Source organism: Putridiphycobacter roseus (genome assembly GCF_003234935.1).
Classification (GTDB): Bacteria; Bacteroidota; Bacteroidia; order Flavobacteriales_D; family Crocinitomicaceae; genus Putridiphycobacter; species Putridiphycobacter roseus.
In genome coordinates this window covers 115,344-173,014 of sequence record NZ_QKSB01000003.1, presented here as the reverse complement: position 1 = coordinate 173,014, position 57,671 = coordinate 115,344, and the positions used below count along the sequence as shown (strand labels likewise).

Below are 57,671 nucleotides of genomic sequence, written 5' to 3'. Positions count from 1 at the left end.
CCAATACGTGCACATGCAAGCAATGCAATTGCTAATTCTGGAATCATTGGTAAATAAATACAAACACGGTCGCCTTTTTGAACACCTTTAGCTTTTAAGACATTTGCCATTTGATTTACCCGCTCATGTAATTGATGGTAGGTGATGTGCTGTGCAGGTTCATCAGTACTATTTGGCTCAAATAAAATAGCGGTTTGATTTCCTTTACTGATCAAATGCCTATCAATACAATTTTCTGTAATATTTAATTGTGCTCCTTCAAACCAAGTAACTTTTGATTTAGCTTTGTCCCAAGTCATCACCGAATCCCAAGATTTTCGCCATAAAAAGTTCTCTTCAGCAATTTCTTCCCAAAAATGGGTTGGATTTCGGACTGATTTTCTATATACTTGAAAGTATTCTTCTAAATTTTTGATGTGGTAATTACTCATATTTTAAATTTTATATTTTCCTATTTTTTCTGATTTATACACTTCTTCTATTTCCGTAATAATAGATGAATCATCTATAGTTGAAGGAGTTTGGTAATCGTTTTGATCGGCTATTTGCCTTAGTAACTTTCTTAGTGTTTTACCCGACCTTGTTTTGGGTAATCTTTTAACTATTGCTACGGATTTAAAAGAAGCTACTGGACCGATTTCGTGGCGAATGGAATTAATAATTTCTTGTTTAACATTTTTATTGTAAGGATTTTTTTCAGACTTTAAAACAATTAATCCCAAAGGAGTTTGGCCTTTTAAATCACAATGGATTCCAAAAACTGCACATTCGGCAACCGCAGGGTGAGTGGCCACAATTTCTTCCATTTCCGCTGTAGATAAACGGTGACCAGCGACGTTAATTATATCATCTACTCTTCCTGTAATATATATATAGCCATCCGAATCCATATAGCCACCATCACCAGAAAAGTAGTAGCCTGGAAATCTTTCCAAATAACCCGCTTTAAAACGTTCAGGATTCCCCCATAAATTAGAAAGGCAGCCAGGAGGTAAGGGCAGTTTAACGGCAACATAGCCAGGTTCATTGGTAGCTACCACTTCTCCTTCATCATTCAGAATTTTTATGTCATATCCTCCCACCGGTAAGCCTGCAGAACCAGGTTTTACGGGAAGGTCTTCTATACCCATCATATTTGCTATCATTGGCCAGCCAGATTCCGTTTGCCACCAGTGGTCTATTACTGGAACATTCAACTGTTCTTTAGCCCAATTCAAAGTAGTTACGTCACAACGCTCTCCTGCTAAAAATTGATGCGTTAAACTGGACAAGTCATAAGCTTTTATAAACGCGCCATTTGGATCCTCTTTTTTTATCGCACGAATTGCAGTTGGTGCAGTAAACATTACTTTTACTTTATGCTCTGCGATAATTCTCCAAAAAGTAGAAGCGTCTGGTGTTTTAATTGGTTTACCTTCAAAAAGTATAGTTGTATTCCTATTAATTAAGGGTGCGTATACAATATAACTATGGCCAACCACCCATCCAACATCACTCGCTGCCCAAAAAACATCCCCGGGGTGTGTGTCGTAAATGTTTTCCATTGAATATTTAAGTGCTGTAGCATAACCTCCAGTATCTCTGATTATTCCTTTAGGTTTTCCGGTGGTTCCAGAAGTGTAAAGAATATAAGAAGGGTGGGTAGACTCGACTGGGATTGGATCCATTATATCTGCCGCCTTTACAATAGAAGTGTAGTCTAGGTCTCTCGCCAAAGTTTCATAAGTTACGCCTTGTTTTCTATCGAAAATAATAACATTATTAGGTTGGTGATGACTTAAAGCTATCGCTTGATCAACGAGTGGTTTATATTCTATAATTTTTTTAATTTCTACACCATTAGATGCAGTAATAATTAGTTTTGGTTTACAGTCATCAATTCTAATAGCCAATTCATGTGGTGCAAATCCACCAAAGACGACAGAATGAATTGCGCCAATTCTTGTACATGCCAGCATAGCATAAGTAGCTTCTGGTATCATGGGCATATAAATAATAACCGTATCTCCTTTTTTTACCCCTAAATCAGAAAGTGCACCTGCCAATTTTGCCACTTCTTGGTATAATTTATCATAAGTAATAAATTGTTTGGTTTGGGTAACTGGAGATTCGTATATAATAGCGTTTTGTGCCCCGTATCCATCTTCAATATGCTTATCAATACATAAGTAACTTAGATTTAAAACACCATCTTCAAACCATTGGTTGTAGTCGTGTTCATCTATGGAGAGTATTGTTTTAGGTGGGGTATACCAGCCTATGTTTGCCGCTTGCTTTCCCCAAAATTTTTCGGGTGACTCCATACTTTCTTTGTGGTGATCTTTGTAGTTCATCTTAATCTTTTTTTGATTTAAGTAATCCAAAATAATTCGGATTTAAGAATTTAAGTTTAATCAAAGCATATAGAAAAGAAATAAATGCCAAACCAATAAAAATGGAGTTCCCAGGCGTAATATTACCTAGATTATCGTAAAGAATTCTAAACAATAAAGTCAAGCACAAGTAAACACTGATAAAGATATCAGATACTAGTGGAGATAAAGAAAATTTCATATCAACTATTTTAAATTAAACATTGTTTGCTTGCACACAAAACCAAATTTAATTAAACAGTTCATTTATTTCAACCATTATTTTTTTTACTGAAAAAGGTTTAATAAGATACTTATCCGCACCTTTACTCAGTCCTTTTTCAATATCAACCGCTTTGTTTTTCGCAGATAAAAAAACCACTTTGGTTGCATGCATTGATGGTACTTGTTTGATAAATTCTAAAGTTTGAAACCCATCTACATTGGGCATCATAATATCTAACAATACTACATCAGGCAAAATATCTTGTATAATTTGAATAGCTTCCTCACCATCTCTAGCAATAAACACCTCATAACCACCTCTGTTAAAGGCGTATTCTAAGGACATTACTATATTTGGTTCGTCATCAACAATTAAAATTTTTCGCTTCATACAAAAATACAAGCATAAAATTAACCAATTGGCAACTGAAAACCAAAGGTAACGCCATTTTTATTTTCATTTTTCACCCAAATTTCCCCATTGTGTTTTAAAATGATCTGTTTACTAATGGCTAATCCTAAACCACTTCCCAAAGGCTTTACTGTGTTTTGATTTTTAGACTGGTAAAATTTATCAAAAATATAAGCTTTGTCTTCTGCAGGTATGGCTTTACCATTATTATGGATATAAACTAATAAATGAGTACTAACTACCTCGTAACTTATGGTAATAACTCCTTGGTCAGGCTTGCAAAACTTTATTGCATTAGACAAAAGGTTGGTCAATACTTGCAGAATCCTGTCTTCGTCGTATTGGGCAATAACAGATTGAAAAGATAAGCGTTTAATTTTAATATTATACTTTATTGCAATTTGATTAATACTCGATATGGAGGTGGTTAAAGAGGTGTTAAAGTCATGTTTTTTCTGGTTAAAATCCACTCGTCCATTGGCAATCTTTTCAAAGTCAAGGATATGGTTGATTAGCCTAGATAGTCTTTCCGAATCGTTAAGTATGTTCTTTAAAAACTTGTCTTTTATCTCGGTCGGCATATCTTCACTATCATCTATCAATAGCTCAGTGGCGGCTCGTATACCCGTGACAGGGGTTTTTAATTCATGTGAAACTGTATCTAAAAACTCATCTTTTTGGTGGTCTTTTTTAATTAACTCATCATTCATCTGCTGCAACTTTTCCGTCATTTTTGCTAGCGCTGTAGACTCTTGCGTTAATAATTTATTGTTGGTAATATTTTCTTTTGATTCTTCTAATATTTTTAATACTTCGACTAATGAAATTTCTTCTTCCTTAACAACGCTGGAAATTAGTATTTTAGCAGAAGAACCACCAATACTACCCGTTAGTAATTTTTCTGAGAAATTGATCAATCGGGCATCTGCCATTTGTGTATCTTGTGGCAAATCATACTTTTGAAAAAACAAGCTCAAGGCTCTTTCTGTCCTTTCATTGCCTAAAAACTTGATCAGTACATTTCTAATGTCAGCAACATATGCTTCTCCTTTCCAGACTAATGCATTATCCTGTAAGTCATTAAAGTTTTGACTATCGACAAACATTTCGGCATAATTTCGTTCTCGGTAATTCCCTTTTTGTGAGATAGAAACGATTAAATAGGTGAAAAGGTTAAAGAACATGCTCCAGAAAAAAGCATGGGCGTGTGGATTTAAAAAGTCAATACCAAATAAGGCATGAGGTTTTAGCATTTCTATCCCCAATGGTCCTTGGTCAATAAACTGATCATCTACGAAGTAGAGGTGCATTATTAAAGGTAAGATTAAGGTGTAAAATGTCACACAAAAACCAATTATTATTCCCCAAATGGCACCATTAGAAGACCCTCTGTTCCAGAATAACCCAATAAAAAAGGAAGGCCCTAACTGTGCAATAACCACAAAGGAGATTAGTCCAATTGAGATTAAGGAAGATTCTACCGAGAAGGTGATATAGAATAAATAAGCAGCCATGATAATCATAAAGATGGATACACGGCGAATGGCTTTGATATAAAAATCATTTTTTTCAGTTCTGCCTTTTACAAATTGCTCTAAAAACCCATAAGGAATAATAAGGTTATTACTAACCATGGTAGAAAGTGCAAGTGTAGAGACTACAACCATGGAGATTACGGCGGAGAAACCACCTAAAAAGACCAATAAAGCAAGAAAAGTATCACCATTTTGAAGCGGCATTAATAAGGCGTAATAATCAGGATTTCCGCTATCGCCTAGCTTAATGGTTCCTCCCCAAGCGATATAAATGACAAAAAGATTGAACAACAATAGGTAAAGCGGGAAAAGCCAAATGGCCTTTTTTAAATGTTTTTCTCGACTATTTTCTACGACAGATACCTGAAATTGTCGTGGCAACAAAAAGATAGCCATAAAAGAAAGGAAAATCATAAAGAACCAATTCATACCATCCTCTAAACCATTGAAATTGGTCAGACTAGAAAAATTTTCTTTTTGCGCTATTTGGCTCAAGATATCCTCTGTACCATTAAACAGGTAAAAAGTCACGTAAATACCAATAATTAAGAAGAATATTAGTTTTAGTATAGATTCAAAAGCAACCGAAGCTATAATTCCTTTATGGTTTTCAGAAGCATCTGTTTTTTGGGTACCGAAAAAAGTAGCAAAAATACCCAATAGAATAGCAATATAAAAGGTATGGTCACTCAATACATTGGTTACATCTACATTAGATTGTGTAGTCATGATGCCAAAGGAATCAGAAATTGCTTTTAACTGTAGTGCAATGTATGGCACCGTTCCCACTACACATATCAAGGTAATTAAAGCCCCTAAAAATCTATTATTGGCATAGCGTAACGAAATAAAATCGGCAATGGAAGATACTTTATGTTGTTTAGAAATACGGATGATTTTACGCATTAATACTATCCATAAAGGAAAAGCTATAACTGGACCTAAGTAAATTGGTAAAAAATCGAAGCCAGACTTTGCGGCAACACCGACGCTTCCATAATAAGTCCATGCGGAGCAGTATACTGCTAGAGAAAGCGTATAGATATAAGGGTTATTGACCCATTTACTCTTGGATTTTTTTTCGGCTAAATAAGCAATACCAAATAGTATTACCAAATAGAGAATAATAATGGAAACTAAGAGGAGGTTACTCATAATATTTTTTTAGAATAATATAGGAGGCAATAATAGAGAGTAACCAAAACAAAAAAATACCAAAATAGAGTAGCGGTATGCCAAAAACATGTACCGTTTGATTAAAAATAAGAATAAATGGGATGTTGAGTACAAAAAAAAGAATCACGGTGATCATCACCAATTTTTGCTCATGTCTTTTTTTCATATACAGGTTAAAAATAACAAAAAACGGCAATACTTATCGTATTGCCGTTTGCTTTTTTTAAAAAAACAATATTAATGACTAGAAGCTTCACCAGCTCCAGAAGGTATTCTGATATTTTCTACCATATCTTGCACTTCTTGTGGTGGTGCAGGAGTTATTCTTGAGATAACAACAGACACGGTAATGTTAACCAACATGGCTATGGTTCCAAATCCTTCAGGAGAGGTACCGAACCACCAATCTTCTTTTGGTAAGGGATCAAAGACACCCACTAACCCTGTTTTGTATACAATCATATAAAACAACATCAATGAAATTCCGACCACCATTCCGGCAATGGCACCTTCTTTGTTCATCCTTTTATCGAATATGCCTAAGACAATTGCAGGGAAGAAAGATGCTGCAGCTAGTCCAAATGCTAATGCTACTACCGCGGCGACGAAGCCGGGTGGATAGATACCAAATAAACCAGCGATTACGATAGCAACGAATATAGAAATTCTTGCCGCTAATAATTCTCCTTTATCCGAAATATCTGGCTTGATTTGTTTTTTAATTAAATCATGGGATATAGAAGTAGAAATAACTAAAAGTAGACCAGCTGCAGTAGACAATGCTGCTGCAACTCCACCTGCTGCCACTAAAGCAATCACCCAATTAGGCAAGTTTGCAATTTCTGGATTAGCCAATACCATAATATCTCTATCCACATATAATTCGTTGGCTTCTTTTAGGTTTGGGTTTGAAATTAATTTCTCCCCAAAGAAACCTCTTTCGCCATTAAAAATAGGCTTCTTTCCTTCCAAAGCACTACCGCTAACATATTGAATTACACCATCTCCATTTTTATCCGCCCAAGCAATCAAACCAGTATTTTCCCAGTTCTTAAACCATTGTGGCATTGCGCTGTACTCTTTATTACTTACCGTTTCAATTAAGTTTGTTCTTGCAAATACGGATACAGCAGGAGCAGTGGTGTATAAAATAGCAATAAACAATAAAGCTAAACCAGCAGACTTACGTGCATCTTTTACTTTAGGAACAGTGAAAAACCGAACAATTACGTGAGGAAGACCAGTAGTACCAACCATTAAAGCCATGGTGATAGCAAACACATCCCAAGTAGATTTTGATCCAGAAGTATACTCCTTAAAGCCCAATTGGGTGTGGAGAGTGTCTAATTTGTCCAGTAAATAAGTACCGTCATGCACTTTACCACCCATGCCCAATTGTGGGATTGGATTTCCGGTCATTTGCCAAGAAATAAAAATTGCAGGTACCATAAAAGCAAAAATAATAACACAGTATTGTGCTACTTGAGTATAGGTGATTCCTTTCATTCCGCCAATAAAAGCGAAAACCAAAACCACGATCATTCCAATAACTACACCCCAAACAATTTCCACTTGTAAGAATTGAGAGAATACAATACCTACACCACGCATTTGACCAGCAACATAGGTAAAGGAGACAATTAAGGCACAAATAACAGCTACAGTTCTTGCTGTATTGGAATAATATCTATCCCCAATAAAATCGGGAACCGTAAACTTTCCAAACTTTCTTAAATAAGGTGCTAGCAATAATGCCAATAGCACATAGCCACCAGTCCAGCCCATAAGATAGACAGAGCCGTCGTACCCAACAAAAGAAATAATTCCTGCCATGGAAATAAATGACGCAGCACTCATCCAATCTGCCGCTGTAGCCATCCCATTAGCTAAGGGAGATACGCCACCACCAGCTACGTAAAATTCTTTGGTTGAACCGGCTCTTGCCCAAATGGCAATTCCAAAATAAATAGTAAATGTAATCCCAACAAGGATCCATGTCCATACTTCTACACTCATAATATATATATTTTTAAATGAATATTTTTAAATTTAATGTGACTTTCTATTCGTCGTATCCGTACTTTTTGTCTAGGTTATTCATGAGTCTAACATAGACGAAGATGAGTACTACAAAGACATAGATTGAGCCTTGTTGCGCAAACCAGAATCCTAATTTGAATCCACCTATTTTAAAATTGTTGAGATAATCTTTGAATATAATTCCAGCGCCAAAGGAGACGAGAAACCAAATAGACAGTAAAATGATCAAATACTTTTTATTCTCCTTCCAATAAGCCGTAGCTTTTTCTTGTTTTTCCATAATATTATTAATTAATTGATAATTTTTTTATAGGTAAATCATTGCCTGTAATGTAAGCGTGTTAGTTTGTGTTGTCCCAAAAGTAGCGTTCATAAATTCTAAAGTAAGTTTAGAATTATGTCCACTCATATAAGCATTTACACCAACACCAATATTGTTTCTTGTATCGCTTACCGCATCATATGAATTCATAGCAAAAGAAACATAAGGTTGAAATCTCCCTCCTTTAATGTTTCCAGGGATAACGTAACCTACATGCCCATAAAGCATGCTTCCAGTTCCGTAAGCGCTATATAAATAATCATCCCCATAATCGTTTAATTGATAGGTGCCATAAAGTGACAAGGCCGCGCCATTATCGCCAACAGGTGTTTCGTAAAACACATCTCCAGAAAATAACATAACATTTTGTCCTTTTAAAGTACCTAAAGTATCGATCATAGAAACGGATCCATTTGGGTGTACAAAAAATCCTGCACCAATATTAAATACCTTTTTAGCACCTAGATAAGTCCCAACTTTAAAAGGTAAAAAATTAGACTCTTTGTCTAAAATTTGATATTCGAAGTAACCAGAATAGGCAAAAGAGGTTGATTTAGAACCCAATAATCTTTTACCGCCATATACTGTTAATCCTAATTGATCGGCATCTCTTGCATCTAATCCATTTGTAACGGCATCATTTATGGCAACACGATATTGTAATTTTCCAATGGCCCCTTTACCAAATATGCCCAAATGTCTTGCAAATTGGTCCGTTAGGCCTAAGGTTGACCAAGACTGACGATTGTTATCCATGGTCAACATATTCAATGTACTTTGATTATTCAATCTCGAAATACCATTAAAATAATGTAGTCCGCCGCCAATGGCATGGTTCTTGCCTAAACTATACTGTCCCCAGACATCATGAAAGAATAGCTGTGAAGCCGCAGAACTTCCAGTAGGACTCATGTTACTTGCTGAAAGACTATTTAGTCCAAAGTGGGTGAGTATTAAAAAACGATCGGTAATTTGGGAATACATTAATACACGGGCCCGTCTTAATTTTAAAGAGACATTGCTACTACTTGGTGCTACATTGTCAGAATAGATACCTTGGATTTGCGCCCATGAAATTAATCGAAAATACTTGGACCCGCTCTCATTGAGCTTGACCTTTAATCCGCCCGAGTATATATCGGGGGAAGTTTGTGCGAAAGTATATTGCCCTGCTAACATAGATAAACAAAGCAATATACTCCACCTGATTCTTTTTTTCTTCATAAAATTTAATAGTTAAACAATTAATAAATTTGTTTTTGTGTGCACTACTAAATTGAAGAAATTTTCTTATTAACAATAAAATAATATAGTTATATGTTAAAGGTATAGTTTTATAAGCCTTTGAATCGTTCCCATTTTATTAGCATAAACTTATCTCCTAGCTCTGTAACAATTACACCAGAGCCTTTTATATTTTTACTGTCTGTAAAGTATTTACCTAACTCTTCTGCATTTAATATTTTGTAGGTAGGGTGGTATTTACTGTTGATGGGACGTTTGATTTTGTATTTTTTTACCCAATTTAAGATACTCACATGAGAAACCCCTAAAATTCGTTCTATTTCACGATAAGTTAAGCCCTCTAAGTAGAGTTGTAAGGCTTTATTTACATAATAATCATCAATTTGCTTTCCCAGTTTACCGACCGTGAAGTAATAATTGCAAATTTTACACTTATAACGTTGCCGGCCTTTAATTACACCGCTTTTGATGAATTTGGTAGCATTACAATTTGGACAATTTTGAATGGGCATAGTCTAGGTAGGAATAGTAAATATACTAATTTAGCATAAATATATTAATTTAACAAAAAAAGTTAAATTTTTACCAATTTTGTAGGGTTATTGGTTAGCATATTATCGAAGGAAATGAATAAAAACAGGAAATGTAGACTTAAAATAGGGGAGACAATGCTTTGTGGTAAATATTATTTGTTTTCATTCTAAATAACTTGGTAGTTATTTAGAATTGTTCTAACTTAGCGGTATAGAAAACACCATCATGATGATAAATGATAAAATAAACAACGCAGGTAATACTAGTCCCCTTATAATAACAGGTGATGCTTGCGATAAAAAAAAGAAGTGTTGTAAAAAATGGAAAAAGGGAGATGCTTGTAAAAAGTGTCCAATGCACTAAACCTTCCAATGGTTATACAGCTGTGTTGTTTTAAGATTAAGCAATCTTAATATACCATACATTTTAAGATAAGGGAGTAATTAACAAGCCGTAATCGACTTGTTGTTTAAATAGAAGAGGGGTTAGTTATCTAGATTTAGATACATTTCAATTAATCCTTCTGGTGCTTTTAAATAGACAATTTCTTCGTCCCAATCAATTCGCTCAAAAAATCGATCTTGTTTTGGAATCAATATTTCTACTCCATTAAAATCAATTTCAAACATTGGATTTGTCTTATGGTCTAATATTTTGACAACATTACCTATTGGACCATGTTCATGATCTACGACTTTAAAACCTTCTACTTCGAAATGATAAAATTCATCCTCATCCAATTCGGGTAAAATGTCTAATGGCAAGTAAAGTTTTTTCTTTAAAAGTCTTTTGGCTTTTTGTTCACTGTTTACATCTTCAAATCGAACGACAGCAAAGCCTTTATTTCTAATTTGGATAGATTCAATAAAAAAAGGAACCAATATATTGTCGATTTCGACAAATACTGATTCCAAATTTTTGAATTCTTTAGGGTCGTCCACATCTAAAAAAATAGATACTTCTCCCTTAAAGCTATGTAAGCGAGCAATGCTACCTAAGTTGAAGCAATCCTCCTTCTCAAACATATTTATTCTTCTTCTTCACTTGCTGCTGGTTCTTCTTCAACAGGTGGTGTGTTTTTAGCAGCGATTTCTTTTTCTCTAGCTTCGTTAACTTCTTTTTCAGCAGCGTGTATTTTCGCTAATTCAGCAGAAGAACTGCTTGATAAACCGTCTTTTTTAGCTTGGATTTTTTCTGCTTTTTGTGCAGTCCATGCTTCAAATTTCGTTGCTACATCTGCTTCAGTCAAAGCACCTTTTGCTACACCATTAATTAAATGGTTTTTGTATAAAGCACCAGTGTAAGATAAAATAGCTCTCATTGTATCGGTTGGTTGTGCACCAGTTTGTAACCAAGAAACAGCTTTTTCAATATCTAAATCGATAGTTGCTGGGTTAGTCACTGGATTATACGTTCCAATTCTTTCAATGTAACGACCATCTCTTTTTGCTCTTGAATCTGCAATAACAATGTGGTAAAAAGGTTTTCTTTTTTTACCGTGTCTTTGTAATCTAATTTTTGTTGCCATAATGGATTATAGTTGGAGTACGAAACCCCGGTTAATAATTATTTAAGTGTGCAAAGATAATACTTTTTTTTGAAACCAAGTGCTGCTATTTCTTACTTAATCTCGCAGTCACATTCATTTTCACCTTGAATTTGTTTAATACGGGTTCTGTTTTCCCCAATCTCGTAGGTCACTTGATAGTTTTTCCCTTGATATTCAGTGTTTACTATATAGACTTTATTGATAAGGTTGGGGATGTTAGGTGTTTCTATTTTTTTTGATTTTTTATGTATGGTTTCTAAACTATCTAAAGGAATCTGGTAGCATGTTGCTTGGCAATCAATAATTGGGTAATAAGAAAAGGAATGCGACTCAATAATACTAAAAATAATCTTTTTTGGTAAAACTAATGGTTTTTTTAATTGGTTAGAAAGGGTAGACTTGCATTGGATGTTAGGAGAACTAACACCAATAATTTCTGAATAACCTTGGTTATTGCTAGATTCGAACAATTGAAACCAAACTTTTAAATCATTTTCTCCTTCAATTAAATAGATTTTATGATCGAGGTGTGTTTCACTTTCGCCAAAATTCACATCCCCGCTATTATTTAAAATGTCATATATTGGTTGTGCATCATCCGAAAGGCAGTTTAGTAACTGGGCTACACTGTCGCCAACTACGATATTGTTTTCAGCAATGACACTTTTTACACGGTTACCAGGTAACCATGCGCAACCCCTTTGACCGAAAAAGAATGCTACTGCTACAACGCCAATGAGAAATCCTATTAAATAATATTTAATTCTGTTTTTAAACTTATCCATGGTAAACCAATACTTTTTTGCAAATGTATTGGTTTTAACTAGAGATTACTTGATTTCTTTCATTTTTTTGAATCGCTAAAAAAAATAATAAATATGAAATTATTTTGAGAGTTATTGTATATTTGGATGTAATAAAATCCATGTTAAGGAAAGTAAGCAGTAAATTATGAGAAAAATAATAGCCCTATTTAAAAGATTATTTAGAATTGGATCCGCAGAGGCCAATTCTTTAGTCGATAAATTTGAGAACCCAATAAAAATGACGGAGGAAGGTATTCGTGATTTAAAAACAAACCTATCCAATGCATTAACTGCAATGGCGGAAGTAAAAGCTTTGGCAATTCGTTCTAAAAATGATGCAAATACAGCCAGTGAGAAAGCAGCAGAATATGAAAAGAAAGCGGTGTTGTTATTGAAACGTGCAGAAAAAGGAGAAATAGAAGTTGCGGAAGCAGACCGTTTAGCGAGTGAATGTTTGGTGCAAAAAGAAGCATTAACGGAAGCTGCTGAAGCAAATAAAAAAGACCAATTGAAGTTTGAAGGACATGTTAATAAGTTAGATGGAAATATCGACGACTTAAAATCGAACATTAAAAAATATGAAAACGAGCTTAAAACTTTAAAAGCGAGAGCAAAAGTTTCTACTGCGACCAAAAACATCAATAAAGAATTAGCAAATGTAGATGCTTCTTCCACGGTTTCTATGTTAGAAAGAATGAAAGAAAAAGTAGCACAAGAAGAAGCTTTAGCGGAATCTTATGCAGATATTGCTGCTGAAAGTACTTCTATTGATGCCGAAATTGATAAAGCATTGTCTTCTGGAACAGCAGAAACAAAAGCTTCTGAAAGCTTAACAGCTTTAAAGGCTAAAATGGGCTTGAACTAATTCATGTCCTTTTAAAAAATTAAATACCCATTTGAAAAATCCGTACCTCGTGCGGATTTTTCTTGTTAAACTCTTTCATGAAAAAAAAATGTTTTCTTTTATTCTTCTTATATAGTCAAATTGGCTTATTCGCACAAGATAAATTCACCACCTTAAATTTTGAGGAATTAAAAAACTACGACGAAATTGATGGATTTTTTAACGATAGTTTAATAAAAGATTACGCCGTTTTTTTTACAGGTGAAAATCACGCTTATGCAGATGTAAATGCAGAAACGGAGTTTAAAATGCTTGTTTATCTGCACGAGAAACATAAAGTAAATCACTTTTTATTTGAACAAGGTCCTGCAATAGGATACATTATCAATAAAATAACCCTAGAAAATAATTTAGATTTTGGTTTTTATTTAAAAGACCGGTTTTACGAAGCCTACTTTAAACTCGTGAAGAATATTACGAAGTACAACGAGAGTCAACCTGATAGTTTAAAGATAATAACCCATGGTATTGATGTGGAACGTTTTCCTGCATATGCCATTTTTGCACTGAATCAAATTGTAGATAGTATTTCTACCGTAGGGGAAACCGGAAGAATTTATGAATCCATAAAAGCATTAGGTACCTCTGAATTTAAAGATGGTATGCCTGATGATATTTACAATAGTGGTGGTACCCGTTTTAACTTAAATGGTAATGTGATTGATGCTTGGTCGACTTTTAATACCATTATATATGATGTAAACCGGTTGACCGATTCCTTAAAGATAGAGTTGGGGGAGGAATATCCCATTTTTAAGGATATCATTGAAAGTTTAGAAGAAGGACACCAATGGTATCATGAGGAAAGGAATGGTGATTTAACCGGACCGATTACAAGAGAACGGTTTATGATTGGCCAATTTGATAAACTGACCAAAAGATACGATCAGCCAAAGTTTTACGGACAATTTGGACGTTGTCATTTACATTCTAATAAAAAAGCAAAACGTTGTTATTCTTACGACATGGCATCCATTGCTAAAAGAATTGGGGAATTGCAAGATGGCTTTTATAAAGACAAGGTTTTAACTATCCCTATGCTATACAAATCCTATAACTCGTACGATAAATCTATGATTGAAAGTTTGGGACTTGATTATCGTTTTGATTTGAAAAACAAAATGTATTTGATTGATATTGATTATTTAAAAGGGAACAACCCACTGGTTGGTTTTAGTAATACCATTCAGTATGTATTTGTAAATACGTATAATCCATCTGGATTTGAAGAGGAGTATGACTTTAATGTACATTTAGAAGAGGTACATGTTGGTGCCGCAGTAGGCGTTCGATATTTAAATAAATTGAATGGATTAAATTTTGAATTGGTCAATGCAGGTGTTGGAACATTTGCCACAAGTAATACCATTTATAGTATTGGGTTAAATTATTACGATTTGAACGCCACAGGAATGCATCTTTCGTATGACTTTATGCCCGCGATTAGTAATGGTGACCGTTTTACACTTTCTGCAAAATCTTTTACTTTTGGAAATTCCTACCCAATGGGAAATGAGTTTTTTTTATTTACTGCTGGTCTAAAATATACCTATGGCATGTATTATTTATTGGAAACAACGAGTAATTTATCTCCCAATTTAATTCAGTCGGATGCGCAGAATGTAACGGTGTATAAAAATGATGTATTTTTATTGGACCCGAATGTAGAGATTCGCTTTACCCTGCCTTTAATTAGTATCAATGCCCGAGCTGGATATTCTTTTGATGTGTCTGGGAAATATTGGAAGTTAGATGGTAAAATGCGTGATTTTACGAAGACTAGTTTTACTTCTCCTTATTTTATGATTGGGGCAAGTTTAAATTTTAAATCTAAGTATTAAATACCTTATTTATTAAACGGACTGCAACCAAAACATGGCTTCTGTTTCATTTTTAAATATTTTTACAGCCTTACTTTTAAAAGTAGTAGCATACGTTTTAAGCACTAAACGAATGGATAAATTATTAGTAACAAAAGCAATGGCGCTAGGATGTACTCTTGCCATTTCACAAGTATGGTCTTCTTTTATATCTAAGAAGGCATTCTCATTAAATACAACTAATTTTTTGAGGGGTTGTTCTTCACTTAGTATAAGGTAAGATTGGTAACTATCCCATAAATCAGTAATGGATGAAATGGTGTTATCTAAGAATTCAGTCCTTACGATATTATTAGTTATTAAGTCGGTTATATTGGTCCTTTGTTTTATAATAGTAGTCATATTTATATTGATTTACTATGCATGCATAGCAATAATTTAATGCAAAGATAGGTCATAATCCTTCAAGAAAAAATATTAATAACTATTTAACAGTTTTTTAACGGAAATTCACAGTTCAAATGTGTGAACACATTTTCCCAAAATGCAGGAAATTTGGCATTAATTACCAGTGGTCTTTCAGTAATTGGATGAATAAAGGATAAGGTTTTAGCGTGCAAGAATAAATTAGAACAAGCAAACTTTTCAATAAACATATGGTTGTGGTGTCGGTTTCCATATTTAGGATCTCCAATTATCGGATGGCTAAATTTATTCATGTGTTTACGCAATTGATGCATTCTACCAGTAGTAGGTTTTAAACTTAAAATAGTATAACGCGCCGCATCATAAGGTTGCACAGGAATAGGGACTTCAAAACTATGCAAAGGTTTGTATGCAGTGAAAGCTTCTTTGTATTCAATAGCTTCATCAGCCCGAATGGGACTATCTATACTACCGGCTTCGGTTACAAAACCGCGTACTAAGGCGACATATTGTTTGGTAATTTTATGCTCCGCAAACAAGGTCTGCATTTTAGGAATAACGGTCTTGTCCTTTGCAAAAATAATCAGTCCAGACGTCTTGCGGTCGAGACGGTGAATAGGATGAAGACTTTTACCGGCCTCCTTATTTACCCATTGACATAGGGAAACTTCATCTAAATTACGGGCATAGTTGGAATGATGCACGATTAAATTACTGGGTTTGTTAATGATTTTAAACCACGCGTCTTCAAATACAGTTCCTATCTCCATTTCGCGGATGAAGATAGGAAGTATTTAAATTATTTATACAGATTTAAGCCACTTTAATGCTTCTGCTTTGTTTTTGAATATTTTGTGGTTTCTGCTGTCCTTACTGGTAGCGTAATAGTATTCTACAATTAATCTGTTTGCTAAACTATTAGGGACTATGGCTTCCGCAATGGGTAAAACATAGTCCTTATTAGCTTTAAACGCGCCATCAAAATCGAAATACGTGTTTTCATCTAATTCTATCAGTACCTTTATTGGTACATCAAGTGAATGTTCCTTCATTTCTTTTCTAATGTCTGCTATATCTTCGTCACGGAAAACATTCGATTTTTTAAAATGAACATGTACTGTATGCTCTTCTATTAAATCCACATTAAATTTTATGGAATTCTTACTTATTATCATAAATATCAGGTTTACTATGTACGCATAACAATATTAATGCCATAAATTATTCAAAATAAAATAATATTTACTCATCTGTATTACAGTATGTTATTGGTTACTTAGTGTTATTGATAAACATTAAGTTGAAAAATAGACAAGCAAATTGTAACTTATTGGGAAGTTAAGACACTAACTTAATAGAACCCAATTGATAGATGTCGAAAAAAGCACAACATAAATTTTTAGCCTTATACGAACCGGTCCACGATCGTTTCGAAAGATTCTGTCGGGCGAGGGTTTATGGAGAGTTGGATTATAAAGATTTAATAAACGATACTTTATTGATTGGTTTTGAAAAAATAGACCACTTAAAAACCGAAAATTCCTTTTTATCCTTTCTCTGTGGGATTGCCATTAAAATACTGGCCAATCAAAACAGAAAAAACAAGCCAGATAGCTTGAACGATTTGGAGAGTTTAAAAATGGAGTGGGTGGACCAAGGTGCGAATACAGAAGCTGCCATTAATGCAACATTATTATATGAAGCCATGGCATTGTTACCCGTTAAACAAAAAGAATGCTTGATATTATTTGAAATTTCAGGCTTTAGCATTAAAGAAATTATGGATTTACAGCAGAGCAGTGAATCGGCGATTAAACAAAGACTAAAAAGAGGAAGAGAAAAGTTAAAGGCCTTACTTAGTTTTGAGTCGGTTCATCAAAGAGGGGAGGTTAAGGCATGAAAGAGCAAGAAGAAAATTTATTAGATAATTTATTCGATTCTGCGCGAAATGCAGCACCTGAATATACTTTTAAGGAGACTAAAAAAGCCTTTTTAAGTGCAGCCGTTATTGGTGCTGCGGTCTTGGGACTAAAAACCATTACGAGTTCAATATTAAAAACTAAATTTTTTATTATGACCATTACAACCGCAACAATTATTACCAGTGCAGTCGTTATTTATAACACATCAGTCGCTGAACCAAGCAATATCCCTTCAAATCACCTATCAAATGAAGGGAATACTAAAAACCTGGTCATGGCCATGCCAGCTCCCGACTTATTTAAAGCAGTAGCGCCAAAAACCATTATGGGTGTAGAACCAGATGACACGACCAAGCAAATAGAGGCTGAAGCAGTGATTGAAAAAGAAATGAAGATTTTACAATTGAGCCAAGCGCTCCATTTAGATTCCTTAATTGGGGTCATGAGTAATATTAATATTCATGAAACAGGCAAGGGGGACCATAAAAAAATGATCATTACTAGTGGAACAGATACCATTATGATGCAAAACGTCAATGAATTAACCAGTGAAATAGAATCGGCCTTACGTTTGGCACAAGTGGAATTGGATGGGCAGCTTTTAGCGCTTGAAGGAATGCTGGAAGAAGATTTAGCCGCTTTACGCATAGATGTTGAAGCAGCAAAGGAAGCTTCAAAAGAAATTATTGAACAAGAATATTTTTCCAATCAAAGTACCCATAACACAAGCACCAATCTTTTTCCTGAAGCTGAATTAAACAAAGTTGCTTTTGTGATCAATGAAAATACGGATACAGATGAACTGGCTAAGATACGTGACCAAGCCGTAGCTGCAGGAATTGACTTTGTTTATACCGCGAAAGTGAAAAGGAATGAGATTAAAAAATTGGACTTAAATATGAAGTTAGAAGACGAAGAAGGTAATTCAAAACAGTCCCAATTTCACATTACAAAATCAAAGGGCGAAGTGTTTTCAATCACTTTGGCTTGGTACGAAAACGAAAAAGGAGAGGCGGTAGCATTCTCTAAATCAAAAGACAAAAAAAAAAATTGTAAGTGTAATTAAGCTTTAAAGATTTTTCATAGGTGTAAAGAACCGTCCCGCAGTGTGTAGCATAGTGGCGGTTCTTTTTTTATTGGCAGAATCTAGAGCCTAGATACTAGAAACTAGATGCTAGACTTATCCAGAGGTTTTTTTTATGTTCAGGAAATTTATTAGGAACAATTATTTGACTTGCAATTGAAACTTTAGCGTTTTATAAACAAATTACTAATAAGTACATAGTAATGAGTAGCTAGTATTGAGACAATTTTATTTTTTGATACTAATTGCTAGAGACTAAAGACTAGTGACTAGAAGCTAAGTTTTTTGTTTTTCACTGCATACAATGAAAGCTCATATTTTTCGTTAATTCCACGATTTGACATTTTACAGAAACCTTTTACAAGTGATTGCCTTTTTGTGTATTCTGCCCTTTATTTGGGGGATATACAGCATGATCAATGGTTTTGAAGTGGTTGGACGGGCAGGAGCGGGGGTCGTTATTTTATGGGGAGTGATTGGTTTTTTTATGAGTCTAATCGCCATACTTTTACTGATAAAACACGACAAACATTATGGTCTACCTGCCAATTCCTGGCATTATCTTATTTTTCAAATCTATTTGTCCATTGCCTTGTTATTGTTTATCATTGGCGGCGTTTTACTCGGTATCGTTTTATTATTTGCTGGAATGGATGATTATCAATTGTAGGTAATAAAAAGTATTAAGTAGTTTTACTCAAACAGAAGATTAGAGCATTAATGTTTATGAAAATCAAAAATAAGAAATGGATTGACTTGCTTAAAAATACAGCACTTTTAAATAGCTTACCACTAATTATTTTCTGTTTAGATTTGTGGTTCAAGTTCCAATGGTTGAATCATTTAAATATGCTTCAGAAGTATAAATACGCTTTATTGTTTTTCATCATTAGCCTGGTTTTGTATAGTCTCAGCATACGTATTAGTTATCAGCTAGATGTTGCAGTGAGTAATAGGGGACATGTTATACTACTCTGTTATCTTTTTGCCATGCCAGTTTTAATAGGAGTCTATGTATATATAGCGATAATTACTGAGATTGTTTCAATGGTTGGATAAACAGTATAAGGTTTAAGTCAATTTTGAAATGCACTTGATTTAAGGCATTATTATTGTTATATTCGCTTAGTAACAAGCTGTATATCATATGAAAAAAAACATATTTTTCACCCTTATATTGTTGGTGATTTTGATGCCTGCATGCATAAAAAGCGGCGCTAATTTTAAGTTAGACCAATATGAGTATGCTGCTGGGGAACAGTTGGCCATCACCAATCTATCGAAGAGTGATACCTGGTTAGTTAAAAACTCCAAAAATCAGATAATGGATACCTTAAATGGTAAACATCCGCAGTATACCATTAGTTTATTGACTGGAAATGGGGAATACTCAATTACTTTGTATGATAATAGTTTTGAGCTTAAAAGGGACATTGGTGCGAAAAAGAAATTTTTAATCAAGACTTTTAGAACTACAAAAACTATCATAGAATATGATGAAAAATCAAGTGCATTAGTGTACATAGACGGTACATATTTTGGACAAACTGATGAAGAAGGAACGCTAGAATGTAGTATTCCAAATGGTGTTAGAATTATAGATTTACATTTTGGAAGTAAAATCATTTCAAAAACTTTCACGGTCAACAGCACTGGAAGCGACTATTATTATTTTTATTAAGGAGTTACGGATTCACTGAATGGGTGATGTACTAAATACTTCTATTTAACATAATATAAATTATAGGCTAAATCAGCATGAATCTAAAACTATTAGTTCATGCGCTTATCGCAACTATAATGTCTATTATGTATAAATAGATTTAAATACATCAAACCCCTGAGAATCTCGTAAACGATTTTAATCCTTGATAATTTCCTTCTGATCAAATTCTGAGAATTATATGGTATGCTAATCACGCCTATAATTTGTCGTTATGCAAAATTGCCGCACAGCCTTAAACAAATTGCTTTATAAAATTTAAGCTTGAAAATAATCTTAAATTTTACGCACAATAGCCAACGCTGGCCAGCGCACAAAAAGCTCACATCTGCACTAAAAATGAAATTTTGAGTATTTGAGTATAATCCTGCACGAAAAGTTTTCATAGCATGCTCGTCAACCGTCTGCAACAGTATAAAATTTCTTTTCAAGTAAATTTCTATACCCTTGCTTGGTTTCTATACATAACTAGGCTATTTTTTGTGTTCAAATTAAAGCTAGGCGTTAGTATTATGATAAATAGAACAATATCCAAGTATTTGTTATACAGGATGTATGCCTTCACTAGTCATCCATTCTATTGCACTATTGAGTCTGTCTTTAGTATATTTCGCTTTGTCTTTATGCCATGAATAGAATTTTTTAATTATCATTTCATTATTAACTAGACCTCTACTATCAATAATTTCTTTCCAACAAGCAAAAATAGTTGCAACAATTTCAATTTGATCAGTTCTGAAAAATTTAAATTTTTCCAATAAAAAGTCAATATCTGTTATTTCATTTTTAAAGTACTTACTATACCAATCTCTATGACCTCCTACATTTTCTAAAGGTTTGTATTTCACGTATTCATTGGAATCGTACTGATACCATTTATTTAATTTAAACTGCTTATCAATTGATCTCATTAGTTTAGGATCATATGGGCCCATTGCCTGCTTTAAAAAGTTTGTATGTAATCTCATACCGGTTGTGTGCTGACATAAATACATTATTTTCTGCAGTTTAAGATGGCCAAGAGTTGGTTCGGTATAAAGTTTAAAAACTATTTCTGCTGCCAAAACTGTTCGTTTGTGGTAGTCAATTTTGGAAATTTTAGTATTACTACTCTTAATGTTATCAAATATCTTCTTTGGATCAATTTTTTCTTCATCTCCGACAAATTGATAGCCTTTAAATACTTCGTCAAAAGCTTTTAATTCCTTCTCGTTTTCGGGGAATCCAAATCCTATAGATCCAAACAATTTATCAATATTAGAATTCTTCATCTGATAGTTCTTTTGTTAAATTCATAGCTTCAAGATAAATGTTTACTTTATCATTAGCTTCTTTTTTATAGCCTCTTACAGTTGTTTGTTTAACTCCACCTAAGTGTTCCCTTAACTCATTCTGTAATTGTTTTGATAGATTACAACCATTCCTCTCATGTTGCTTATAAGTTAAATAAACAGCTCTGTGAGCTGGGGAAAGTGACTCAATAGCTCTAAGTCTTATTTCGTCTTCTATACACAATTTAATATTTGGTAATGGAGGTAAATCCGTTATGATTCTTTCAGAACCATCATAATAATGACCACGTTTCTTTTTCTCTTCTAATCTATAATAATTTGTTAATTCATTTTTCGAAATGGCATATAAATATAATTTAAAAGCAGCATCAATAGACGTTAAACTAGATTTTTCAATTTTAAAGTCACCCTTTTGAGCATATCTCGCAAAGGTAGCTTCAGAAATTTGTTCAGCCACATTAATATCATGTCCAAATCTCTTACAAGTAATTTCACATTTGCAAAGAAGATCTTTTCTAAATCTATAACAAAGACTATAAAACGCTCCTTCCCTTACACTCTCTTCTTCAGCCTTACTTTGAAATAGCTTAATTAGAGTAGCTGTGTCTTCGTTTTCAAACTTTTTCCAATTTTCCATCAAGGGGTTTCACTTAGTATACGCAAAAGCGTTGGTTACGCTTTTGCGTAATGTTAACGAGTGCTTACGCATAAAACTAATAATTATTTTAAAAAAAACAAACAATTAAACATTTAAAAGCGAATTAGTTAAAGTTTAACTTCTTCTATCGTTTTTATGATTAATGTTTTTGTTTTTTAATGAAAGGAGGTGTATAATAATGGCAAAGGATAGTGAAGGTAGAAAGTATAATAGGATACCCGGACATACCAAAAAAGTTGGTGGAAAAACGATAAAAGTTAAACCACATGTTAGAAGTAACAGAAAAGATAGTAAAGGAAGTTAGTACTTTCTTACTAAGCGAAACCTTACCGCTTTGGAATAAGGAAATGTATTAATTAAATAGAATATTTTATGAAAAATAATTACTCTAATAAAGCAGAAATTTGCTACAAAAATACTTGTGCAAAATTCTATAACAAAAATGCTAATATAATTACGGCTGTAGTTGCATTAGCAGTTTTTGCAGTAGGTATGTCTGCGGTCTCTAAGACCTTAAAATAAATAATACCTAGCCAGTTCAAAATGGACTGGCTATTTTTTAAATCACATAAAAAAACAATAAATGAATTTTTTACATTACGAATTAAATCTTGAAAGCAATAATTGTGTTCAAGTATCACTAGACAATCAAGCTAATGTACAATTGTTAGATTCCTCTAATTTCCAAAATTATAAAAATGGGAGAAAATTTAATTATTTTGGTGGATTGGCTAAACGATCTCCATATAGAATCACCCCGCCACACTCAGGAAAATGGCATTTAGTAATAGATACAGGAGGATATTCTGCATCCGTGAAAGCTTCCGTTCAAGTAATTTAATATAAAATATATGTTTGATTTTAGCAAAGAGAAAATAGAAATCAATTGTCCATCATGTAACAGTGTTTTAGCTGTTACTTTTGGTCAAATTTCCAAAGAAGATTCAGTTTCATGTAAATCTTGTAAAAACAAGATAAAGTTAATTGATAAAAATAATGTAGGAAAGAAAATAGATAAGTCATTACGAGACTTGGAGAAGACCTTAAAAAATTTTGGTAGTTGATTAATTTCTAATTGAATAATTATGAAAGATCCTTTTTTTCTAGTTGGTTCTCTTTCAATTTTCATAAGGATTTACGTTTAGATATTGTAGAATATCTAAACGTATATGTAATTCTCGTTATTTAAAATTACCACATAGCTTTTCACACTCTACTTTTTGCACAAACTAAGTGACAATTCACTAGCGTGATATATTTTTCATAATTATACACTGTATCGCGACACTATGTCGCGATTTATGTCGCGATTTCTATTTTCATATAAGTCCGTCTGTTTATCGCGACATAATGTCGCAATCATTGTCGCGATACTTCATAATAAGTTGCAGGCCCCGATCCTTTACGCAAGATCAACCCAAGTTCAACCATTCTCTTTAAATGCCGCTCTGCCTTCTTTTTATCGAAACTAAAATGAGTTTCATATTGCGCACGAGTTACTTTACCTTTAGTTCGGACAAGTTCAAAGCCCACTAGTTCTTCCTCATTTAATTCTTTAGTTTTGGAAATAGAATCCATCACAGCTTCAACAGTTCGAGGAAAGGTTACTACAATGTTCTCATTCTTATAGTCAATAATAGGTATAGGAAGGTCATACACTTTCCACAAGCTCCTATATGTGTCCATGCCTAAAGCAGACTCTTCCATCAAATCCATTTCATTGAAAACAAAAGCCAATTTTTTATTCCGACTATAAGAGTTTGCTGTAAAATTTCTCATAGCTTCAATAGTAATTGGATAGTATGGTTTACCTGGACTTTTGACAATTATCTTGTCACTAAAGATCTCTAATGAAATCTTAGCACCATCTAAAGAATAATCACGGTGAATCATTGCATTAATTATAGCTTCACGTATTACTTCTGGCGGAAATTCTGAGACTTGTTTTGCTTTAAATTTACTTCGGTCAATACTAGAAGGCAAAACTTTATTCAACCATTCTTCAATTTGATTCGGAATTAATACCAAAGCATCATCAAACGTTTCTGTGCCAACTTTACTTGAACTAAAGTGCACTTTAGCCTTAATAGCAGCTTGCGGAAATTTATTTCTTGGCCTCTTACCAAATAATAAAATGGCATTTCCTGAAGGAAAATATGAATTACTTTTATCATTAAATTCTAAAAGTCCCATTTCTTTAAGCTCCTGTTTAAATTCTTCAGAACTTACGTTTAAATTAAGATTTGAGTCGTCTGCGAACTTTTGAAGAGCTTCTATACTAAGACTGCTCATATTCGTTTCAGCTGCTTTCTGATCAAGAATGAGAGAGTTTTTCTGTCTATTATTAATTTCTTTTTCTTTTTGAGCTTCTCGATTTTTTATGCTGGCCCAGGTCATAAATTCTTTGTTTGCCTCCTCTATTTCTTTATGAAATTCAGGTGAAAATTGATGTACATGAACCCCATTTACTTCCAAGTGATCAATTCCACCATGGTTTACAGTAGGATTTTTATCTTCAATTCCATACCAAACATCAGAAATACGTGCATTACTAATCCGTTTAGCACAGCTTACTTTAGGAGTATTCCTTGCTCCTGGAGCACATGGTTCTAATGTCGCGAAAATCCAACATCCAGATAAATCTTTATGTCTATTCTTTTTGTCCATAACCGTATATTCGGCGTGATCACCCTCTCTGAACTCTCCCCGATAAGCAGTATCAAAAGTTCCATCCGGAAAAACAAGTACAGCTCCCACGTGAGGGCTGGGGTTATCTTTGCTTCGTTCAACAATAGAACTCTTCATGATGTCGACTGCTATCTGCATGTAATATTTAGGATCTTTTCTTTTATCTTTCTTTTCAACTGATTTTTCACTTCTTTTATATTCTTTAAAGTCCATAATACCGTCATCTGAAATATGAAATGTACCAAAATCTTTTAAAGCGAATGAATTGTTCTTTAGCAAGCTATTTTGAATTTCACTAACAAAGGCATTTGTCAAATTTTGAGCTGAACTTTTGCTAATACTTTCTGCTTTAGAAATAAAGTCTACTAAGTTGCCATCATTGAAAGATAAATGAGGATTGAAAACAATCTTATTTGTTTTACTTTCAAGCATTAAAGCGCCAATTGAAGGTAGAATTACAAATAATTGTTCATCCAATATTCGTTTTATATGCTTTGAAAATTTTGATGATCTTAAGTTTGTTTTATCTATCATTTCAATTTAAATTATAAGTCAATACATTCTTTAACAACCCATTTTTAAGTTACCTGTTTCCAATACCATATACTATTCATAGACTACTGAAATAAATCCTAGCAATTTTTACTAACAATTTTTTTACTAGTTTACAAAAACAAATCAAAAATTAGATTAACACTTTCAAAGTTAATCTAATAAAAAAAAAGTGAGGTGTTTTTTTTGATAGTTTTCAAAAAGAGCTGTTTCTAATGACCGAATTATTAAAGTTATTAACTGATCTTAATTATATGCTAAAATATCAAACAATTGTATTGACTTGATTTATTTTTCGATATATTAGTGTAATCAATAATGTAATTAGAGCTGGATACCATAATGCCATAGTTCTATAACTAAATCAGTTTTTTAATGGGATTTTTCATCTTCCACTTTTAAAGATGTCTAAAAGGTTTAACACGGATAATCTCCCATGAATAATCGTCTCAATTCCTAAGGAAATATGTATTTCTCTTCGTTTTATTATCAAATATGTTATGATAAAAATGATACTGACAATTACAGAATGTTGCACAATGATATCAAAGAAGCATTTAACTATCCTCCCACTCCATACATATTTGCCTTCTCCCTCCCTACTCTCGGGTCAGCCAAAAAAGTATTCCACTACCCATGTATTGAACATCTAGGAAGAAAACTTTTCTAAAAACCATTAGGAAAGCGAACCGCTTTTTCACCAAAGCAAAGTAACATAACGCAATTACATTATAAGGTGATTGTAGCGATTTCCGCACAGCTTTGCTGTTTATCATAGTATCAGATATACGTCAGTATATCGGCAGATATTATGATAAAGGAAATTGCGGTCGGTTTCTTCAAATACATATCGACTGATATTATGCATTGCATTGCATTGAGCTGCGCTGCGCTGAGCTTGCCGAAGTATCGAAATGCCTGCATTGAGCTTGCCGAAATGTAAAAAATATTGTGAGTCAATTAAGAAAGACAAAACTAATCATGCGCTTTAGCAAAAATAATATCTATCAGTTTACTAATTCATCAACTTTCCTACAATCGTTTAGTTGAAAATATTCCTTGGTAAATTCCTTCTAAGAAAATTCTGAGAATTAGTTGGTATGCTAATCACGCCTTCCCGAAAGCTTTCGTGATCACCGTTATGTTACCAACCATCCAATTCAACCTCCTATATCCAGCTGGAGATGCTCCAATTTTAAACTTAAAAACTTTTGTGAAATAAGCTGGATCAACAACCCCTTCATAATATTATCATAGTTCAGTGTGTTTAGGGTAGTTTATGTTAGAATTAGTAAGCAGCTAAAAGGTCTAAAAATTATCATTTAAGCTTAATGAATCTATTTATTCACCACAGTCATTTGCCTGCACTCCATACCCATTTGTCCTCTCCTTCCCTACGCTTCGGTTCAGACAATAGAATATTTACGCAGTTGATCTTATTTTTTATTTCGATAATAAGGAGATGTACAGGCAGCATTAGCGAAAACTTTATTTAAAAAGTTATCTCCGTTGTCATTCCCTGTTTTTTATCGTGACAGCCCTGCTATTATTTTGAAATGGTTGTATGATACAAATCTTTATTGTTAGCGTTGATGAACTTAATTTCTAAATTATCTTTGGTTAGTTCCGCTTGTATAAATCCATGGTCTTTTTTTGCAAATTTTGTCATACTTGAATCAATTGTAACCCCTCTTGATTCCGATCCAGCACCACTCACAAAATAATGGGTATGTCCCGCTGGTTTTTGATGTTGCAAGCTGTGATCATGCCCTGAAAAATAAACATCTACCTGGTGTTTTTCAAACGCAGCTAAAAATGCAGCTTGAATGTCTGCCGTTTGTCCTCTTCGGATTCCGGTTGTGTATAAAGGATGATGACCTACCACTATTTTCCATTTTTCCTTCGACGCTTGCAGTACATTTTCAAGCCATAATAATTGCTTTTTTTTGGAATGTCTCCAGTTACCACCAGTGAATAGACCCACCCATTTGTCGAAAGGATTGGTATCAATAAAGACAAAAAGTACAGAGTCCTTTGATTGAGGGATACTTTTTTTAAAGCTAAAATAACGTTCTGTTGTTTTCCATCTTGGATTTTTTTTATGATACCTTAATTGGGCGCCAACATTACCTTGGTAATCATGGTTTCCAATGGCTGTATACCAATCAGTGATTAAATTACTATCCGCATAAACATTCTCGAAGGTATTTTCCCACTTTTTGTCGTTAATGCTTCGCACACCATGTGGATAAAAGTTATCTCCTACACTGATAATAAAATCTATAGGGTTTTTGGCAGCTTCAAAAGCCATGGCATTTGCCACCTGTTGTTGAATTAAATTTGCTTCTCCCCAGTCACCAATTACAAAAAAATCAAGACTTTTTCTATTTTGGTTTTCTGGATTGTTTTGAACCTGCAAGGTGTCAGAAATAAAAGTGTTTTTCGTGTTAAACGAGAGGAGAATTAATGCGGAAAAGGCAATTATTAAGGAGGTTATTTTCATCATCAGTTTAATTATAGGTCTGTTATATTATTTATATAAAGTAAAAGTAAAACATTTTTTTTTAATATTTTGATGGACTATTTCAACCAAAGTCTATAAAATTATTGGTATCGATTCGTAATAACAACCGGTGTTCACCACTTTCTTCTATTATTGGACTTCGGTGGCCTGCGGCTTTGGTGCCTTCCATATGGTTATCTCCAATGTTATCAATTTGATCAAAGTTCATCTAGTATTTATTTTAATTGGCACAACATTTATCTTCTTGGCAAGTACAATACCTTCTATTATACAGGTGTAATGCCACAATACTAAGTGCTGGATAATAGATAAAAGACTCAGGAAGTACCAGCATTACAATTGCTTCATTAATGATGGTAAACAATAAGACGGTCCATGCTCCCCAAAGTGCAATTTGTATCCAACGTTTATTTGAATTTTTTGTGGCGTAATAGATAGCAATAAAAGAAACTACAATAAAAAGATAATCAATCCATTTCCACCAAGTGGGTGCAGCTGAGCAGCAAGTACTTGCACAGGCTTTAGCTATAAATATAAAGGGCGTGGCCACGCAATGAACCAAACAGAGCGTCCCCGCGAAAATTCCTATCGTATCTGCTTTCATTTTTCCAATATTTATAATCTTAAACATATTTTATGGTTTAATGTCTACTCCATTTAATACCTGTGTCCGCGCAACAGGCCAGGAATCTTGATATCCTTCTCTCCAATTATCCAAATCAAGTTCCTTTGAAGCAATTAAGCAAGCATCAAGTTCGGATCGCATGATGTCTTCGTTCATGTCTTGACCAATGAAGACAATTTCATTTTTACGGTCACCAAAATTTTTATCCCAATCAGACTCGATTAGTTGTTGATTTTCAATAAAAGACACATATTTAGTTCTTTGTTCAAAGGGCATGCTGCACCACCAAACACCTGCACTATCGGCACGCAGGGATCCGCCTGCCTGTCCCCATATAAGCGCTTGATCTGGTCGTGAAGACAACCAAAATAGACCTTTACTTCTAATCACAGTTGCAGGGAATTTTTCAGAAACATATTTCCAGAATCTCTCCGCGTCAAATGGTTTTTTGGAACGGTATACAAAAGCAGATATGCCATATTCTTCCGTTTCGGGTGTATGTTTGTCTTTGTTCAATTCTTCTATCCAGCCTGCACTTTGTTCCGCTTTTTCAAAATTGAATAGCCCCGTATTAAGAATTACTTTGGGATCCACTTTACAAAATGAAGATTCAACGATTGTTGCACCAGGATTTAATTTCTTTAAGGCTGATTTTAATACACCTAGGTCCTCTTTTGAAACCAGGTCTGTTTTGTTTAAAACAATCACATTGGCAAACTCCACTTGATCTGTCAATAAATTGACAATGGTTCTAAAATCATCTTCGATATCAGTCATCTCCCTATCAACTAGTGTTTCAGGACTACTAAAATCTTTAAAAAAATTGTATGCATCCACTACTGTAACCATTTGCCTTCTTACTTCCCTACGCTTCGGTTCAGACAAATACGAATTTTATATGAGTTGGATTTAATCGGTTTTATTAGTGTAAATTTCCCCATCTTTCATTACAAACACCACGTTTTCTATTGTCGAGATAAAATCATTCATAACATCTCCTTTTACAGCGATAATATCTGCATTTGCTGCTGGTTTTATGCAACCAATTTCATTTTCTTTTCCCAATTGAAAAGCTGAAATATATGTGCTGGACTGGAGTATATCTAAAGGCTTCATTCCTGCTTCTAAATAGTACCTAAACATATCTTTAGATGACTTTCCGCGGGATACTTTTATATCAGTATAATTATCAGAACCTGCCACTATAGGAACTCCTTTATTAATTGCACTTTGGAGTCTTTTTTTCATCCTATCAAAATAGTCATCAATCCATTCCAGCTCATCCTCGTTATAATTGGCAAGTTTGGCATAAGTATACATATACGATTTGCTATTTTCAGTGGGTACCAAAAAGATTTGCTTTTCCGCCATTTTTACTAAGGTACTATCTGCCATATTAAAACCATGTTCAATACCATCAACACCTGCTTCAATTGCATTCCAAGCAGACTGATTTGTGACACAATGAGCGGTGACTTTTAAATTATAAAAGTGGGCGGTGCTCACAATAGATTTTATTTCATTTATGGTTAAATAGGTTTTATTGGGAATATTATCAGCGCAAATCTTTATGATATCTACATTTTGATTCACATGTTCGCGTACAGCATTTTTTCCGTCTTCGGGACTGGTAATGATGCGATATTCTAAATCTATTATATCTTGATGTTTGGGTAGCACGCCATAAACCTGCCCACCATTTGCTGCTAAAATTGGACCAGAGGCAAAAATACGAGGACCTTCAATTGTTCCTTCATTTATAGCATCTCTAAGGGCTACATCAAGATATAAACCAGAGTTTCCAATATCTTTAATACTCGTTATTCCTTCTTCCAAATAACTTTTCGCTCTTTTTGAGCCACGGAGTACTCTCAAAGCATCACTTTCCATAGTGAGTGAATGAATACTGTGTTCTGCAAAATCTTCATTGGCTTCTTGAGAAAAAAGTACATGTGTATGCGCATCAATCAGACCTGGAAGAACGGTATACGCTGTTAAATCGATTACTTCGCTATTTTTTGGCAAAGACTTAAATTCACCAATCGAAACAATTTTTTTCCCTTGAATTTGTATTAGCTTGTTTTTTAAAAGCACATTGTTTTTACTGTCATATAAAAATCCAGCTTTGATATAGGTGCTCTTTTGTTGCGCTATTAATTTCGTTTGCGAGGAAAAAATAATAATGAATAGAAATAAAAGGCTTTTAAACATGTCTCTCTTTTTGATTTAAATGGATGCCAACAGCTCTATAAAGTGCATCTTGTACCCTTAAAATACTATTGTGCCAACAAGTTATAAAATCTAGTGGACTTTTTAGATTTTGGATACTTAAAAATGCGATCAACTTTATAAGTTAAAAGAACCACTTGCACTATCCCCTACTTATGTCGACAATTTTAGATGTAAATGGAAGAATGTTGTTAAAAACGATAATTACTAAAATGGAAACAAATTTTGATGTTTCCATTTTTGGAAAAGGAATATATGTTGTCAGGATGAGAAAGCAACTAAAAGGTCTTAAAATTGTCATTTAAGCTTAATGCATCTATCTATTCACCACAGTCATTTGCCTGCACTCAATACTTTTAAAAACGTGTTTACTTTTTTCTATTTAATGTGTCGATTTTTTCCTTTAATGATTCGATAATTGTTGGCGGAGCCGCATAAAACATAGTAGGTTCTGATATATCTTTAATAAGAACAGGTTTTAGATAATGTTCAATACGCAAGGAATCATTACTAATACTACTCGTATTTACCGATACATGTTGTTCCCCATAGAATTCGCTGATAGTAGTCAACTCAACTATTGAATCATTTAGTTGATTTCTTTGCACTGTAAATGAAAAATTACCAAGACTGTCTGTCTTAGATTCAATATTTAGGGAGTCAATTCTAATTATTGCATTTTCGATAGGTATTTTAGCATGCTGTTTTTTGAAATAATCCCCTGATACTGTTCCATAAATAACCAAATCCTTATTGTTATTTTGACCTTTTGATAAAATGGAGCAAGAAACTGCGGTAGAGATGGCTACTATACTTGCCGTTTTTCTTAAAGTTCTGAAGTTGACTGGTGGTTCTTGGCCCCAATTTTTCAGTTGTTTCTTTGAATAAACCCCACAAATTGTGTTATTGTTTTTTTCTTGTATTTCAGCAATTCCACTCCATGATTTTTTTCTGAAATCAACTATCAATTTGGCACAGGATTGACAAGTTCTCCCTCCTTCCGTTGGTGTCATTTTAGCCCATCTCTCATTACAAGGTAACGGTTTAGGAATTTTTTTCATGGTATTGAGTTTTCATAAATATAAGCCTTATTTTCAAACCATTCAAAATTATTACAGGTCTTTAACTGACCTCACAATTTGTAACTAAAAAAAACACTTCCATTATACAATTGAACCAAAAAACCAATTGTATGAAACCTTTATACCTTTTTATTTCACTTATTTTAATCACCCATCTAAACCATTCTTTTTCAAATTCACCTGCCGATAATCCCATCAGAGAAAAAGTGTTGAAGTACGACTTTCAACTGGAGCAAACCATTCAACTTAAAGCCAAATTGGGTCAATCTGTTTTTGTTAATGCGGCTGATTTAGAAAAGCTAAAAGGGGTGAAAATTCATCATATCGATTTGGTGTACTCCGCTTATACAGGATCAAATACAGTTAGTCAAGACCAATTGCATGTACAAAGGATCCAAAATTTAAAAATGGCCTTACCACAGGTAGAAAAAGACAAGCCAACTTGGAAGTTCATTGAGCAAACAGGCGCAAAATCGCTAAAAGAAGCAAAGACCTATTTTCATGGTTTTGTGGTGCATTACGGTCCCGACTTGAGCTATCAACATTTGAAAGAATTCTTTAAACCTTTTCAAACCGCAACCAAAACGTTTACAGTAAGTGCGAAAGAAGGCGGTGTATTTGATTGTGGAGGCGGAACGACAGTTAATATTGCTGGAAATTCAGTGACTTACCTAGATGGGACTCCTGTAAATGGCGACTTCACCTTTGCATACAACGAATTTAAAGACCCTACTGATTTTGCATTTTCTGGCATCCCAATGACGTATAATGATGGCAGGGAGGATTTAAATTTTTCGTCAGTTGGGATGTATAATTTAAGGGGGGAACAAAACGGGAAGGAGCTGGATTTGAAGGCGCCTGTTAAAGTTGATTTTAATTGCACTAAACCAGCGCCAGGTGTAGCTTTTTATCAGATGGATGATGTAACCGGGGAATGGACAAAGAAAAAGGAAGTAAACTATGGTGGTTCAAAGGAAACATTAAAATACACCAGAAAGTCGGAACTAGAATTTGACGGCCATTATTTTGAGCTCAATTCTAAAATATATGAGAATTACGCTGATATTCAATTTGACGAAGCAAGTTGGGACTGGTTTTTTAAACACTTGGCAAGCTATCCAAAGCTAAACGCGCTCGTAAAACAATTTGATGAATCTGAAAAAACAGCACAAACTACTGTCGAACCCAAAGAATTAATGGATGTGGTAACGGCAATTATGATTGAAGAAAAAAAGACCGAAATGAAACTGGAAAGAGCGGAACGAGCAGCACAGGAAGCGCAAAGACAAAAAGCGGAAGCCGAAAAAATGGCAAAACTGAGGGCAGAAAACCAAAAATATCTTGATGCTGTCGCAGCCAATGGTATTTCGTCTCCATCCTTGGTCAACGGACTTAACTCACCCGATTTTGGCGTATATAACTGCGACCAACTTTATAAGTTAGAAGAACCACTTGCACTATCCCCCACTTATGTGGATGAAAACGGAGTGGAAATAACCAGCAAACACGTGGTGTGTGTGATGGATTTAAATTTTAATGGCTCATTTAGCTTTCATCCCAACAATATTAAATGCAGCGGTGTAGGTAAAAATGTTATTCTATTGTTTACTGACGATAAAAGTGTATTTATGCTCAGTGAACAGCAATTTAATCGACTAGATTTAAAGGAAAACCTAAGACCTGTATTTGCCATGAAAAATATGACCTCCATCATCAAAAAATCTGATGACTTGAAGTCATATTTAAACATTTAAAAGATTATATTCAAATAATTATAGTTATTTTACTAAACCTATGCTTTAAGTGTTCTGCACCGTTTGGCTTTCCCGTTTATTTACAGTTTTACAGTACAAAAAACACCAATTGACGAAGATCCATCTCTAAAGTTTTCTGTTTTTTCATAGTTGTAAAATTTATTACCAAACGTTCTTACCACGTTGTTGTTATTTTCAAAACTAACATGGAATCTTTTTTTGTAAATAGATAATATATCAGCCTGTAATAACTTTAAAACTGTTGGGTTAATACTGGAAGTGTTTACACTAACACCTATTCCACCAACCATGTTATTATTTAATTTAAAAGTAATGGAAATATACTCTGATCCCGCATCCAAGTCTCTTCTAAACTGATAGACATCAAAAGCGGGATCTTCTTTTACTTCCCAATAGCTACCAGCCTTTTGTTTAACGTCTTCCCAAGAATCGCCTATCTGAACTGTATTTAATATACTTGTTTCCGCCAAAATGTTTTCTTGAATGTCCGCACTTTCAAGCTGACGCGGTCCGCATGAGATGGCTAAAAGACAAACGGATAATAAAGCAAAATATTTCATAATTTTTCTGTTTTTGTGAGAGACAATGGTAAGTATTAATTGAGGTTTACGCTTCATCCTTTCGGGTGATTTTGCTCATTACCACTTAAATATACCTAAAATTGAAAGCACCATAATAAGGAGTGCTTTTTATACCGGAAATGCTGTTTTACTTAGGGTTTGTAGCTATGAAAGTTCCATGCCTTTTAAAAAAAAGATAGAAAACTTGCATAAAAAAATAAAAGAGAGGTATAATAGTTTATGCAGAAGAAGCATTTAAGCTTGTCTGCAATTTTAGGGTTACAATGGAATAATTTACAATAATATAAAAACAAGATTACTTGTCCGTTTTAGGCATACTCATAAATCACATGTAGCATTTTGTGCCATCTTAAGCGAATTGCATTGTTACCCAAAAGATAAAAATTATAGGCCGAGTGGGTAATATACTTTTTACACCATGTATTTGTATAGGTACTCCCCTTACTCTATTTTCAAGTTTTATGCATATACTTCACTTCAAATTGTAGTAAACCGGAGTACTTGTTTGTAAATAGTAGCGATATATGTAAAGTAGTGCTTTCGAAGCGCTATATTTGCTGTAAAATAAATACATGTCAAGTTACCGCACACACATAAGCTATAGCAATTCAGAAAACTCATTGTATTGTGATGAAATTCAATTATTAAAAAAAAACAAGGAGATCCTTGCCATAGTAGATTATTCGAGCAATGCGCAACTTAGAAAAAATACAAGTCGTATTAAGATGGATTTTGAAGAGCTACTCGAAAACCTTAACAATATTGTCGAGGTAACTTGTGAAGGCATGGATAAAAAAGTAACTCGGTTTTTTAAAACCTTAGATGCTGAGCCTAAAAAACTAAAAAGAGCCTGTTTAATAGTAGTTGGAGAAGAAGAAGTTAAGTTTGAATGTGATTTTAGCCTATCCAAAGACGAATTTACAATCACGAAAAAATAAAGTTGTTTATCGGAATCCCCTCTCTAAGGGCATACCTTCGAATAACTTCCATTCATGAATGCCATTAAATATATAGGTTGCATTCGATTAATTTCTTTTCTTTAACTAAGCCTTGGTAAGTCCCCTTCAATTAAAAGCCTACATTTGACTTAATAATATAGCCGAATGGAAGAAATATACGTGAATAGAGAAATTAGGGAAATGCTAATAGAATTGGCAGTAAAAAATAAAACGATTACCTATGCCAGGTTAAATACAGCCGCAGATGCTGGTTACAATTTTCAAGACCCTGACGAACGCGATAGTTTTAATGAAGACCTGGAAGCCATTTCAATGAGTGAAATAAAAGCTGGAAGACCTCCATTAAGTTGTGTGGTCGTTTATAAAAGTGGTTCAGTAGGTAAAACTATACTTGAAAGTCTTTATGCCATGTGTGAAGCCCCCTTTGACTTAAATCCTGAAACTGACAAGCCGAATACTAAGTTTTTGAAAAGCCTTCAAGCCCGTTGTCATGAATATTGGATAATAGCAGATAACTACAAGAAATTTGGTCCTAAAAAGTATTGATGGTTTATGATTATGAAAGTACCATTAATTCATCTAAACTGTTAAAGTATCACTATTGATATGTGGTGTTAAAAGATTATTGTTCAGTTGGAAGGTTAATTAAAAATATGTGCTTAGTGAGCAATTATTTTGTCAATTTCTAAGATCAAAATCCTCGCATTTGCATTGAATTGTTTCATCAGCATGACGGAATTTCTAGCAGTAAGCTTTTGGTGCATGACTACCCTATTTTTAAAATCGTCCGTTAAAAAATAATCTAAATAATCGTCCGATAGATTTTGTTCTTGTCTTAGAGAAAAGTAATTACTATTGGTTTTAATGTGGTCTGTATTGTTTTGAACATCATGGCTTAATTTTTCATCAAGGTCCTTAAAAGAAGTTGAATAAACTGCCTGAAATTGAATTATTGTTGCAATAGTACTGTCAGTAAATAGGTCTAAATCAGCACTCATTTTTTTTAATTGTTCTATAGCACCACTAGAAACGGTAAAAGGGACATTGTTAAAAGGGATTTGCATCATTTCCATATTTTCCTTTAAAAAAGCCTTAGAAACGGTATCCTTTATGACAATTTTTGCCAAACTATCCTGAAAATTATAAAACCAAATGGCTTGATGTGTATATATTGTATCACTGATCATATCAGATTTAACCATTTTAAAAATGTTCAACAATTTATTCTCAACTTTTCTATTCTCGTTCCAATTGTTGATGCTCACAGCGATAAGAATACCTACAACTACTAAAATAATTTCTCCTATGGCATATTGTATTTTCTTTTTCATGTTGGTTTTACTAGCGGCTCAAATATATACAAAAGCCTATTGAATTGCTACTTGGATGTCTTTAATTAATTGGTATTATTCTTGATGATTCAAGATGAAATCAAGTCTTATTAATGATGATTAGAGTATTGTATCGTATGGTAAATGTGCTATTTATTAGTCTTGTCCTGCAGTCTTGCGGATATACTGTTGTATTTGACTTAGGAGAGGCACCAAGCGAGCAATATGTAGAAGCGGTAAGTTTAGCCGATTTTGACCCAGAAAAGACCACTTGGATTGCACATCAGAAAGGGATACAATGCGAAATTACTTATTTTAAAAATCAAGAAGATGCCATGGCATTTTTAACTGCTAACAATATCACTGTTTTATACGATAGACTTTTAAGTGGCGCCACTCCTGCTGTTTGCGGTGCTTCCTTTGCTGTAGATTTTGCCGCGCTCATTAATAACGAAGATTTAATTAAGGCAAAGCAACTTGGTTGGTGGGTAATAGATGAAAAAAGACTTGCACGATACGATTTGGATTAATTGGTTGTTACATGTCATTTTAATGGACCATTAGTACTGAACGTTGAATTTAGGATACACCTCCCCGCTTACCTTATTAATGGTCGTATAATAGAATGATTATTCACCAACCTTACTGTGCTTTAATACTACCCTTAAATAATTAGTAAAATTTATAGGGTAGCATAAGTTATAAAAAATTACTGGCACCTCCTTACGTGATGTACTCTAGGTGTTTTCTTCGTATCCGATACTAGTTATTGTATAATGACAGATATTTATTTATAAACTATTTGTTTAACATGCTATCAGCAACTTTTTGAGCATCAATACAATATTGATCATCTCCATTTAAACGCCATTCCCCAGTTTTATCTATGTAATATTTAACTGTTTTTTCAATCACTTGTTCATATCCACCGCAAGATTTTAGCATTCTCAATATTTCACTAGTGTACATATCACTACTTATCTCGCCACTACGCGCCATGCTCCATAAACGTTTTGTGTATTTAGATTTGTCACTATACATTGCATTAGTAGATTTAAACGCCATTAAAAAAAGAGAAAGCGCTTTTGCTTCCGGTGATGGTTTTTCTAAATTATTATCCATGTGGTCGAATTTGAATTAAAAAATATAAATGTAATTCAATAATTTTGATTCTTTTATTGGAATGTACTTTATCTATACATAAAATGTATTCTTTTATCTTCGTTCATCCTTAATATTAGTATTTCCTCCATTATTGCCTTGACTTGGGATTATATCGAATGAATACCGCGCAACATTACCATATTCTTTTTTTGATTTATTTATTAGTTTATCAAGTCTCAAAAACACCATGGCATACACGAAGCTATTCACGGCTAAAGCCCGTATGTTTATACACCATAATTACTATCAAATTATATATTTATTATCGAAATAAGCCAAAAGTTTTGAGCCGAAGTGTTGCACTACTATACGCATGTCCATGTATTAATAAGGATACTTTTTCGAGCATCAAATAAGTATTAATGTTATCATCTTGCAATGACATATTTAAAAATTAACATTTTTTTAACCCCCCTTCAATACTGACTTAAAATGCAGTATAACAACTTATTGAATGGCTATTTTTATTCAAAGACATATGCTCATGACCTAGGTCATTTGTATGCTTATTGGTCAGCAATAAATTTGTTCTATCATTATAAACTACAACTATGGTAATAGGAATTGTAAAAGAACCAGAAAAAGAAGCTCGTGTTTCTCTTTTGGCTGAAGAAGTGAAAAATATAGTGGATCAAGGCATTGAAGTTTGGGTAGAAAAAGGAGCTGGAGAAAAAGCATATTGTTTAGATGATTTTTATCAAAAAGCTGGCGCAATACTTAAGTCCAGAAGGGACTTGCTACATGGTGCTGATGTGATTTTAAGTATTCACCAAATTGAATTACCTGAGGACTTAAAAAGTAAAGTTCTTATTGGCATTTATCAACCGCTATACCATTCCTCCATGATTGAAAAATGGGCAAAGAATGATCATGTTGTTTTTAGTTTGGATATGCTCCCAAGAACAACTAGAGCGCAGACAATGGATGTGTTAAGTTCACAGTCTAATGTGGCTGGGTATGGCGCTTTCCTTATAGCGGCTGCTCGATATCCGCATTTTGTCCCCATGTTGATGACCGCTGCTGGCAGTGTAAAACCTGCAAACCTATTAGTACTTGGCGCAGGAGTCGCTGGTTTGGAAGCCATTGCTACAGGACACCGTTTGGGTGCTGTTGTAGAAGCTTTTGATACCCGGCCTGTAGCAAAAGAAGAAGTAGAAAGCTTGGGTGCTAGATTTGTTATGGTTGAAGGTGCAGAAGACGCGGCAAAAGCGAAAGGTTATGCAGTAGAGCAGTCTGTTGAATTTCAAATCAAACAAAAGGAGAAAATTGCGGCTTGTATTAAAAAAGCAGACATTGTAATTACCACTGCCCAAATATTCGGTAAAAAAGCGCCTTTATTGGTCACCAAAGAAATGATTGAAACCATGAAACCAGGGTCTGTCATTGTGGATTTGGCAGCATCTACTGGCGGAAATACAGAATTAACAAAAGACGCGTCAGAAGTATTAACCAAAAATAGAGTGACCATCATAGGTAATTCAAATATTCCTGCCACTTTCTCTTCTGATTCTTCCAAATTATACGGCCACAATATTTCAAACTTTTTAAAACTAATCACTTCAGAAAAAGGAGGGTTAAATCTAGACTTTTCCGACGATTTAGTAATTGGAACTTGTATGGCTAAGGGAGGTGTAATTGTAAACGATAGGTTAAATAAAATAATCACAGAGAAGCAAGCAGCTCAAACAGAAAAAACAATTTAATTATGCAAAATTTACTTGAATTTATACAGCAAAATCAACAATTAATTTACTTGGTAATACTGATGATGTTTTTAGGTGTAGAGGTAATCTCAAACGTTCCTTCCATCCTACATACACCTTTAATGAGTGGCGCAAATGCTATTCATGGGGTTATTGTTATTGGTGCAATAATCGTGATGGGGGAATCCGCTTCGGACGACTATTTATCTATTGCAATTGGGTCCTTAGCAGTAATTGTCGGCACTTTAAATATGGTAGGTGGATTTGTGGTGACCGATAGGATGTTGGCTATGTTTAAAGTCGAAAAAAAAAATAAGGTTAAAAAATAATCGCAAATAAATTAGGACTTAAAAACAACAAAAAATGATATTCAATTCTTCTATATTAACCATAAGCTACCTAGTAGGGTCGGTCGCATTTATTCAAGGTTTAAAAATGCTTTCTTCTCCAAAAACAGCATTGATTGGTAATCGAATTTCTGCGGCAGGTATGCTTGTTGCAATTGTTGGTACCTTAATATTTTATCGAAATTCATCTGGGGAAGGAATAAGTAATCTTAGCTGGATTTTTAGCGCAATGACAGTAGGAACAGTAGTAGGAGTTTTAGCAGCAAAAAAAGTTAAAATGACTGCTATTCCCCAACTGGTAAGTGTATTCAATGGTGCTGGTGGATTATGTGCAGCTTCTATTGGGATAGTCGAATTCAATCATTTACAAGTAAATGGAGAACTTAATAGTGCTTCTATAGGTTACTTGGTAATACTTTTAGCTGGATTCGTTATCGGGAGCATATCCTTCGGAGGTAGTACGATTGTTTTTTCAAAACTTAATGGAAACATCAAAAAAACATTCTCTTTTCCGGGACAACAAATTGTAAATTTTCTATTATTAGCCACCATTATCACCTTCGCAGCTTTACTAATGATAAACAGAGAAGATGCCTCCATTTACTTTTACATACTTTTAAGCTTAGCTATATTATACGGTATTCTATTTGTATTGCCAATTGGTGGTGCAGATATGCCAGTAGTCATGTCTTTATTAAATTCTTTTACAGGAATAGCTACCGCTTTTGGTGGGTTTCTGTATAGCAACACAGCAATGATGACTGGTGGTATTTTGGTTGGCTCTTCGGGTATGATTTTAACCCTGACCATGTGTCATGCCATGAATAGATCTTTACCTAGTGTAGTATTTGGTGCTTTTAAGGCAAAAAAAGCTACTAACGCTGGAAAAATGAGTGAAGGCACCTATAGAGAAGTTAGCATTTCTGATACTGCACAAATTCTAAATTACGCACATAAAGTAATGATTGTACCAGGATACGGCTTAGCAGTGGCTCAAGCACAAAATGCTTGTCATGATTTAGAGAAATTATTATCGGATAAAGGCATTGACGTTAGTTATGCCATTCATCCAGTTGCAGGAAGAATGCCTGGACAAATGAATGTATTATTAGCGGAAGCAAATGTACCCTACGAAAAGCTTTTAGAAATGGGACAATCGAACGCAGCATTTCCAGATACGGATGTGGTGTTAATTTTAGGGGCGAATGATGTTGTAAATCCAGCAGCTGAAAAAGATCCTTCCAGTCCCATATACGGCATGCAAATCTTAGAGGTAGATAAAGCAAAACAAGTTATCGTTAATAAAAGAACCATGCATCCTGGATATGCTGGTATCTCCAATGCCCTTTTTTATGAACCCAATACTTCTATGCTTTTTGGGGATGCCAAAGGGGTATTAGAAAAATTAATCGCAGAAATAAAAGCACTATAAAATAGTAATTATAAATTTTTCATTAAAAATTAATATTATGAATTCACAAGTTAAACATTCACCAATCAAAACAGTCAATCCATTTACAAATGAAATTGTAAAAGAATTTGACGTAATGAAACCTGCTCAAATTGCCAGTATTATTGACAAGGCAGATGAAGCTTTTAAAAGTTGGAAAAACACTCCTTTTTCAGAACGAGCTAAAATCATTCATAAGGTAGCAACCATTATGCGTGAAAGAAAAGAAGCATTAGGTGCCTTGGCGACATTAGAAATGGGGAAATTATTAGCTGAAAGTATTTACGAAGTAGAGTTATCTGCAGATATTTTTGACTATTATGCTGAACATGCTGAAAAGTTTCTAGCAGATCACCCCTTAGATGTAAAACATGGAGATGCCTTTTTAAGTTATGAACCTATTGGCGTATTGTTAAGCGTTCAACCTTGGAATTTCCCATACTACCAAATCACAAGATCGGCCGCATCAAACTTGATGGCTGGTAACACCATGGTGCTTAAACATGCTTCAAACATACCACAGTGCGCACAAATCATGGAAGACATTTTCAAGGATGCAGGCTTGCCTAATGGTGTGTATACAAATCTATTTGTACCTGGAAAAGATGTAGAAGCGATTGTTTCCAATCCAAAAATAAAGGCAGTTACACTTACAGGTAGTAAACCTGCAGGAGCTAGCATTACTGCTGCAGCTGGTGCAAATGTTAAAAAGGCAACTTTAGAATTAGGTGGTAGTGACCCATTTGTTGTTTTAGAAGATGCTGACGTGTCCGAAGCTGTTGAAGTATCAGTAGCAGGAAGAATGTGGAATGCAGGTCAGGTTTGCGTATCTCCTAAAAGAGTAATTGTACCAGCTAAAATGTATGATGAGTTTTTAGCTAAAACAAAGGAAGCTTTTTCTAAATTAGTAGTTGGAAATCCTATGGATGCAACAACAAATGTAGCCCCATTATGTACAGAAAAAGCAGCTGAAGATGTGGTAAGTCAAATTCAAAAAGCAGCAGAACAAGGTGCAACAATTGCTTTGGGTGGTAAACGAGTAAAAAGAACTGGTGCCTTTGTAGAACCAACTTTAATTACGGATATTACCCCTAAAATGGATGCGTATTTTGAAGAAATATTTGGCCCTGTATTTATGCTTTATCAATATAAAGATGTTGATGAAGCGATAGAAATAGCGAATGCTACTGAATTTGGTTTAGGTGGAACTGTGTTTGGAAAAGATACAAAAAAAGCAGTTGAAGTAGCCAGACGAATTGACACTGGAATGGTTTACATTAACCATGTTACTGGTATTGCTCCTGAATTACCATTTGGAGGTACTAAAGAATCTGGTTTTGGTAGAGAACAATCAATTGCTGGAATTTTTGAATTTGTTAATGCAAAATTAATTAGAACTACTACACCTGATAAGGCTTATTAATTCTGATATAAAAGCAGGGTTATATCCATTTAAAGATTTTATAAATGCCGATTTCTTTTTGGATATAACCCTAATTTTATTTTTTTGAATGTATTTCAAACAAATTTCTAAAGTGAAAAAACATAATAGGATAGAAAATTAAGTCCTCCCCTATTTTTGTATAGCTTAAGATATATTAATCTTGTTTTTAACAAGCACAGAATAACTGTCATAAAATAATTTTACCTAGACAGATTACTAAGTGAAAATAATCTCAATTTACTGATCATTATTAGTAGTATTTTTTAACTTATAAGTCGTGAAAATCCACAAATGACTATGGTTAAGACAATTAAAGATTATTGGCGTATAATTTCCTATTCGGGAATTCAAAATCAAGAGAATTTGACGGCAGATGAAATAAAGATTAGAATCTTTTTTAACCAATCTATTTTTCTCGGCTTTTTCACCCTCTTTGCTTTCACCATTAATCTAGTTCCTTTAATTGGAAACGTTGCATATCTTAACCTATTCACTTGTTTGGCAATTGTTTTAGGCTTTATCTCTAATAGTTTAGGCTATTTTAATGTAGCGAAACGAATTGTTATTTACGGCATGTTTGCCACAGGTATCGTGATTACATTATTTTCTGGTCCCGACTTTTTATTCCATGTTTTTTTTACCACCATTTTGATTTTTTCATTGATACTATTTTACAAGAAAAAGTCTTATTTTGAACTTACACTATTCATTTTAATGACTTTTGGTGGTTATATTTTAGGCGAACTGAATATTTTGGAGATAAAAGGTCTAGACCTTCATCCCGACACCCCTGTAGCAAGAATTCTAAACTTAATCATACCTATTTCAATTGTTGTTTTATTTATAAGTTTTATTCTAAACTTAAATATACAAAACGAAAAAAAACTCAATAAAATTCTATTAGAAAAAGATGAACTGCTAAAGGAGGTATTGTTAAAAACGGTTGCGCTTGAACAGGAAGGTTCAATGTTAGAAGATGAGATTTCGAAAAGGTTGTTAGAATTGAATACACAGAAAAAATTACTCGAAATAAAAAACCAAGAGAAAGAAATACTCTTAAAAGAAGTACATCACCGAGTAAAAAATAATTTACAAATCATTGTTAGCTTAGTCAGTTTACAATCGAATAAATTTGAAGACGAAGCTGTCCTAAATGCATTTCAGGAAACCCAAAATCGCATCATCACTATGGCTTTGGTCCACCAAAGAATGTATCAAACTACTGACTTTGTGGCTGTGGAAATCAATAATTATATCGACCTAATCATTGAGAACATTAAATTGCTTTTTGAGAACAAAGCACCAGATATCCATGTGTGTAATAAAATTAATGCTATAGCGAAAGTGCATATAGAAACTGCGATACCTTTGGGGTTAATTATTAATGAGATTATTACTAACGCATTTAAACATGCTTTTATTGATGAAACTAACCAGGATGAGTTGCGCATTGAAATAACAAAATCGGACAAGGACTTATTCTTACTTAAATTCCATGACAATGGACCAGGATTCCCAGCAGGCTTTGATATTGACCAATCTGATTCATTGGGTGTCCAATTGATACTTGCCCTTATTGATCAAATTGAAGGAGAATTAAAGTATTATAACGACAATGGGGCGGTGTATGAAATACGCTTCTCCGTATAAGGATTTTTTATAGTCGGTAAAATTTATTAGGACTTGTATTGTCCTATTATTTCTTATGCTTTTGGGTTTTGTTTATGTGGCTTTCGATCAAACTCACTTTCTCTTCTCCCCTTTACATTTACAATTATTGGTTGTTATTTATAGATGGTTGTCTTTATACACCGTCAATTACCCCTTATTAAATGCATTTTTTTCGCCTTAAAACACAATCCGATTTTACCATGGTTAATCCTTAAAAGTAGACAAAATGAAAGACTAAAATTACAAACATTAATCAGTCATTATTAATTTGCGTAATTTAAACACTAATAAATCTAAAAAGAATGGAGGTTTGCGTAAAATATTATGCGTAATAATAACACAAAATACATATCTTACTGATTTGAAGCAATATAAAAATTATAAATATACATTTTCAAAACTTTCAATTTTAAACCAAAAGAAAATTATACCTTTATTGCGTGAAAACAACACAAAATATTGACGTTACTGTAGATGCCATAGTCTTTGGATACAACAAGGAAATTGGCGTTACGGTATTACTGATAAAAAGAAAGAACGATCCCTTTAAAGGACAATGGGCATTGCCTGGAGGATTTGTCGAACCCACAGAATCTTTAGAGCTTGCTGTTGCGCGAGAATTAAAAGAAGAAACTGGGGTTAAAATAAATTACCTTGAACAATTATACACTTTTGGTCAACCCGACAGAGACCCAAGGAAAAGAATAATTTCTGTAGCCTATTTTGGCATTGTAAAGTCGAGTCAATTTAAAAAACTAAAAGCTGCAGATGATGCCGAAGATGCAGAATGGTTTAAAATAAAACATCTCCCTGCATTGGCTTTCGACCACCAAAAAATTCTAAAAATGGCCATTGATCGCCTACGTTCAAAAATGATTTATCAGCCCATTGGTTTTGAATTACTCGATAAGAAATTTCCATTCTCAGATTTAGAACACCTCTACTCTACCCTACTGGGCAGACCGATAGATAGGCGGAATTTTAGAAAAAAAGTAATGGGTTTAGGTATATTGGAAGAATTGGATGAAAAGGCACCATCACTTGGTGCCGGTCGCCCTGGTAACTTGTTTCAGTTCAATAAGGCCACCTACAATCAATTGGTAAAAGAAGGCATGCACTTTGAAATTTGATGTAAATTATAGTTTCAGGGGGTAAAAGGATGCGTTTGAAAATTAGTTTTTACTTACTGTACTTTCATTTTTCATGTCAGACTTTGCTGTGTTAGTTTAAAATAATTAGATTTTTTTCTAAAAGGCAAATTAAGAATGGTAGAATGCATTCTATTTATAACAAAACAAGGTGTCTGGTATGTAGGTGATTATATAAGGCTGTCCCCAATCAAGGCTTTATGCTTGGTTATGTCGTTCTCTTTCCTGACCAATTTAACTATATAAGTTGCTATTTTTGCTACAAATAAATAATTATGTCGTTTTTGTTAAGAGTATTCTATGCTATTTTATGTTTAAGTAGTTTTTATAGCTTTAGTACTCAAATAATAGTAGTAAATACCAACGAAATCGGTCTTGGTTCGCTTCGTCAAGCAACTTATGATGCTGTTTCAGGCGACACTATTTCGTTTGACCCAAGTTTAATCTCCTCTTCAAGTGTGCGCATCATGCTAGATTCTAGTATCGTATTAAATAAAAACATCTCTATAAAAGGGCTTTATAACGCTACTGATACTTTGTACTTAAGTGGTTCGAATAGCACCAATATCATAAACGCTTCTTACACTGCAGAAATAAAGCTGGATTCATTGGTCTTAATCCATGGAAACAGTAGTTTTATTGAAGGCGGGGGATTAAATTTTTATAATGTAGACACCATAAGTATTGAAAATTGTGTTATCCAATTTTGTTCGAGTACAGGATCGGGAGGTGGTATTAAGATATGGTCTAATGGCGCTTTTTCTTATGATGTAGCCTATGTAACTATTTTAAATACCATTGTTGAAAACAATACTGCAAATGTAGCTGCAGGCGTTTCTATCAGTGCACCATATTCCCAAATAAAAATTGCCGATTGTTTGTTTAAAAATAATATTGCTAACTTAAATATGGCTGGAGGTGGCATACAAATATTTTCTGATGATTCTACAGATATCGAAATCAATCATTCTGAGTTTGATTCAAACATTGCAGATTCAGGGGCTGGCCTTTCTTTGATTGGTTCACCACACAGAATTTCATTATTTAAAAGTATTTTTAAAAATAATGTTTCAGCTGATTATGGTGGTGGAATTGGTGGATCTGGCTCTGGTTTATTCATTCAATTAGATTCTTGTCTTTTTACGGAGAATAAAGCGCATTTAGGAGCTGCAATCAGCACTTTAAGTACTTCATATATAGGTGTAAATAATTCAGAATTCATAAAAAATCATGCGTTTTCAGGTGGTGCCATTCATACCCACTCTGGCAGTGTAGGGCTTGGGCCTACTTTTATAGTCAATCATTGTCAATTTGAAGATAATTCAGCCGATTTTTTCGGTGGTTCTATTTACACATTAAAGCATGTAGAGATTATGGATTCTAATTTCAGTCTAGATTCGGCTGATTATGGAGGATCAGTATATTGTGTAAGTGCAAAGGTTTCTAAATCCACTTTTTCGGATAGTTATGCTGAAGTTAAAGGAGGTAGTATTTATACCAGATCAGGGAATCCAAGTTTAGACGTCATCCATTCTAGTTTTTATAATAATGAAGCGCTTTACGGTGGAGCCATAGCAATGGCAGCAAATTTTTCTTCGGGTTATAACTTGGGAGCAATGCAGATTGACAGTTCTGAAATATTTAATAATTCAGCGGATTATGGTGGTGCTATTCATATGTATGTCACAGATGGGTTCTCAGGGAACTCTGCTGGAAGTATGCATATTAACACCTCTAAAATATACAATAACAATGCTAATTTAGATGGCGGCGCAATTCACATGAGTAGTTCTAGAATTAATGGAACTAATCTTTCCAATACTACTGAAATTGAAGTGTATAATTCAACAATAGACAATAATGCCGCGATAAATAATGGTGGCGCTATCTATTCGGGTCATTTCGATATAGGTAAACCAATAAACCATGTTACCATTAATTACTCTACTATTTCTAACAATTCAGCTGCTAATGGTGGTGGTATTTACGCTAAATCTAAAGGCTCATCCCGTGCACGTGTTAAAGTGCAAACAAACTCCTCTAGTCTCATTAATAATGCTGCTTTGAATGATGGTGGCGCTATCTACGCATGGGCAGAATCAACCTATTCAGAATCCGATTTAGAAATTAACAATTCTACTATTTATGACAATTCAGCTGTCGGAATCGGAGGAGGTCTTTTTTCATATGGTAGTTGGAATTCAGCTGTTTTTGATTCCGAGATCACCCCTTCTTCTTCTATCCTAGCAAATAATGGCTTAAATGGAATTTATAATAACCAAAATCCAACGCTTCACTCTTTAGGGAATAACATATTTAGCACGAACAACATAGCAGGAAGTCATGCTGCAGACACTTTAGGCGTTAGCTTGTCCGCCATTAACCTATCCCCTTTGCAAAGTAATGGTGGATTTACCCAAACAAGAATGCCTTACCTGTCATCAATCGCAATAGATTTTGGAAACCTTTTAGATTCCACTGACGCACAAAATGTAGCAATTGTTGGACAACGTGATTGTGGCGCTGCTGAATTCTGTGCGAGTACTTCTTCAATCGATAGTATATTTGCTTGTGATAGTATAGTTTGGCAAGATGGAATCACTTATTCTTCTAATAACCATACTGCGACTTATTTTTTACAGAATGCAAATGGATGTGATTCTATTATTCATTTAAACCTTACCATTGGGACTACTGTCCATATTGATTCCTTTATAGTATGTGACAGCTTAACATGGATAAATGGCCTTACTTATTCACAAAATAATGATTCAGCTTTCGTGGTTTATACGAATCACTTAGGTTGCGACTCTATTGTATTCCTAAATCTTACCATTGCGGATAAGTATGCTGATACAATTTATGTAGATACTTGTGATTTCTATACCTGGACCAATGGAATAACCTATAATGTGAGTACCAACAATGTTTCAGATACCTTGACCAGTATTTATGGCTGCGATTCTATTATTTACTTAAACCTTGTGATTAGAAATAGTGATACTACATCCGCCTTAATCAATTCCTGTGCGGAGTATACCTGGATTGATGGAATTACATACACCTCGAGTAATAATACCGCTACTTATATATTGAACAATATAAACGGATGCGATAGTATCATTTATCTTCATCTAACCATAGACTCTATAGACACGGAAGTAACACATAATCAAGGGACACTTATTGCATCTGCTACAAACGCTACCTATCAATGGTTAGACTGTAACGAAAACTATAATTTAATCCCTGGCGAAATCAACCAGTCTTATCATCCAATAGTGAATGGTAATTATGCTGTAGCAATTACATACAACAGTTGTGTAGATACGTCACAATGTTTGGTTGTTGCGGGTATAGGTTTTAATGAGGTGGATAATTCTGCCATTTTTTCAATTCATCCCAACCCGACTACTGGTGAGCTGATTCTAGATGGAAAAATTTCTGAAATTGACCAAATTCTAATTATTAATCCAATGGGACAAGTAATTTTCAGGTCTAATAACGCCAAAACACTTAACGGTAAAATCTATCTAGATGGCCCTTCTGGTTTATATTTTATAAGAATTCTAAGTCAGAATGAATGGTTAACCTACAAAGTGTTGAAAAATTAACTCTTCCTATCTATTACCTGTATAATCACCTAAAAGAAAACAATCATTTTATAGCAACTTTGATTATTGAAACTGAAGGATAATCGGTGTAAAAAGGTCATTATGTGGGGGCGACTTTTCTTCATTCAATTATAGGTGATTCATTATTTTTTATTCTAAGTCGATAATATATCACGTATTTTAACGTTTTTAAATAGGACTAAAAACTTCAGGATGAAAAAATTGATGATTTGTTATTTACTATTAAATTTAGGCACCTTTGCTTTTGCGCAGGAAGAAAAGAAACCGAATACTTTAAAAGTTGGTTTTGGGCTCAGCCCCATTGTAAATTTAAACTCCCAATCACTTTACAATTATCCAGGCCGAACTAAACTCGTTGAATTGGGGTCAATACTAACCGGTGTAATTGACTTCAATAAAAACAACTCTTTTACTTATGGTGTTGGTTTTGTGTCTAAAAATACAACTTCGGAATTTACCTTTGGAACATCTAAAGAAAGATGGAATGGACTTGTGTTGCAGGCGGGTTACTTTCGGAAAATTTTGTTTATCCAAGATGCCGGCATTAATTTCGCGCTTGGTATTAATGGGATATATCAAGCGGGGATCTATAAATTAGAAGGCAATTTAATCGATCACAGAAAAAATAATTATCAATCACTGACAGCAGCGCCAGCTTTCAGGGCTGAATGGGTAATCACTAAATTCGTTTCTATCCACTCACAAATTGGCCTTGGTATATCTTTGTCAACTAATGGGTTTGAAGACGTGTTTAGCAATTCAAACATGAGGTATAAACCCTTGCAAAAAAACAATTTATTAGGGCAAACCGGAATTTCTATTTTTCTCTAATATCTGCTTGTAAAAGCTTTTATTACGCGTGCTCTACTCCTATTTTGAATGCCTGCTGCGGACCAAATGTTAAACAGATAAAATTCTTCTTTCCGCAGGATGCCCCATTGAGGGGGATAAATGATAGTAATCTATAAAATGGAGCAGCATGTACTGTTTAACACTCCTTTTTTATCCGCACTGACTTTATATATTTAATAAGATAGGAAAATTGATGCGTCCCTCCTTTTGTTCTTAAGGCTTGAAAATAGCATACTTATTTTTCATAGTACTAATCTAATCAAAAAAAAAGCTACAATTCTGATAAAAGTAAAGCTGTCAGGCCCACAAGCTTCTCTACTTTAGCTTCATCATAAGTATCTTCATGCGCCATTGAAAATTGACCTTTCACTTCCCCTTTGTCATTATCAAAATACTTTCCCGAATCATTTTTATAGTTTTCAGAGCATGCTAAATCGACTAAAATTGATCCTCCTTTTTCAGCAGGTGACCAATGGTGATCGAAAGCCTCCTTCACCATCTTTGTGTTTAGCAAGGAACCTGGATTTACCGCAATTACATTTATGGTTGGTTCATGTTGCGCGAGGTAGTAACTCCACATGGTTAGCGCTAATTTACTTTGGGCATAGGAATCGTTTTCAGAAACCGACTTTTTTCCAAACAGAACAGACTCACTAACTGTTGCTTGAGCTGCAGAACTTAAATTGATAATTCTAGGTGATTCAGCTTGTTTTAAACTTGGTAAAATGGCATTGGTTAACACATATGGTGCTAAATAATTGACCACCATTCTAACGTCTAGGCCATTTTTATTTCGCGTAGTTTTACTTTTGAAAACCCCCGCATTATTAATCAAAACATCTACTTTAGCAATCTCTTTTTTAACCTGTTCTGCCATTACTGAAACCGCTTTTAGATCTGAAAAATCAGCAACCAATCCTTTAATATTTTGGTTATTTGAAATTGTTATGATTTCAGCGATTACAGCATTTACTTTTGCTTCATTTCTTCCATGGATATAAATGGTATGTCCTTCGGACGCTAATTTAATAGCGGCTAATTTCCCTATACCATCCGTACTACCGGTAATTATTATTGTCTTTAGCATACTTTTATCCTTCTTTTAATCCGGTCAATCAAGCATTAAACTGCCATTTGTGCTGGTGTAAGCAACAATTTTGATAGCTGCAGAAATGTTATACACCGATTTTTAAGTCGCTCCAAAATAGTTGACAACATTTAATACTTTTGTTTTCTTAGTAGTAATTTTTGTAGGATTTTGTGATTTGGGGCCTGGGTTAGCGCACATTGTAAAATGTTTACTTACCCCAATAACACAAAAACTATTATTTTATCACTAAAAATTTAATTACTTTTTCTTGTGATTTTAAGCACGGTAATTAATGCCCATACTTCTACAGCAACAATCACTATGTGTGTCCAAAAATCAACCATAGGGGAAGCGGGCGCATTTATTAATGGAAATAATGGATCAATGATTGTTTCGAAACCTTCTCTGAATACATTCATGAATAATACCACTAAAAATTGCTTTGGGTCTTGGGTAATTAAAACGTAGATAGCAGCAATTGCCATTACTAAAGTTCTGGCGCCCATTTCATAAATAAGATTTAATGTGGGAACGCCTTCGACAGCCATCCCAGCATCTACCATCATCTGGTGGTTAAAGAAATACATGTACACTTGTCCCAGCATGATAAGCGTTAAAATAACCTGCATTATATTTACCCAGATTGGAATTTTAGAGTTTTTCATTGTCGTTCCCATTTTATTATATTATAGTCATTGTTTCGTGCTGTGGTAATCTCGATTTTGGCGTTTTGTCTGTTGCGTTAAAATCAGAATCTGATCTGTAACCTAAAGAGACTGCAACTAAGGCGGTATAACCTTTTGCTCTCAACCCAAATTCTTGGTCCAACGCTTTTACATCAATTCCTTCCATTGGCGTTGCGTCAATTCCTAAACTACCAACTCCCAACAAGAATTGTCCAATATTCAAATACACTTGTTTTTCCATCCAATGCTGCAGGTCTTTTAAATCATATTGGTGCATATCAGCAAATAACTTTCGTCCCCCGAATGTCCCTTTTTTTATCTCTTCGTTTGGATATCTACCGTCTTTATCCTCCACGTCTAATAAGTGCTTCATATAACTATCATCAGCACTTGTTCTCGCACAAAATAAAACTACAGCTGAAGCATCTAAGATTTTTGGCGTATTAAAATTGAAATTTTCTTCCGTTCCTTTTGTAATGCGCTCTTTTCCTTCTTTTGTTTCTGCAATAATAAAATGCCAAGGCTGTAAGTTGGTACTCGAAGGACTCATCCTTAATAAGTTTTTTATTTCCTCCATGTCCTTACCTGTAATCTTTTTGGTAGGATCATACGCCTTGGTGGTATATCGCCAGTTTAATGTTTCTTTTAAGTTCATTTTTATTGTTTTAATTTTATACTATCCTAATTATAGTGACAAATGTATATATAGTATATTTATTATGCAATAACGGTCATAAATGATAGTAGCATTCTAAAAAATACAATTTTATGATATTCAGGATTTAAGATTATTTTTATCTAACTATAAAAAATATAGTTGTATTGTTAAATATAGTAACTTATCTTCGCAAGAAACTATAGTAAATATGGGCTTTAATAATAACATAGGAAATGCATAAATTTAACGGAAAAGAATACCCTTGTTGTGCGAGCTTGACAATGGGTGTGATAGGTGGAAAATGGAAAACAGTCATTTTGTTTCATTTGATAGCGGAAACTTTAAGGTATAATGAATTGAGAAAAATGATGCCAACCGTAACTGAACGAACTTTGAGTTTGCAATTAAAAACATTAGAGGAAGACGGTATTGTAAAAAGAAAGGTATACACATCTAAACCACCATTAAAAGTAGAATATTCCTTGACTGATTTGGGAAAAACCTTAATCCCCTTAATTCAATCCATAGCGGAATGGGGACATGTTACAGCTGCAAATTTTGAAAATCAATAAAATATTACTCAGTGGAGCACTTCAGATTTAATTAAAGGTTTATTTTTGAAAAAAAACACAAGAATTTGGCCACTGAATCGCAAAATATCTACCTGACTAAAAGGGAAAAATTAAAATGCAAAAAATGCAACACTTCCATTCCACTTGGGAAAGCATTTGTAGGGGAAACAGAAAAATCGAGAGGTACCTGTTTTGCTTGTTCTGACTTTGTAGACTACACCTTGTTGCCTCCAGGAAACGCTGCCATGACCAGGCGTTCAAAAAAGCATTCCGATAAATGTGGTGTTTTACTTACCTGGAATCAACGCCGTAAACGATACGAACGAAAGGGACAATATGTAGAAGCTGCCGCCATTGAAAAAGCGAAGATAGAATGTGCTGCTGATCAAAAAGTACGTGACCAGAAAAATGAAAAAGCAGCCATTACCCGTGAAAAGCAAGATAAAATATACATCAATGACTTTGCAATAGCCATTCGTGAAGTCTATCATTCTTGTCCCAAAGGAAGAGAGTTTAAAATTGCCGAACATGCCTGTGAAAAACACAGTGGCAGGGTTGGAAGAACGGCAAATGCAAAGAAGTTTGACAAGCAAATGATTGATTTGGCTGTTGAGGCGCACATCCGTCACATGGAAACCAATTATGACACGCAATTTGGAAAAGGCAAAGGAAAAAAGGAGATTCGCTCAGACATTAAGTTTGACGTAAAACGCATCATGATGCAATGGCGTCAACTCCCTACCCTAGATTTATTTGAATAACTTGATTGAAGCCCGCGCAAGCGCTCCAACAAACACCTATCATATCAACACCAAGACCTGTCCAATTATTTCATTTTTTTGACCCTTAGCATCTCTGTAGTTAATTTTCCAAACATACATTTCGTTTGGATTAGAACGGCCTGCATAAGAACCGTCCCAAGCCACTCGTTGGTCGTAAGAAACATAAACTACTTCTCCCCAGCGGTTATAAATAATCATTTTAAAGTCTTCAATATTATCGGCAATCACTTCAAAGGTTTTATTAATGTTTCCAGCATTTGGCGTAAAAACAGATGGCACATAAATTACCGAACTCTCTACCTCGCTTAAAGGGGAACCAGGATCTAAAATTGGATCGGTATTTCCATTATCAACTATTGGAGTAACTTCTGTGATGTTGATTTGAATTTGTGCAGTAATCCCCGAACCGTCATTGGCTGTTGCAACAACAGTTATGGTTCCTAAGGTTAAGGCGCTCAATAATCCATTGGCATCAATTGTTGCTGTACCACTTCCATTGACTATGGTCCATGTTACATCAGTATTACTCGCATTCAATGGTAAAATTGCTGCACTCACCTGTAAATCATCTCCAACAGCAACGGTAGTTTCTCCGTTTGCCGTGCTCAAAGTAATGCTATTGACCATTACATTAGTATTCGCATTGGTTGCCCCTGCTAAAATGGGGGTATTATTATCCGTTTCATAAGCATAACTCTTGATCACAAATGTACCATTACCATCCCAGTTGACAAATATCCAACCGTAATGCGTATTACCGCCAACCTCAAATGATGCGCCAATATAAGTGTCAGTTGTTGGAAATAGGGTCGTTCCCCAACCTGGATCGACATAAGCATCTCCTTGATCGAACCAATTGCTATTCATATCTATGGTAGTATTTAACGGAACTCCCTGTATTACGTCCCATTCTGCTAAACTGACAGTTGTGAAGTGCTCATTCACATTGTTAAAAATTACACCTGGTTCAACTTGTCCACCAAAACCTTGGTCCTCAAAAGTAAACTCAGGTAAGCCATCTCCATCAAAATCTATATCAATCGCACCGCCAATTTGTAGTGTAACGTCATTGATATCGGTATAGACTATTGCAGCAGAAAGTTTTGTATAACTGCTGATAAAAAATAGTAGCGTAAGGATTGTAATTCGTTTCATTTTATGTCTGTTTTTCTAGCAAACGTCGGTAAATAGCATAGGTTGCCTATGTCCTTTTTTTAATTATCAGGGCTAAAAACGATAGTAAAACACTACTAAATACCGTTCACATTATGAACACTACACTTAACATCCTCAGCAAAGCGTTTTGTGTTTTTAATAAGGGAATTAGGTGGTGAAAAAGCCATATTTTAATTAAGTTTATTTAACACAAAACCCATGTAAACCGACTTCAATAATTTAAGTGTACTACTTTTTAGTTGTGGAGGTTAAAAATTTCATTAATAACATTTAAAATTGGCAGTACAAAGTCGATAATAAAACTACACTAAATGGTGCTGGTTCATTTATAGAATTCTTAAATTTGAAAGATGCTTTTAGTGGCATTTACACCTAAGTACAACCTAAGCTTATGAATAACACAGCAACGATACTTGATTTAATTAGAACGAAAAGCCCTTTAGTCCATAATATTACCAATTATGTAGTAATGAATAATACGGCTAATGGTTTGTTGGCAATTGGTGCCTCTCCTGTAATGGCGCATGCAATTGAAGAAGTAGAGGATATTGTTTCCATTTCATCATCATTAGTAATCAATATGGGGACCTTGAGTAAAAAATGGGTCGAGAGTATGATAATGGCGGTAAAAAAAGCAAAAACATCCGGCACCCCTTTTATATTTGACCCTGTTGGTGTAGGAGCTTCTAAATACAGAATGGAGACAGCACAAATATTAATAAAATCAGCTACACCTGATGTCATTCGAGGCAATGCTTCAGAAATAATGGCATTGGCACAATTAGCAAGCATCTCAAAAGGAGTGGATAGCAGCATGGATGGACAAGATGCGGTTGCTGGGGGGATTGAATTATCAAAAAAATTAAACAATACCGTTATTATTAGTGGAGCCATTGATTATATCATCACAGGTGACAAAATTTCGACCATAGAAAACGGTAGTCCATTGATGTCGAAAATTACAGGTATGGGCTGCACAGCTACTGCAATTGTTGGTGCTTGTATTGCGGTTGAAAACGACATGCATACTGCGGCAATAGCAGGTATGGGTATAATGGGTATAGCTGGTGACATGGCTGCAAGTGCATCCAAGGGACCTGGTAGCTTCCAAGTCAACTTTATAGATGCACTTTACCTACTGAACGAAACGACAATAAAAGCAAAGCTTAAGTTAAATGATTAAAATAGATTACTCATTAATGTTTGTCACTGATGATCGCATTGGTGACGATACTGCTTTCTTTTCAATTTTAGAAAGCGCTTTAAAAGGTGGCGCTACCATTATTCAACTGAGAGAAAAAACGCTCGACACGCTTCACTTTTATCTACGTGCTGTAAAAGCTAAGACGCTATGTGACACTTACAAAGTTCCATTAATTATTAATGACAGGGTTGACATTGCATTGGCTGTTGCCGCAGCAGGTTTACACATTGGAGAAAATGACCTACCCAAGGAAGTTGTCAGAAAATTAATGGGTCCAAACAAGATTATAGGAAGCTCCGTGAGCAACAAGCAACAAGCTATTACCGCTCAATTATCGGACGTAGACTATATTGGTATATCTCCTGTATTTTCCACCAGTAGTAAAATAGAAAACTTGGCCTCACCACTAGGAATAAATGGCTTAGTTGAGATCAGGAAGATATTTACAAACCCCATTGTTTGCATTGGTGGAATAAATAAGGATAATACTGGGAAAGTCATGTTAAATGGAGCCAATGGAATTGCCGTAATATCAGCTATTTCAAAGGCAGAAAGCCCAACAGCAGCAACAAAACAATTAAAAGAAATAATATGTCAGACTGGTTTAAACAAGTAAGAGAAAACACCGACAACATTGTCCATGAAATAAAAAACCATCCCTTTATTAAAGGTTTAATAGCGGGCTCATTACCAAAAGACGTCTTTCAATTTTACATCAATCAGGATGCACTTTACTTAGCTGAATATAAAAAGGTTTTGGCCACTGTTGGCATTAAATGTCATGCTGTGGAAGAAACACAATTTTTTTTAGATGCCGCAACAGGTATCTTAGCAGTAGAGGATGCACTGCACAAAACCTACATCAAAGACCTAGCCTTTAACACTGTCCCATCTCCTACTTGCGAACTTTATACCAGTTATTTAGCTCGAATTACTGCCAACCACTCACTATCGGAGGGACTCGCAGCAGTACTGCCTTGTTTTACGGTCTATAAAGAGATAGGTGATTACATTCAAGCAAATCAAAATGAGCAAGCAAACAATCCATATCAATCGTGGATAGATACATATGGTGGTATCGATTTTGAAAACTCAGTCAACAAAGCCATTGCAATTACCAATAAATATGCACAAAGTGCTGACAAGGAAACATTAAACAATATGGAATTGTCCTTTACAAAATCAACTAAACTAGAATGGTTATTTTGGGATAGCGCCTTTAAGAAAGAAGCATGGAAAATATAAAAAAAAGATACAATAGTGTATTAACTATTGCTGGAAGTGACTCTGGAGGATGCGCAGGTATTCAGGCAGATATAAAAAGTATTTCTGCTTGTGGTGCTTATGCTGCTTCCGTAATCACGGCCACCACAGCACAAAACACATTAGGCGTTTTTGATATACACCCAATTCCTGTTCCACACATTGAAAAACAATTAGAAGCTGTATTAAGTGATATCGCTTTTGGAGCGATTAAAATAGGTATGTTACATTCACCAGCAGTAATTAAGGCCGTCGCTTTAAAACTCAAGAAATATCCATGTAAAAATATAGTCATTGATCCGGTAATGGTAGCCACATCAGGAGATCAACTAATTACCTCAGAAGCAATAGAAAACTTGAAATTATTTTTGCCAGAAGCATGTTTAATTACCCCAAATATTCCAGAAGCAGTAATTCTATTGGGACAACCTATTGACAAAGCCAACCTTGAAGCTT

61 protein-coding genes (2 of these 61 cut by a window edge) are annotated in these 57,671 nt (G+C 34.3%); 29 read left to right on the top strand and 32 right to left on the bottom strand.

What is annotated here, in order from left to right; translation table 11 throughout:
- From acs to DNU06_RS07110, 13 genes are all read right to left on the bottom strand, one after another.
- Window positions 1-431, bottom strand: the start of a protein-coding gene (gene acs, locus DNU06_RS07170; RefSeq protein ID WP_111062562.1) for an acetate--CoA ligase. Its footprint begins 1,477 nt before the window's first position; only the first 431 of its 1,908 coding nucleotides appear in the window; it begins with the start codon at window positions 429-431; the stop codon falls past the left edge of the window.
- Window positions 432-434: 3 nt separating this feature from the next.
- The gene (locus tag DNU06_RS07165; protein ID WP_111062561.1) at window positions 435-2,333 is read right to left on the bottom strand and encodes an acetate--CoA ligase; all 1,899 of its coding nucleotides are present in this window, start codon (window positions 2,331-2,333) and stop codon (window positions 435-437) included.
- A gap of 1 nt (window position 2,334) precedes the next feature.
- Window positions 2,335-2,553 (bottom strand): hypothetical protein, encoded by a 219-nt coding sequence (locus tag DNU06_RS07160; protein ID WP_111062560.1) that lies wholly within the window; start codon window positions 2,551-2,553, stop codon window positions 2,335-2,337.
- A gap of 48 nt (window positions 2,554-2,601) precedes the next feature.
- A complete protein-coding gene (locus DNU06_RS07155) occupies window positions 2,602-2,967 on the bottom strand; it encodes a response regulator transcription factor (RefSeq protein ID WP_111062559.1) in 366 nt (121 codons plus the stop codon).
- A gap of 20 nt (window positions 2,968-2,987) precedes the next feature.
- A complete protein-coding gene (locus DNU06_RS07150) occupies window positions 2,988-5,678 on the bottom strand; it encodes a sodium:solute symporter family transporter (protein WP_111062558.1) in 2,691 nt (896 codons plus the stop codon).
- Window positions 5,671-5,865 (bottom strand): hypothetical protein, encoded by a 195-nt coding sequence (locus DNU06_RS18025; protein ID WP_111062557.1) that lies wholly within the window; start codon window positions 5,863-5,865, stop codon window positions 5,671-5,673. Before DNU06_RS18025 ends, DNU06_RS07150 begins: the two co-directional genes overlap by 8 nt.
- A gap of 71 nt (window positions 5,866-5,936) precedes the next feature.
- On the bottom strand, window positions 5,937-7,715 hold the full coding sequence (locus tag DNU06_RS07140) for a sodium:solute symporter family protein (protein ID WP_111062556.1): 1,779 nt from the start codon (window positions 7,713-7,715) through the stop codon (window positions 5,937-5,939).
- Window positions 7,716-7,761: 46 nt separating this feature from the next.
- Window positions 7,762-8,019 carry a DUF4212 domain-containing protein gene (locus DNU06_RS07135; protein WP_111062555.1) on the bottom strand — a complete coding sequence of 86 codons (258 nt, stop codon included), beginning with the start codon at window positions 8,017-8,019 and terminating at the stop codon, window positions 7,762-7,764.
- Between the two features lie 27 nt (window positions 8,020-8,046).
- Window positions 8,047-9,285, bottom strand: a complete 1,239-nt coding sequence (locus DNU06_RS07130; protein WP_111062554.1) for a hypothetical protein — start codon at window positions 9,283-9,285, stop codon at window positions 8,047-8,049.
- Between the two features lie 110 nt (window positions 9,286-9,395).
- Entirely contained in the window at window positions 9,396-9,818 is a 423-nt protein-coding gene (locus DNU06_RS07125; RefSeq protein ID WP_111062553.1) for an IS1/IS1595 family N-terminal zinc-binding domain-containing protein, read from the bottom strand.
- Window positions 9,819-10,325: 507 nt separating this feature from the next.
- On the bottom strand, window positions 10,326-10,865 hold the full coding sequence (gene rimM, locus DNU06_RS07120) for a ribosome maturation factor RimM (protein ID WP_111062552.1): 540 nt from the start codon (window positions 10,863-10,865) through the stop codon (window positions 10,326-10,328).
- A gap of 2 nt (window positions 10,866-10,867) precedes the next feature.
- The gene (locus DNU06_RS07115) at window positions 10,868-11,368 is read right to left on the bottom strand and encodes a 30S ribosomal protein S16 (protein ID WP_111062551.1); all 501 of its coding nucleotides are present in this window, start codon (window positions 11,366-11,368) and stop codon (window positions 10,868-10,870) included.
- A 92-nt stretch (window positions 11,369-11,460) separates the two neighbouring features.
- The gene (locus DNU06_RS07110) at window positions 11,461-12,174 is read right to left on the bottom strand and encodes a hypothetical protein (RefSeq protein WP_111062550.1); all 714 of its coding nucleotides are present in this window, start codon (window positions 12,172-12,174) and stop codon (window positions 11,461-11,463) included.
- Between the two features lie 178 nt (window positions 12,175-12,352).
- On the opposite strand from DNU06_RS07110, the gene DNU06_RS07105 reads away from it, so the two are divergent.
- Together DNU06_RS07105 and DNU06_RS07100 are read left to right on the top strand one after the other, a co-directional pair.
- On the top strand, window positions 12,353-13,060 hold the full coding sequence (locus DNU06_RS07105; RefSeq protein WP_111062700.1) for a PspA/IM30 family protein: 708 nt from the start codon (window positions 12,353-12,355) through the stop codon (window positions 13,058-13,060).
- Between the two features lie 77 nt (window positions 13,061-13,137).
- A complete protein-coding gene (locus DNU06_RS07100; protein ID WP_111062549.1) occupies window positions 13,138-14,940 on the top strand; it encodes a hypothetical protein in 1,803 nt (600 codons plus the stop codon).
- Between the two features lie 12 nt (window positions 14,941-14,952).
- Here DNU06_RS07100 and DNU06_RS07095 read toward each other — a convergent pair whose 3' ends face one another.
- The 3 genes from DNU06_RS07095 to DNU06_RS07085 all read right to left on the bottom strand — a co-directional run bounded on the left by DNU06_RS07095 (window position 14,953) and on the right by DNU06_RS07085 (window position 16,520).
- Window positions 14,953-15,321 (bottom strand): hypothetical protein, encoded by a 369-nt coding sequence (locus tag DNU06_RS07095; protein WP_111062548.1) that lies wholly within the window; start codon window positions 15,319-15,321, stop codon window positions 14,953-14,955.
- Between the two features lie 86 nt (window positions 15,322-15,407).
- Window positions 15,408-16,115, bottom strand: coding sequence for a pseudouridine synthase (locus tag DNU06_RS07090; protein ID WP_111062547.1), 708 nt, complete (start codon window positions 16,113-16,115; stop codon window positions 15,408-15,410).
- A gap of 33 nt (window positions 16,116-16,148) precedes the next feature.
- Window positions 16,149-16,520, bottom strand: a complete 372-nt coding sequence (locus tag DNU06_RS07085) for a DUF7793 family protein (protein ID WP_111062546.1) — start codon at window positions 16,518-16,520, stop codon at window positions 16,149-16,151.
- 197 nt (window positions 16,521-16,717) lie between these two features.
- On the opposite strand from DNU06_RS07085, the gene DNU06_RS07080 reads away from it, so the two are divergent.
- The 4 genes from DNU06_RS07080 to DNU06_RS07060 all read left to right on the top strand — a co-directional run bounded on the left by DNU06_RS07080 (window position 16,718) and on the right by DNU06_RS07060 (window position 20,032).
- Window positions 16,718-17,245: an RNA polymerase sigma factor gene (locus DNU06_RS07080; protein ID WP_111062545.1), complete on the top strand. Its 528-nt coding sequence runs from the start codon at window positions 16,718-16,720 to the stop codon at window positions 17,243-17,245.
- Window positions 17,242-18,333: a hypothetical protein gene (locus DNU06_RS07075; RefSeq protein WP_111062544.1), complete on the top strand. Its 1,092-nt coding sequence runs from the start codon at window positions 17,242-17,244 to the stop codon at window positions 18,331-18,333. Before DNU06_RS07080 ends, DNU06_RS07075 begins: the two co-directional genes overlap by 4 nt.
- Before the next feature lie 355 nt (window positions 18,334-18,688).
- On the top strand, window positions 18,689-19,021 hold the full coding sequence (locus tag DNU06_RS07070) for a hypothetical protein (protein ID WP_146239177.1): 333 nt from the start codon (window positions 18,689-18,691) through the stop codon (window positions 19,019-19,021).
- Between the two features lie 477 nt (window positions 19,022-19,498).
- Window positions 19,499-20,032 carry a hypothetical protein gene (locus DNU06_RS07060; protein WP_111062541.1) on the top strand — a complete coding sequence of 178 codons (534 nt, stop codon included), beginning with the start codon at window positions 19,499-19,501 and terminating at the stop codon, window positions 20,030-20,032.
- 584 nt (window positions 20,033-20,616) lie between these two features.
- Here DNU06_RS07060 and DNU06_RS07055 read toward each other — a convergent pair.
- Window positions 20,617-21,345 carry a hypothetical protein gene (locus DNU06_RS07055; protein WP_111062540.1) on the bottom strand — a complete coding sequence of 243 codons (729 nt, stop codon included), beginning with the start codon at window positions 21,343-21,345 and terminating at the stop codon, window positions 20,617-20,619.
- A complete protein-coding gene (locus DNU06_RS07050; RefSeq protein ID WP_111062539.1) occupies window positions 21,332-22,003 on the bottom strand; it encodes an RNA polymerase sigma factor in 672 nt (223 codons plus the stop codon). Before DNU06_RS07050 ends, DNU06_RS07055 begins: the two co-directional genes overlap by 14 nt.
- 199 nt (window positions 22,004-22,202) lie before the next feature.
- Between DNU06_RS07050 and DNU06_RS18095 the strand changes: the two genes are divergently transcribed.
- From DNU06_RS18095 to DNU06_RS17740, 4 genes are all read left to right on the top strand, one after another.
- A complete protein-coding gene (locus DNU06_RS18095; RefSeq protein ID WP_262510044.1) occupies window positions 22,203-22,328 on the top strand; it encodes a hypothetical protein in 126 nt (41 codons plus the stop codon).
- A gap of 68 nt (window positions 22,329-22,396) precedes the next feature.
- Window positions 22,397-22,546 carry a hypothetical protein gene (locus DNU06_RS18020; RefSeq protein WP_233502978.1) on the top strand — a complete coding sequence of 50 codons (150 nt, stop codon included), beginning with the start codon at window positions 22,397-22,399 and terminating at the stop codon, window positions 22,544-22,546.
- Window positions 22,547-22,607: 61 nt separating this feature from the next.
- Entirely contained in the window at window positions 22,608-22,865 is a 258-nt protein-coding gene (locus tag DNU06_RS07045; protein WP_111062538.1) for a DUF1883 domain-containing protein, read from the top strand.
- Window positions 22,866-22,875: 10 nt separating this feature from the next.
- Window positions 22,876-23,088, top strand: a complete 213-nt coding sequence (locus DNU06_RS17740) for a hypothetical protein (protein ID WP_146239176.1) — start codon at window positions 22,876-22,878, stop codon at window positions 23,086-23,088.
- A gap of 295 nt (window positions 23,089-23,383) precedes the next feature.
- On the opposite strand, the gene DNU06_RS07035 is transcribed toward DNU06_RS17740, so the two are convergent.
- From DNU06_RS07035 to DNU06_RS07015, 6 genes are all read right to left on the bottom strand, one after another.
- Complete coding sequence (locus DNU06_RS07035; RefSeq protein ID WP_111062536.1) at window positions 23,384-25,246, bottom strand: ATP-binding protein; 1,863 nt, start codon at window positions 25,244-25,246, stop codon at window positions 23,384-23,386.
- Between the two features lie 1,564 nt (window positions 25,247-26,810).
- Window positions 26,811-27,770 carry a purple acid phosphatase family protein gene (locus DNU06_RS07030; RefSeq protein ID WP_111062535.1) on the bottom strand — a complete coding sequence of 320 codons (960 nt, stop codon included), beginning with the start codon at window positions 27,768-27,770 and terminating at the stop codon, window positions 26,811-26,813.
- A 79-nt stretch (window positions 27,771-27,849) separates the two neighbouring features.
- Window positions 27,850-27,996: a hypothetical protein gene (locus DNU06_RS17805; protein ID WP_158526839.1), complete on the bottom strand. Its 147-nt coding sequence runs from the start codon at window positions 27,994-27,996 to the stop codon at window positions 27,850-27,852.
- A gap of 12 nt (window positions 27,997-28,008) precedes the next feature.
- The gene (locus DNU06_RS07025) at window positions 28,009-28,419 is read right to left on the bottom strand and encodes a MerC domain-containing protein (protein ID WP_199398999.1); all 411 of its coding nucleotides are present in this window, start codon (window positions 28,417-28,419) and stop codon (window positions 28,009-28,011) included.
- 3 nt (window positions 28,420-28,422) lie between these two features.
- Entirely contained in the window at window positions 28,423-29,262 is an 840-nt protein-coding gene (locus DNU06_RS07020) for a CobW family GTP-binding protein (protein WP_111062534.1), read from the bottom strand.
- Between the two features lie 60 nt (window positions 29,263-29,322).
- Window positions 29,323-30,624, bottom strand: coding sequence for an amidohydrolase family protein (locus DNU06_RS07015; protein WP_111062533.1), 1,302 nt, complete (start codon window positions 30,622-30,624; stop codon window positions 29,323-29,325).
- A gap of 173 nt (window positions 30,625-30,797) precedes the next feature.
- On the opposite strand from DNU06_RS07015, the gene DNU06_RS07010 reads away from it, so the two are divergent.
- Window positions 30,798-30,947, top strand: coding sequence for a T9SS type A sorting domain-containing protein (locus DNU06_RS07010; protein ID WP_111062532.1), 150 nt, complete (start codon window positions 30,798-30,800; stop codon window positions 30,945-30,947).
- Between the two features lie 63 nt (window positions 30,948-31,010).
- On the opposite strand, the gene DNU06_RS07005 is transcribed toward DNU06_RS07010, so the two are convergent.
- Entirely contained in the window at window positions 31,011-31,703 is a 693-nt protein-coding gene (locus tag DNU06_RS07005; protein ID WP_111062531.1) for a hypothetical protein, read from the bottom strand.
- Window positions 31,704-31,834: 131 nt separating this feature from the next.
- On the opposite strand from DNU06_RS07005, the gene DNU06_RS07000 reads away from it, so the two are divergent.
- Window positions 31,835-33,478, top strand: coding sequence for a hypothetical protein (locus tag DNU06_RS07000; RefSeq protein WP_146239175.1), 1,644 nt, complete (start codon window positions 31,835-31,837; stop codon window positions 33,476-33,478).
- A gap of 80 nt (window positions 33,479-33,558) precedes the next feature.
- On the opposite strand, the gene DNU06_RS06995 is transcribed toward DNU06_RS07000, so the two are convergent.
- A complete protein-coding gene (locus DNU06_RS06995) occupies window positions 33,559-34,059 on the bottom strand; it encodes a hypothetical protein (protein WP_111062529.1) in 501 nt (166 codons plus the stop codon).
- Between the two features lie 593 nt (window positions 34,060-34,652).
- On the opposite strand from DNU06_RS06995, the gene DNU06_RS06990 reads away from it, so the two are divergent.
- The gene (locus tag DNU06_RS06990) at window positions 34,653-35,018 is read left to right on the top strand and encodes a hypothetical protein (RefSeq protein WP_111062528.1); all 366 of its coding nucleotides are present in this window, start codon (window positions 34,653-34,655) and stop codon (window positions 35,016-35,018) included.
- A 165-nt stretch (window positions 35,019-35,183) separates the two neighbouring features.
- Window positions 35,184-35,585 (top strand): hypothetical protein, encoded by a 402-nt coding sequence (locus DNU06_RS06985; RefSeq protein ID WP_111062527.1) that lies wholly within the window; start codon window positions 35,184-35,186, stop codon window positions 35,583-35,585.
- 113 nt (window positions 35,586-35,698) lie between these two features.
- Here DNU06_RS06985 and DNU06_RS06980 read toward each other — a convergent pair whose 3' ends face one another.
- Window positions 35,699-36,370, bottom strand: a complete 672-nt coding sequence (locus tag DNU06_RS06980; protein WP_111062526.1) for a DUF6090 family protein — start codon at window positions 36,368-36,370, stop codon at window positions 35,699-35,701.
- A gap of 113 nt (window positions 36,371-36,483) precedes the next feature.
- Between DNU06_RS06980 and DNU06_RS06975 the strand changes: the two genes are divergently transcribed.
- Window positions 36,484-36,900 (top strand): hypothetical protein, encoded by a 417-nt coding sequence (locus DNU06_RS06975; RefSeq protein ID WP_146239174.1) that lies wholly within the window; start codon window positions 36,484-36,486, stop codon window positions 36,898-36,900.
- 268 nt (window positions 36,901-37,168) lie between these two features.
- Here DNU06_RS06975 and DNU06_RS06970 read toward each other — a convergent pair whose 3' ends face one another.
- Window positions 37,169-37,492, bottom strand: coding sequence for a hypothetical protein (locus DNU06_RS06970; protein WP_111062524.1), 324 nt, complete (start codon window positions 37,490-37,492; stop codon window positions 37,169-37,171).
- Window positions 37,493-38,085: 593 nt separating this feature from the next.
- Here DNU06_RS06970 and DNU06_RS06965 point away from each other — a divergent pair.
- The 8 genes from DNU06_RS06965 to DNU06_RS06930 all read left to right on the top strand — a co-directional run bounded on the left by DNU06_RS06965 (window position 38,086) and on the right by DNU06_RS06930 (window position 49,763).
- Window positions 38,086-39,237, top strand: a complete 1,152-nt coding sequence (locus tag DNU06_RS06965; RefSeq protein ID WP_111062523.1) for an NAD(P) transhydrogenase subunit alpha — start codon at window positions 38,086-38,088, stop codon at window positions 39,235-39,237.
- A 2-nt stretch (window positions 39,238-39,239) separates the two neighbouring features.
- Entirely contained in the window at window positions 39,240-39,566 is a 327-nt protein-coding gene (locus DNU06_RS06960) for an NAD(P) transhydrogenase subunit alpha (protein WP_111062522.1), read from the top strand.
- Between the two features lie 34 nt (window positions 39,567-39,600).
- Complete coding sequence (locus DNU06_RS06955; protein ID WP_111062521.1) at window positions 39,601-41,016, top strand: NAD(P)(+) transhydrogenase (Re/Si-specific) subunit beta; 1,416 nt, start codon at window positions 39,601-39,603, stop codon at window positions 41,014-41,016.
- Window positions 41,017-41,053: 37 nt separating this feature from the next.
- On the top strand, window positions 41,054-42,457 hold the full coding sequence (locus tag DNU06_RS06950; RefSeq protein WP_111062520.1) for an NAD-dependent succinate-semialdehyde dehydrogenase: 1,404 nt from the start codon (window positions 41,054-41,056) through the stop codon (window positions 42,455-42,457).
- Between the two features lie 318 nt (window positions 42,458-42,775).
- A complete protein-coding gene (locus tag DNU06_RS06945) occupies window positions 42,776-44,128 on the top strand; it encodes a sensor histidine kinase (RefSeq protein WP_158526838.1) in 1,353 nt (450 codons plus the stop codon).
- Window positions 44,129-44,589: 461 nt separating this feature from the next.
- Window positions 44,590-45,279, top strand: a complete 690-nt coding sequence (locus DNU06_RS06940; RefSeq protein ID WP_111062518.1) for an NUDIX hydrolase — start codon at window positions 44,590-44,592, stop codon at window positions 45,277-45,279.
- A 293-nt stretch (window positions 45,280-45,572) separates the two neighbouring features.
- The gene (locus DNU06_RS06935) at window positions 45,573-48,911 is read left to right on the top strand and encodes a T9SS type A sorting domain-containing protein (RefSeq protein ID WP_111062517.1); all 3,339 of its coding nucleotides are present in this window, start codon (window positions 45,573-45,575) and stop codon (window positions 48,909-48,911) included.
- Window positions 48,912-49,124: 213 nt separating this feature from the next.
- Window positions 49,125-49,763, top strand: a complete 639-nt coding sequence (locus DNU06_RS06930) for a hypothetical protein (protein WP_111062516.1) — start codon at window positions 49,125-49,127, stop codon at window positions 49,761-49,763.
- 292 nt (window positions 49,764-50,055) lie between these two features.
- Here the strand turns inward: DNU06_RS06930 and DNU06_RS06925 are convergent, their stop codons facing one another.
- From DNU06_RS06925 to nfsB, 3 genes are all read right to left on the bottom strand, one after another.
- The gene (locus tag DNU06_RS06925) at window positions 50,056-50,871 is read right to left on the bottom strand and encodes an SDR family NAD(P)-dependent oxidoreductase (RefSeq protein WP_111062515.1); all 816 of its coding nucleotides are present in this window, start codon (window positions 50,869-50,871) and stop codon (window positions 50,056-50,058) included.
- A 257-nt stretch (window positions 50,872-51,128) separates the two neighbouring features.
- Window positions 51,129-51,539, bottom strand: coding sequence for a hypothetical protein (locus tag DNU06_RS06920; protein ID WP_146239173.1), 411 nt, complete (start codon window positions 51,537-51,539; stop codon window positions 51,129-51,131).
- Window positions 51,540-51,555: 16 nt separating this feature from the next.
- Window positions 51,556-52,215 carry an oxygen-insensitive NAD(P)H nitroreductase gene (gene nfsB, locus DNU06_RS06915; protein WP_111062513.1) on the bottom strand — a complete coding sequence of 220 codons (660 nt, stop codon included), beginning with the start codon at window positions 52,213-52,215 and terminating at the stop codon, window positions 51,556-51,558.
- A 236-nt stretch (window positions 52,216-52,451) separates the two neighbouring features.
- Here nfsB and DNU06_RS06910 point away from each other — a divergent pair, with 236 nt between their 5' ends.
- Entirely contained in the window at window positions 52,452-52,790 is a 339-nt protein-coding gene (locus DNU06_RS06910; protein WP_111062512.1) for a winged helix-turn-helix transcriptional regulator, read from the top strand.
- Window positions 52,791-52,855: 65 nt separating this feature from the next.
- Window positions 52,856-53,551: a DUF2293 domain-containing protein gene (locus tag DNU06_RS06905; protein ID WP_111062511.1), complete on the top strand. Its 696-nt coding sequence runs from the start codon at window positions 52,856-52,858 to the stop codon at window positions 53,549-53,551.
- 39 nt (window positions 53,552-53,590) lie between these two features.
- Here the strand turns inward: DNU06_RS06905 and DNU06_RS06900 are convergent, their stop codons facing one another.
- A complete protein-coding gene (locus tag DNU06_RS06900; RefSeq protein WP_111062510.1) occupies window positions 53,591-54,727 on the bottom strand; it encodes an Ig-like domain-containing protein in 1,137 nt (378 codons plus the stop codon).
- A 412-nt stretch (window positions 54,728-55,139) separates the two neighbouring features.
- Here DNU06_RS06900 and thiM point away from each other — a divergent pair, with 412 nt between their 5' ends.
- The 4 genes in view from thiM to thiD are tightly spaced (each overlapping or abutting the next) and all read left to right on the top strand, a layout consistent with a single transcriptional unit that may run on beyond the window.
- A complete protein-coding gene (thiM, locus tag DNU06_RS06895; protein WP_111062509.1) occupies window positions 55,140-55,931 on the top strand; it encodes a hydroxyethylthiazole kinase in 792 nt (263 codons plus the stop codon).
- Entirely contained in the window at window positions 55,924-56,568 is a 645-nt protein-coding gene (thiE, locus tag DNU06_RS06890) for a thiamine phosphate synthase (protein ID WP_111062508.1), read from the top strand. The genes thiM and thiE overlap by 8 nt, the downstream gene beginning before the upstream one ends.
- Window positions 56,544-57,197, top strand: coding sequence for a thiaminase II (gene tenA / locus DNU06_RS06885; RefSeq protein WP_111062507.1), 654 nt, complete (start codon window positions 56,544-56,546; stop codon window positions 57,195-57,197). Before thiE ends, tenA begins: the two co-directional genes overlap by 25 nt.
- Window positions 57,185-57,671, top strand: partial view of a bifunctional hydroxymethylpyrimidine kinase/phosphomethylpyrimidine kinase gene (gene thiD, locus DNU06_RS06880; protein WP_111062506.1) — the 5' portion only. 326 nt of this gene lie beyond the right edge of the window; 487 of the gene's 813 nt are visible here — the first part of the coding sequence; it begins with the start codon at window positions 57,185-57,187; the stop codon falls past the right edge of the window. Before tenA ends, thiD begins: the two co-directional genes overlap by 13 nt.

Excerpts from the sequence above, each read along its gene's own strand:
- DNU06_RS07010 (WP_111062532.1), top strand. The coding sequence starts at position 30,798 with ATGTCGACAATTTTAGATGTAAATGGAAGAATGTTGTTAAAAACGATA.
- DNU06_RS17740 (WP_146239176.1), top strand. The coding sequence starts at position 22,876 with ATGTTTGATTTTAGCAAAGAGAAAATAGAAATCAATTGTCCATCATGT.
- DNU06_RS07135 (WP_111062555.1), bottom strand. The coding sequence starts at position 8,019 with ATGGAAAAACAAGAAAAAGCTACGGCTTATTGGAAGGAGAATAAAAAG.
- DNU06_RS06985 (WP_111062527.1), top strand. The coding sequence starts at position 35,184 with ATGGAAGAAATATACGTGAATAGAGAAATTAGGGAAATGCTAATAGAA.
- DNU06_RS18025 (WP_111062557.1), bottom strand. The coding sequence starts at position 5,865 with ATGAAAAAAAGACATGAGCAAAAATTGGTGATGATCACCGTGATTCTT.
- DNU06_RS07015 (WP_111062533.1), bottom strand. The coding sequence starts at position 30,624 with ATGTTTAAAAGCCTTTTATTTCTATTCATTATTATTTTTTCCTCGCAA.
- rimM (WP_111062552.1), bottom strand. The coding sequence starts at position 10,865 with ATGTTTGAGAAGGAGGATTGCTTCAACTTAGGTAGCATTGCTCGCTTA.
- DNU06_RS06995 (WP_111062529.1), bottom strand. The coding sequence starts at position 34,059 with ATGAAATATTTTGCTTTATTATCCGTTTGTCTTTTAGCCATCTCATGC.
- DNU06_RS06930 (WP_111062516.1), top strand. The coding sequence starts at position 49,125 with ATGAAAAAATTGATGATTTGTTATTTACTATTAAATTTAGGCACCTTT.
- DNU06_RS06980 (WP_111062526.1), bottom strand. The coding sequence starts at position 36,370 with ATGAAAAAGAAAATACAATATGCCATAGGAGAAATTATTTTAGTAGTT.
- DNU06_RS06990 (WP_111062528.1), top strand. The coding sequence starts at position 34,653 with ATGTCAAGTTACCGCACACACATAAGCTATAGCAATTCAGAAAACTCA.
- DNU06_RS07025 (WP_199398999.1), bottom strand. The coding sequence starts at position 28,419 with ATGTTTAAGATTATAAATATTGGAAAAATGAAAGCAGATACGATAGGA.
- DNU06_RS07000 (WP_146239175.1), top strand. The coding sequence starts at position 31,835 with ATGAAACCTTTATACCTTTTTATTTCACTTATTTTAATCACCCATCTA.
- DNU06_RS06935 (WP_111062517.1), top strand. The coding sequence starts at position 45,573 with ATGTCGTTTTTGTTAAGAGTATTCTATGCTATTTTATGTTTAAGTAGT.
- tenA (WP_111062507.1), top strand. The coding sequence starts at position 56,544 with ATGTCAGACTGGTTTAAACAAGTAAGAGAAAACACCGACAACATTGTC.
- DNU06_RS07085 (WP_111062546.1), bottom strand. The coding sequence starts at position 16,520 with ATGATAATAAGTAAGAATTCCATAAAATTTAATGTGGATTTAATAGAA.
- DNU06_RS07130 (WP_111062554.1), bottom strand. The coding sequence starts at position 9,285 with ATGAAGAAAAAAAGAATCAGGTGGAGTATATTGCTTTGTTTATCTATG.
- DNU06_RS18095 (WP_262510044.1), top strand. The coding sequence starts at position 22,203 with ATGGCAAAGGATAGTGAAGGTAGAAAGTATAATAGGATACCCGGACAT.
- DNU06_RS07125 (WP_111062553.1), bottom strand. The coding sequence starts at position 9,818 with ATGCCCATTCAAAATTGTCCAAATTGTAATGCTACCAAATTCATCAAA.
- DNU06_RS07090 (WP_111062547.1), bottom strand. The coding sequence starts at position 16,115 with ATGGAGATAGGAACTGTATTTGAAGACGCGTGGTTTAAAATCATTAAC.
- DNU06_RS07075 (WP_111062544.1), top strand. The coding sequence starts at position 17,242 with ATGAAAGAGCAAGAAGAAAATTTATTAGATAATTTATTCGATTCTGCG.
- DNU06_RS07150 (WP_111062558.1), bottom strand. The coding sequence starts at position 5,678 with ATGAGTAACCTCCTCTTAGTTTCCATTATTATTCTCTATTTGGTAATA.
- DNU06_RS06960 (WP_111062522.1), top strand. The coding sequence starts at position 39,240 with ATGCAAAATTTACTTGAATTTATACAGCAAAATCAACAATTAATTTAC.
- DNU06_RS07080 (WP_111062545.1), top strand. The coding sequence starts at position 16,718 with ATGTCGAAAAAAGCACAACATAAATTTTTAGCCTTATACGAACCGGTC.
- DNU06_RS06910 (WP_111062512.1), top strand. The coding sequence starts at position 52,452 with ATGCATAAATTTAACGGAAAAGAATACCCTTGTTGTGCGAGCTTGACA.
- DNU06_RS06945 (WP_158526838.1), top strand. The coding sequence starts at position 42,776 with ATGGTTAAGACAATTAAAGATTATTGGCGTATAATTTCCTATTCGGGA.
- DNU06_RS07035 (WP_111062536.1), bottom strand. The coding sequence starts at position 25,246 with ATGATAGATAAAACAAACTTAAGATCATCAAAATTTTCAAAGCATATA.
- thiM (WP_111062509.1), top strand. The coding sequence starts at position 55,140 with ATGAATAACACAGCAACGATACTTGATTTAATTAGAACGAAAAGCCCT.
- DNU06_RS06955 (WP_111062521.1), top strand. The coding sequence starts at position 39,601 with ATGATATTCAATTCTTCTATATTAACCATAAGCTACCTAGTAGGGTCG.
- DNU06_RS07045 (WP_111062538.1), top strand. The coding sequence starts at position 22,608 with ATGAATTTTTTACATTACGAATTAAATCTTGAAAGCAATAATTGTGTT.
- DNU06_RS07140 (WP_111062556.1), bottom strand. The coding sequence starts at position 7,715 with ATGAGTGTAGAAGTATGGACATGGATCCTTGTTGGGATTACATTTACT.
- DNU06_RS07155 (WP_111062559.1), bottom strand. The coding sequence starts at position 2,967 with ATGAAGCGAAAAATTTTAATTGTTGATGACGAACCAAATATAGTAATG.
- DNU06_RS07005 (WP_111062531.1), bottom strand. The coding sequence starts at position 31,703 with ATGAAAAAAATTCCTAAACCGTTACCTTGTAATGAGAGATGGGCTAAA.
- DNU06_RS06975 (WP_146239174.1), top strand. The coding sequence starts at position 36,484 with ATGATGATTAGAGTATTGTATCGTATGGTAAATGTGCTATTTATTAGT.
- DNU06_RS06920 (WP_146239173.1), bottom strand. The coding sequence starts at position 51,539 with ATGAAAAACTCTAAAATTCCAATCTGGGTAAATATAATGCAGGTTATT.
- DNU06_RS07160 (WP_111062560.1), bottom strand. The coding sequence starts at position 2,553 with ATGAAATTTTCTTTATCTCCACTAGTATCTGATATCTTTATCAGTGTT.
- DNU06_RS07050 (WP_111062539.1), bottom strand. The coding sequence starts at position 22,003 with ATGGAAAATTGGAAAAAGTTTGAAAACGAAGACACAGCTACTCTAATT.
- DNU06_RS18020 (WP_233502978.1), top strand. The coding sequence starts at position 22,397 with ATGAAAAATAATTACTCTAATAAAGCAGAAATTTGCTACAAAAATACT.
- DNU06_RS07110 (WP_111062550.1), bottom strand. The coding sequence starts at position 12,174 with ATGGATAAGTTTAAAAACAGAATTAAATATTATTTAATAGGATTTCTC.
- DNU06_RS07060 (WP_111062541.1), top strand. The coding sequence starts at position 19,499 with ATGAAAAAAAACATATTTTTCACCCTTATATTGTTGGTGATTTTGATG.
- thiE (WP_111062508.1), top strand. The coding sequence starts at position 55,924 with ATGATTAAAATAGATTACTCATTAATGTTTGTCACTGATGATCGCATT.
- DNU06_RS07095 (WP_111062548.1), bottom strand. The coding sequence starts at position 15,321 with ATGACTACTATTATAAAACAAAGGACCAATATAACCGACTTAATAACT.
- DNU06_RS07165 (WP_111062561.1), bottom strand. The coding sequence starts at position 2,333 with ATGAACTACAAAGATCACCACAAAGAAAGTATGGAGTCACCCGAAAAA.
- nfsB (WP_111062513.1), bottom strand. The coding sequence starts at position 52,215 with ATGAACTTAAAAGAAACATTAAACTGGCGATATACCACCAAGGCGTAT.
- DNU06_RS07100 (WP_111062549.1), top strand. The coding sequence starts at position 13,138 with ATGAAAAAAAAATGTTTTCTTTTATTCTTCTTATATAGTCAAATTGGC.
- DNU06_RS06965 (WP_111062523.1), top strand. The coding sequence starts at position 38,086 with ATGGTAATAGGAATTGTAAAAGAACCAGAAAAAGAAGCTCGTGTTTCT.
- DNU06_RS06970 (WP_111062524.1), bottom strand. The coding sequence starts at position 37,492 with ATGGATAATAATTTAGAAAAACCATCACCGGAAGCAAAAGCGCTTTCT.
- DNU06_RS17805 (WP_158526839.1), bottom strand. The coding sequence starts at position 27,996 with ATGAACTTTGATCAAATTGATAACATTGGAGATAACCATATGGAAGGC.
- DNU06_RS07115 (WP_111062551.1), bottom strand. The coding sequence starts at position 11,368 with ATGGCAACAAAAATTAGATTACAAAGACACGGTAAAAAAAGAAAACCT.
- DNU06_RS06950 (WP_111062520.1), top strand. The coding sequence starts at position 41,054 with ATGAATTCACAAGTTAAACATTCACCAATCAAAACAGTCAATCCATTT.
- DNU06_RS07055 (WP_111062540.1), bottom strand. The coding sequence starts at position 21,345 with ATGAAGAATTCTAATATTGATAAATTGTTTGGATCTATAGGATTTGGA.
- DNU06_RS07020 (WP_111062534.1), bottom strand. The coding sequence starts at position 29,262 with ATGGTTACAGTAGTGGATGCATACAATTTTTTTAAAGATTTTAGTAGT.
- DNU06_RS07030 (WP_111062535.1), bottom strand. The coding sequence starts at position 27,770 with ATGATGAAAATAACCTCCTTAATAATTGCCTTTTCCGCATTAATTCTC.
- DNU06_RS06925 (WP_111062515.1), bottom strand. The coding sequence starts at position 50,871 with ATGCTAAAGACAATAATAATTACCGGTAGTACGGATGGTATAGGGAAA.
- DNU06_RS06900 (WP_111062510.1), bottom strand. The coding sequence starts at position 54,727 with ATGAAACGAATTACAATCCTTACGCTACTATTTTTTATCAGCAGTTAT.